Below are 55,587 nucleotides of genomic sequence, written 5' to 3'. Positions count from 1 at the left end.
GGTATCTTTGCTTCTTAACGGAACGGTCACTCTGAATTGCATGACATCTGTTGTTTCGGGGGATGCGCTTTTCGTAACATTTTTGAGCGTAATTGTCTGACCGGTATGCCTGGAGAAATCCACAATCACATCAGCGCGCTCAGCGGCACCTAGCACAATTTCATTGATTTCCACTGGCTGCTCAAGAAAGCCGCCATCCGTTCCAATTTGATAAAAAGGCTGACCGGAGTCAAGTTTTAATGTAAGGATTCTGCTATTGGAGCCATTTAACATGCGAAATCGATATTTTCTTGGCTCCACTTCCATATATGGCCAGACTTTACCGTTCACCAGAATGGTATCCGCATCAAAAGGGGGAACTAACGAAGGATAAGGAGTACAAACCTCCTTATTATCCGGACAGCTTGGGTAGTAAAGCGAACCGTCCGGGTTAAACGAGCGGTCTTGGATTAATAGAGGGACCTCATATCTTCCCTTCGGAAGGTTAAGGGACTCCTCATGCTTGTCGCGGATCAGATAGAATCCCGCGAGTCCCGCGTATATGTTCAATCTTGTAATGCCGATCGTGTGGTCGTGATACCACAACGTAGTCGCCCGTTCAAGATTTGGGTACGCATATATTTCTCGTTCGAATAAAGGCCCCGTTTGTTCAAAATTTCGCGTAAACCAGGCTTCGGGGTACCCGTCACTATGGGGGGGCGTTCTGCCGCCGTGTAAATGAACAACGGTTCTTCCCTCTGGTAGCGTGATTTCAGAACCGTGAATCGTCGTATCGACAGGAAGAAAATGCTTTTTGGGAAGATCGTTTATCCATTTCACAAACACCGTTTCATACTGCATGACGTCGAAAGTTGGACCAGGGTATGTTCCCTCGTAGCCCCATAAGCGGGTAGGTGCGAGATCCCTGTGGAGCTTTTGGGTAAACTCCTTCATGGTCACTTCGTAATACGTCCATCCATTGCTTCGCTTCTTAGGGGATAATGTCTTGAGAATAGGCAGTTCATCGACAAATTTTTGCAGCTTTATCATTTCAGGCATGAGAATGGAAAACCTCCCCATCGTGAAGATCAACTGAGTAAGTTTATGTGAAACCTCTTCTTCATTATGATGGGGACTTTGTTGGGGAAACTTCCATATCTCATTTTCGGGGCTTGTCGGAAAATGCCCGGCGGCATGAGAGAGCTTCACTGGCATCCTACCAACGACGAGTGGCAGTATTACCTTACCGGCCAGGGACGCATGACGGTATTTGCGGGCAACGACCGATATGCCGATGTATCGTTAAACCAATGGATGGCCCTTACCCCTCGTGAACTGGTTGGGGAAAATTTGCACGTCGGACCGGAATTGCTGGACGCGCTGCGCAAGGAGAAATGGCCTGTCGTAACATATCCCGGGTTTACCTACTACCCCAGATAAACCTTGTTCCGCCAAACGTTATCGGCAGCCTGAACTTAGCCAAAGCTGTTTTTTTCGTCGCCGGTATTCGCAAAACGGGCGTGGATCATCAGAAAATGCTCCATCTCGTTGTACAGATAAAACAGGGAAGCCCTGATCTCGAACTCCTCCCTTGTGACGGGCAGCGGAGCGGTTTTGTGTTCCCTGCGCATCTCCCGCAATTCCTGGAGAAAGTCGTGGTCGGACCGGCTGTCCACGATGTGGGCGCTCAGCTTCTCCATAAAGGCGGCCAAACGCTGTCCCTGCGGCAGGTCCTGATTCAGGGTGGAGACGACCGGCAGCATCCGCTCCAGCAGTTCGAACTGCTCCGCGCGCATGGAAAAGCAGCGCTCATACGGATTCTCCTGCCGGAAGAACTGGTTTTCTTCCTCCTGCCGCGCCAATCTCCTGGCCGCTCGCAGCAAATCCTCCGTCTCGATCATCTCTTTCCCGTCCCAGCTGCTTTCCCCCTGCCGCAAATAGAGGGCAAACTCCTTCAGGATGACCGAAATGTTGCGCTCGATCGCCTGCCGGTACTGCTTCAGTTCCTTCACTCTTGTCGGCATGTGCAGATTCATCAGAAGGGCCACCCCCACCCCGATGCCGATCAGGCCGATTTCATGCAGCAGGATGGGCAGGGTGAACTGCTTGAGCGAATAGATTTGCAAGATGATCACCGTGCTCGTGGTTATCCCATCCTGCAGCTTGAACTTGACCAGCAGCGGGATAAGCAGCAGCACCGCCAGCAGGATGGTCAGGGGATGGTAGCCGAGCAGATGGAAAAGAAGAAAGCTGATCATCATCCCAAGCAGACAGGCGGCGATCCGCTTGCCCGAGGACAGCAGGGACTGTCTGCGGGTCACCTGAATGCCCAGCATCGTGATGATGCCGGCCATGGCAAAAAATGGCAAGCCGATATACTGCGCAAGAGAGACGGAAAGAGCGACCCCTACCGCCGTTTTGATCGTTCGGTATCCGATTTTCATGAAGATTCATTCCTTATCCAAACCGAGAATCTGCTCTCCACTGCCTGACTTCGCCTGGAAGTCTGTCCGGCACGCAATTTTATTATAGCCGATCCATGCTGGAAACAACATGCCGGCACTTTCGATGAACAGCGGGCTGTGTGACGGGACAACACCAAAAGGCCAGCCATGGTTCATCAGCACGGCTGGCATTCCTTCTTTGCGGCACATCGCCGCTATAAGCTTCTGGTAACGTCTTTTAACTGGTCGGCAGAGGCGGCCACCTGTTCGATGGCTTGACCCATCTCCCCGATCACCCGCGAGAATTGGACCAGTTCCTGTTCGATGCTGGTGCTTTGTTCCTTGCTGTCGGATACGGCCTGCATGATCTGGTCAAAAAACGAATTGGTTGCTTTCACCGTGTCCGTCCCCGCCGCGACAAGCCCTTTGGCCTTCTCCAGCAATTCGGCCACGTTCAGGGTCTGCTTGTTCGTCTCTTCAATCAGGCTGGATACATCCTTGACCGACTTTTTGGTCTCCTCGGCCAGTTTGCGCACCTCATCCGCCACCACGGCAAACCCCCGTCCCTGCTCTCCCGCTCGCGCCGCTTCAATCGCCGCATTCAGCGCCAGCAGATTGGTTTGCTCCGCGATCGACGTGACCACGTTGATAATCCCGCGGATCTTTTCGGAATTCTGCTCAAGCGCCTCCATTTCTGCAGACATTTGCATCATCTGCTCGTTGATCTGCGTTATTTGCTCCTGCTGTTCCTGCAGTTTGTTTTTCCCTTCGCGCGAAAGGCTCTCCGCCCTGACGGAAGAATCCGTTCCCCGCTTGGCAAACGAGACGACCTCCTCCGCCTGGTGGGTCAGCTCCTGCAGGGAAGCACTGGTTTCCTCGGAAATCGCCACCAGCTCTTCCGCCGATTCGCTCACCCGGTCCCGAACCTGCGCTTTTTCCTGAGCAGCCATCTGGCGGGTGCGCTCATGCTCGGCATCGTACGCTTCCAGCACAATCTGCTGCTCGATATTCAGAATCTTCGTTACCGCGCGGACGGCCCGCGCATATTCGCCCTTGTCAGGGATGGTGCGGTCAAGGATATCCAGGATCGACAGCAGCAGATCCTGAAACGCGCACATATACCATTTCGGCTCCAACCCAATCAGAACATGCCTTTTCGCGATAGTATGCCGCTTTTCAATGAATTGCGCGTCGATTTTTCCGTCAAACATCTCCCGGATGTGTCTCATCAGGGTCTGTTTGAGCCGCTCCACGCTGCTGTGGTGGCGAATGATCTCCATCAGCGACGTTTCGTGTTCAAGATTCCGGTAGAACTGGTCCACCAGCGCCTCGAGATGTTCCACGATAACCGGCTGCAGCTGTTTGATGACCGCCAAATCTTCCGGGGTCAATTGAATCATGAGCAGCTGTTTGTCTAAGTCGCTGTTATTGTTCACGTCCAATCTGACCGCTGCAAGATAGGATGCCTCGTCCTCGGCAAAGAAATGTGACACCCCCTTCCTGCCCGTAGAAAACAGCTTGGAAAAAGGGTACTTGCTCATCTGTTTCGCTCCTGTCTGTTGATTCATTTACATCTCTATTTCCTTTTTTCCCATTTTTCAGCAATTAAAACCTGTTTGTGAGAGACTTCGACAGAAAAACGAAACGCAATCCCCCTACCCTTCTTACGACGCTTTCCGATATACCAACAAAAAAAGCCGGTCCTCATCAGACCGGCATTGCACCTCTAGTATTCCGGCTATACCCGCAGCAGGTCGGGCAGCGTTTCCCTGGTTACGAGATTGCCAACCAGGAAATGGCCGAATTCGCCGAAGCGCGCGCTTACTTCGTCAAAGCGCATCTCGTAGACGATATGCTTCAGATCGAGCGGATCGTTGGCAAACAGGGTAACTCCCCATTCCCAATCGTCGTAACCGACCGAGCCCCCGATGATCTGCTTCACTTTTCCCGCATACTTGCGGCCTGTCATGCCGTGTGCCTTCATCAGTTCCCGGCGCTCATCCATCGTCATCATATACCAGTTGTCGCTGCCGGAACGCTTCTTGTTCATCGGGTAGAAGCAGAAATGCTGCCACTTCGGCAGGATCGGATAGAGCCGCTCGCGCACATGCGGATTGGCTTTCGGGTCTTCGCCCGGATTGTTCACGTAGTTGCTCAATTCCACCACCGAAATGTAGGAGTAGTCCGATGTGGTGAAATCGGCAAACCGCGTTTTGTTGAAGGTCGTTTTGATGTCATTCAGCTCCTGCAGCGTGGGGCGCAGAAACATAAACCCGAGATCGGCCTTGTGGCCCAGGATCGCGTAGACCGCCGTGCTGCCGCTCTCCGCTCCCTCGCTTTCCTCCCAGCCAGCCATGAGCGTCAACAGCTCATCCAACGCCGCCTGCCGTTCCCCGGCGGACGCCGCTTTCCATTTTTCCCAATTCAGCTTGCGAAAATCATGCGCGGAAAACCAGCCTTCCAGCGTAAGCAGCGCTTCATTCGTCGTCATTCGCCAACACTCCTTTGCATCCGATGTGAGGAATGGATCCCCATGTGTACCTGCAAATCCTTATCCAGTATAACACACGAGCTGAAGCGGCATCTGAAACGAAATCGTGACAATCGGTCAATGAGCCCGCGATTTCGCCACATGCGCGGCAATCAGCCGCCCGTGGAAGCGGCCGTTCTCGATAAAGATCGCATTCGCATGATGACCCGCAGCGATTACCCCGGCGATGTAGACGCCGGGAACATTGGTCTGCATGGTTTCCGGATCGTGGCAGGGAATGCCCGTCTCTTCCTCGACGGTCACGCCGAGCGCATGCAAAAAGGTGCGATCCGGCCGATAGCCGATCAGCGTAAACACAAAGTCATTTTCGAGGGTCTGCACTTCTCCCGCCACGTCCACCACGATGTGCCGCTCTTCGATCCGAAGCAGGCGGGATGAATAGAGCATGCGGATGCGCCCCTTGTTCACCATGCTTTCAAAAACGGGACGGGTCCAGGCCTTCACATATGGCGAAAGTTCAGGCCGCCGGTTGATGACCGTCACCTCCGCGCCGGCGCGTTCCAGGTCGAGGGCGGCATCCACCGCGGAATTGTTGCCGCCGACAATCGCCACCTTCTGTCCCGTAAACGGATGCGCTTCCTGGTAAAACGAAAAGACTTTCGGCATCTCTTCGCCGGGGATATGCAGGCGGTTGGGATGATCAAAGTAGCCGGTGGCGATGATGACACGGACGGTTTCATACTCCCGTTCCTTCCCGAACCGATCCTTCGACCTGACTTGAAAATGGGACCCGTGCGGCCGGATCTCCACGACTTCTTCATAGCTGTTGATGCGCAGCTGATGGCGCTGGGCGACCAGGCGGTAGTAGGCAAGCGCCTCCTGGCGGGTTGGCTTTTCATTGGCCGTGGTAAAGGGAATCTCACCGATCTCCAGCAGTTCCGGCGTGCTGTGAAAGATCATGTAGGTCGGGTAGCGATAGATCGAGTTGACCAGCGCCCCCTTTTCGATCAGCAGCGGATTGACCCCCACCTTCTTCAATTCGATGGCAGCCGCCAATCCGCACGGCCCTGCCCCTACAATGATGACCTCTTCCATGGGTATGGTTGCTCCTCTCTCTTATCCAGGTTCTGCTCTCTTCATTATACCATCTGCCGTCAGCGAGCGGTTGACAGGGGTGATGGCCCCCCCTGTTCTTTCTGCTAGTTTGGGCAATCCGGCAGCGGCTGAAACATGAACAAGCCACCCGATGATTTGTCTCAAAGCTGACACGATTGCCCCCTCCCAAAGCATGGTATAATGCCTGTAAATCGGGTTACAAAATGAACGCATGGAGATGAACGGATGATGAAAAATCTGACGTTTGTCGAGCAGGTTTCCCCCGCGTTGATCAACCATCTGGAACGAATCGGAGCCAAAAAGAAGATGACAGCCGGCTCTGTCCTGTTCATCGATGGAGAAAGGGCGGATTACCTGTATCTGCTCGAATCGGGCCAAGTGAAGGTGACGAAAAACACCGCAGACGGCAAAGAGCTTACCCTGCAGGTGTTTGGGCCTGGAGAACTGGTCGGGATGTCCGGCCTGTTTGAACCGGATGTGCGCTATCCGGCAACGGCCACCGTGCTGGAGACGGGGATGGTCTGGATCATCCAGCGAAACGCATTGGAGACGCTGCTGATGAAAAACGGCGAATTCGGTGCGGAAATTCTCCGGTGGATGGCCGTGATGAGCCGGTGCATGCAGTACAAGTTCCGCGATCTGCTGCTAAACGGCAAGATCGGCGCTCTCTATTCCACGTTGATCCGGATGTGCAACACTTACGGAGAAGAGCACGAGGACGGCGTTCTGATCAATCTGTCCCTGACCAACCGGGAGCTGGCCCAGTTCGTCGGCCTGACCCGCGAAAGTGTCAACCGGATGCTTTCCGATTTGAAAAGGCTGGATGTGATTGAAACGCTGCCGCACGGTCATCTCTTGATCAAGGATTTGGATTATTTGAAACATGCGATCAGCTGTGACGATTGTCCGCCGGAAATCTGCCGGATCTAGCACGGTGCGTGTCAAAAGGCTCCATGGCAGAAATTTCATCCTCATGGTACAATAACTCCAAACAACAGGAGGGAATGCCATGGGATTCGGACACGCACACGCCGGGCATGATCATGGACATGGACACGGCCACACGCACCATCACGGCAGAACAGCCGACCGGAAAGCGCTTCTGCTTGCCGTTATCATCATCACGGCGTTTTTCATCGTGGAAGTGATCGGCGGGATACTTACCAACAGCCTGGCGCTGCTCTCCGATGCCGGCCATATGTTCAGCGACTCTTCCGCCTTGTTTCTCAGCCTGCTTGCGCTCTGGTTCGCCTCCCGCCCTCCCTCTCCCCAGAAAACGTACGGCTATTATCGCTTTGAAATCCTCGCTGCCTTGTTGAACGGGGTTACGCTCATCCTGATCTCCCTGTTTATCTTCTGGGAAAGCTGGCAGCGGCTGCAGAATCCGCCGCAGGTCGCCAGCGTGCCGATGATCGGCATCGCCACCCTCGGCCTTTTCGCCAACATAGCGGTCGCCCTGATCCTGATGCGCGGCGACTACAAGCAGAATCTGAATATCCGCAGCGCCTTCCTGCATGTGCTGGGCGATCTGCTCGGCTCGGCAGGCGCGATTCTGGCCGGCATTCTCATGTGGCAGTTCGGCTGGTATGCGGCTGATCCGCTGATCTCCGCCATCGTGGGCATCCTGATCCTGATCAGCGCCTGGAGAGTAACCAAGGAATCCGTCAACATCCTGATGGAAGGGGTACCTTCCACCATCGACATCGCGGCCGTCACCGAGGCGCTGCTCGCCATTCCGGGCGTGCGGAAGGTCTACGATCTGCATGTCTGGACCGTAACATCCGGCTTCGATTCCCTCAGCTGCCACCTGTTGGTGGACGACGAGGTTTCCGGCTATGAGGTCCTGAACCAGGCGCTCGCACGGTTGGAAACCCAATTTCACATCATGCATTCCACCATACAGATCGAGAATTCCACCGTAAAGCACGGGCATGTGTCGTTTGAAAAGCATGACGAGGGGCATCATCGCTAATAGCCCCGCCGACTCTAGCGAGCGCTGGTGTCGGCGGGGGCCCCCCAACCATAACCCCGCCGACTTTCATCCTCACTTTCCAACATACGAAAAAAACATCGGCATCCGGTCAGCCATGTTGGCAGCCGTGATGCCGATTCGCGTCTTGTCGGATATCAGAGTTTCACCCGCTGCAGGCGCAGGGCGTTGAGGACGACCGAAACCGAGCTGAGCGCCATGGCCGCTCCTGCCAGCCACGGCGCGAGGTAGCCGGCGGCGGCGATCGGGATGCCGATCACATTGTAGGCGAGGGCCCAGAACAGGTTCTGCCTGATGTTGGCCATGGTCTTTTGGCTGATGAAGATGGCATCGGCAATGCTGTTGAGATCGCCGCGCATCAGGGTGACATCAGCCGCTTCCATCGCCACATCGGTACCCGTGCCGATCGCCATCCCGATATCGGCGGTCGCCAGAGCCGGAGCGTCGTTGATGCCGTCCCCCACCATGGCCACCTTCCTGCCGGCGTCCTGCAGCTTCTTCACTTCCGCCGCTTTGCCGTCGGGGAGAACCTCCGCCAGCACCCGGTCGATGCCTGCCTCGCGGGCGATCGCTCGCGCCGTCCGCTCGTTGTCGCCCGTGATCATGACGACCTCGATGCCGAGCGCTTTCAGGCGGGCCACCGCTTCACGAGAGGTCTCCTTGATGGTGTCCGCGACGGCGACCATGCCCGCATAAGCGCCATCGACGGCGATCAGCATCGCCGTTTTGCCGGCTTCCTCCAGCCGTCCCATCTCTTCGAGAGCCTCTTCCACTTCTATCCCGTATCGGGCCATCAGCTTGCGGGTACCGACAAGGATCTCGCTGCCCCCCACCACGGCCCGGATCCCAAAGCCGGGAATCGCTTCAAAACTTTCCGCATCCGGCAATGGGATGCCTTTTTCCTTCACGCCGGCCGCGATGGCTTCCGCGAGCGGGTGCTCCGAGTTTTTCTCCGCCGCTCCCACCAGCTGCAAGAGCCGGGTTTCATCCATCCCGTTCGCCGCGATCACGTCCGTCAGCCTCGGTTTCCCGGTGGTTACGGTCCCCGTTTTGTCCAGGATCACCGTATCGACGCGATGGGTGGCTTCGAGATGTTCGCCGCCCTTGAACAGGATGCCGTACTCGGCAGCCCGGCCGGAACCGGCCATGATGGAAGTCGGCGTCGCCAGCCCCAGTGCGCAGGGGCACGCAATCACCAGGACGGCGATGGCTTTCTCCAGCGCGCCCGCAAAATCACCCGGCGCCACGGCGAAAAACCAGATGACGAACGTAACGATGGCGATGCCTACGACGATCGGGACGAAAATGCCCGAGATCACGTCGGCGATGCGCTGAATCGGCGCTTTGGAACCCTGCGCTTCCTCGACCACCTTGATGATTTGGGCCAGCGCCGTCTCTTTGCCCACTTTGGTCGCCCTGACTTTCAGTACGCCGTGTTTGTTGATGGTGGCCCCGATCACCGTGTCGCCCGCCCGTTTTTCCACCGGTATGCTTTCGCCTGTCAGCATCGACTCGTCGACGGAAGAGGTGCCTTCGATCACTTCGCCGTCCACCGGTACCTTTTCCCCCGGCTTGACGACGAACAGATCACCCACCACCACCTGCTCGACCGGAATGCTGATCTCCTGCCCGTCGCGGATCACCAGCGCCGTTTTGGCCTGCAGCCCCATCAGGGTCTTGATCGCCTCGGAGGTGCGCCCCTTGGCCAGCGCTTCGAACAGCTTGCCGAGCAGGATCAGCGTGATCAGGATGGCGCTGGTTTCAAAGTAGAGCTCCACCTGATGCTGCATGCCGCCGTCAAGCGTGCGCAGCGTCTGGTACAAGCTGTAAAAGTAAGCCGCGGACGTGCCCAGGGCAACGAGAACGTCCATGTTGGCGCTTTTGCTGCGCAGCGCCTTGTAGGCCCCCACATAAAACTGCTTCCCGATGATGAACTGTACCGGCGTCGCCAGCAGAAGCTGAAACCAGGGGTTCATGAACACCGCCGGCGTCCAGATAAACGAGGTGAAGGAGAAGTGTCCCGCCATCGCCCACAAGAGCGGAAAGGAGAGGATCGCGGAGGCGATCAGCTTGCTCTTCTGCGCGGCGATCTCCTTCTTCCGATGATCCCCGGCTCCCTCCTCCTGTTTGAGAGCGGCGGTGTAGCCCAGCTTCTCCACCTTCTTGATCATGTCCTCGATGGTTACGCTGTCGGGACTGTACTCCACATGGGCCGTCTCCATCGTGAAGTTGACCGTCGCCTTGGTCACGCCGGGCAGCTTGTTCAGACCTTTTTCGATCCGGAAGGCGCAAGCGGCGCAAGTCATGCCGGATATTTGTAGGGTTGTTTGTTTTTCCACGGGTCATCACCTGCTATTGGTTTCTTCGCGTATACGCTTTTCAATCTGTTATTCTGCATATATACTATACCCCCCTACTGTATTTGTCAATAACATTTCCCCGCTTGATCTGTTTATGAACGGTGTTTTCCCTATTATTGTTTGTCAATCAAAACTTCAGTCGTCAAGACACATGATTTACATGCAAAAATAGTTTCTATAAACGAAAAAATAGGCAATAATGGAGGTGTGTTTGAAAGCGTTGACAAGTGCCAAACAACGGCCTGTCGGTTTTCAAGCACAGCAGCAACCAAAAAAGGAGTTGAATTATGATGACATTGCGATTGACCCCGTATTTGATGATGGACGGAAATGCCAAGGAAGCGATCCAGTTTTACGAACAAGCGCTGGATGCCAAGGTTCTCTTTTTCCAAACTTTCGGAGAGATGCCGGAAAACCCCGAATTTCCCCTGCCGGAAGAAGCAAAGAATCGTGTGTCTCACGCCATGCTAAAGATTGGCGAATCGGACCTGATGTTTTCCGATACGTTCCCAGGTACGCCCCATCAACAGGGAAGTCAAGTTACCATCTGTATTTCAACGGATGACAAGGAAAAAGCAAAACAAATTTTCGAAGCCTTGCAGCAGGGCGGGCAGGTAACCATGCCGCTGCAGGAAACATTTTTCAGCCCTGCTTACGGTATTGTAACGGACAAGTTCGGGGTAACCTTCCAAATTTACACGGAGGGACAACATTAATCAGGTTTCCTATCAGGTTCGAGATCCCCAGGCCGGAGCCGCCTGTCCCGCACTGCCTTGACCCTACCCTGGTAGAAGCGTTGGGTAAGCTGTCCAGGTCCTGCACGATGCGGGACAGGCGGAGAATCTCCGTCCCTTAAGGATGGTGGAAGAGATGATCAACCTCCTGAACAGAAAAGCTATGGCGTTTCGCCGGTAGTAGATTGCGATCCACCGTCTTCCCGGCTTGTCTCTGCGATTTGCAGCACCTGGTGCAGATAGAGCCGCAGTGAATCGAGCTGCGCCCGATAATCGCACACCTCGCTGCCGAGCAGCAGGACATCCACGCTCAAGCCATCCAGGAAGGAAATCACAAACTGGGCAATCGCTTCCGGTTCCTGCAGCGGCCGGAAGTCTCCGCGCTTGACGCCCGCCCTCAGAAACCGGGCAAAATCGCCAACCGCCCGTTTGTACCGCCCGACCAGAAACGGCTGTCTGTCGGCATCGCGCCAGCCGGAACTGAAAAACTCGAAGATAGCAGGCGAAAGAGAGCGATGGGTGTTGCCGATCTCTTTTTCCTGGTACCGCAGAAAATGCTCGATCGTTTCCCAGGCATTCCGGTAGCGATCCAGCAGCTTCGCGTATCCGGCCGCATGGGAATCGTCGATCTGATCCAGCAGCGCCCAGAACAGCTCCTCCTTGGACCCGAAGTAGGCATACACGCCGCCCCGGCTCATGCCCGTCTCGTCGATAATATCCTGCATGGTGACGGCGTCGTAACCCTTGCGTTTGAATACTTCCGCCGCCGCCCTCATGATTTCCAGCCGTCTGTTTTCCTTATGTTCCTCCGTTACTTTCGGCGACATGAATCTCCCTCCGCTCTATTTGATTTTTCTGCCACAAGCCAAGCATGCCCAAGAGAACGAGAGCCGACAGCAGAAAGGTGAGCGCATCGACGAAGAAGGCGGCCCTGATGCCCAGCGCGCCGACCAGGACTCCTCCCAGCGCGGGCCCAGCGACCGCCCGGACGAGGTCTGCCGCCATCATCAAGGTTTTTCTTTCGTGGCGATCGGCCAACACTCCTGCCGGCGGCCCAAACAGTACCACGGGCACCGCCAGACACAGGACAAGCAGCGTCATCTCAACGGAACTGGCTCGCCATTCCAAGGCAACCAACGAAAACAGCGCAAGCAGGTCGATCCAGTCTCCCAAATTGGAAACGGCTTGGGCTGTCATCAAATACAAGAAAGAGCGGTTATTTCCCATCGACATTAACCTCCAATAAAATAGACATCAATGTCGTTATTACAAACGACACTGATGTCGTTTTTCAACCGTTTTATACCAAATCATGCCAGCAGGAAAACGGACGATTCACATTCTCCTCTTTCTCCATCTTGCTCTCCAATTCGGAAGCCATTTCATTGGGAAGCAAATGGGGATATACTTGGCATAAGGAAACGGGGAGGGATTGCAATGAATGAAGAAATCTGGCGGGCCATCGTCGAATGCGACCCGGCGTACGACGGCCAACTCTACTACGGCCTGGTGACGACCGGCGTGTTCTGCCGTCCCTCATGCAGATCAAAAACACCGAAGCGGGAAAACGTCCGCATCTTCCATACCCCGTCGGAAGCCAGAAAGGCCGGGCTGCGCCCCTGCAAACGGTGCCGGCCGGAGGAACAGGAGTGGCGCTCCCATGAAGAAGAGCTGGCCCGGCAGTTGGCCCGCTTGATCGACGGGCATTATGCCGAGCCCCTCTCTTTGCAATCCATGGCTGCCCGTCTGTTTGTCAGCCCGTATTACTTGCTGCGGTGCTTCCGGCGGGTGATGAACACGACACCGGCCAGGTACCTGCAGCTAACGCGCCTGGAGCATGCCAAAGCGCTCCTGCGGGACACCGGGGAGAGCATCACCGCCGTCGCCTTGCAGACGGGGTTTGCCAGCAGCGCCCATTTTTCCGCAGTCTTTCACAAAGAAGTCGGCTGCCCGCCCTCCGCCTACCGGCAGTTGGCCGACCGGGACAGCCGGAAAGGAGCTGGTCCTTCATGACAACCGCCATCGCCTGGTACAGGTCCCCGATCGGGGTATTGCAGATAGAAGGTTCGGCGGAGGCGATCCATCGCGTGGCATTTGTTGACGGCGAGGTGGATGGCTGCCGGGGAACGGAGGCGCTTCCCGCCGCCGTCGAAGCATGCCTCACCCAGCTGGACGAATATTTCCGGGGAAAACGGTTCTCCTTTTCGCTGCCCCTACACGCTGCGGGCACGCCGTTTCAAACAACCGTGTGGAGCCGCCTTGCCGACGTACCCTACGGGAGCACATCGACGTACCGGCAGATCTCCGTGTCGCTCGCCCGCGATGCGGCTGTCCGCGCTGTCGGCACCGCCGTCGGCCAAAACAGGTGGGCTGTCATCATTCCCTGCCATCGGATCATCGGCAGCGACGGCAAGCTGCGCGGCTATGCGTGGGGGCTGTGGCGCAAGGAATGGCTGCTGCAGCATGAAACCGAGCAGGTGCGGACGAAAAAATAGGAGCCCTTCCCCCGTTTTCTCGGAGAAGGGCTTCTTGTCGATCAGGTCTCGTGTGGCTGGCTGCTTTCTTCCCGCAGCAGGCGGCGGAGAATTTTGCCGACGGCCGTCTTCGGGAGCGCCTCGCGAAATTCGATGATGCGCGGCACCTTATAGGCGGCCAGATGCTCCCGGCAGTAGGCTTCCACTTCCTCCGACGTGAGCGCCGCCCCCTGTCTGAGAACGATGACGGCCTTCACCGTCTCGCCGCGATACGCGTCCGGCACGCCGATCACCACCGCCTCCTGCACGTCCGGGTGTTCGTACAGCACCTCTTCCACTTCACGCGGATAGATGTTGTATCCGCCGGCAATGATCAAATCTTTCTTCCGGTCGACGATATAGTAGTAGCCTTCTTCATCTCTGGCGGCGATATCCCCCGTGTAGAGCCAGCCGTCCCGAATCGTGCGGGCCGTCTCCTCCGGCAGATTCCAGTAACCGCTCATCACCTGGGGACCGCGTATCACCAGTTCCCCGTACTCATGCGGCCCCAGCTCCGTCGTTCCCTCCTGCAAATCCACGATTCTGGCCTCGGTAAGCGGGACCACCGTGCCAATGGAGCCCGGCTTGCGCTTCTCGAGCGGGTTGAAATGGGTGACCGGCGAAGCTTCGGACAAGCCGTATCCCTCGATGATCACGCCTTCCGTTTTCTCTTCAAACTCCTTGATCACTTCCACCGGCAGCGGGGCGGAACCGCTCACACAAAGACGGATTGAGGAGATGCCGTACGCTACCGCCTGCGGATGGGAGTTGACGGCCACATACATCGTCGGAACGCCCGGAAAGAGCGTGGGTCTTGTCTCCTTGATGGTGGCCAGCACTTCGTTCAGATCAAAGCGCGGCAGCAGGATCATCTGCGCCCCGGTCAGGATGGCGATATTCATGCAAACGGTCATCGCGTAGACATGAAACAGCGGGATCACGGTCAGGATCCGCTCCTGCTCCACCTCTTCCTCATGCTCTCTTCTCTTCATCACAAAATGGGATTGATAGGCATTGGCCACCAGATTGCGGTGGGTCAGCATCGCCCCTTTGGAACGGCCGGTCGTACCCCCGGTGTACTGCAGCACGGCCACGTCCGCATCGCGCACGGCGGCCGGGGTGTCCATCTCGCTGCAGGCGAGCAGCGCTTCGAATTTGACGCAATGTTCCGGATATTCGGCTTCTGTAGGGGGAAGTTCCACGACAATTGTTCCGAGCAGCTCCCGGGCGTTCTTCACATTTTCCAGCACCGGGAGAAGAGGGGCGAAGACCACGATGGCTTTGGCGCCGGAGTCGCCCAGGTAATGCTCCAGCTCGCCCGCAACGGCCATGGGACTGATCTGGACGACAATGCCGCCCACCTGCAGGATGCCGTAGTAGGCCACGACATACTGCGGGCAGTTGGGCAGCATGATGGCGACCCGATCCCCCTGCGCAATGCCCAGCTGTCTCAATCCCTCCGCAAAACGCTTCACGAACGATGCGAGCGTCCGGTAATCGAGCTGTTCCCCTTTGAAATAGATTGCCGACCGTTCAGGAAAGCGCTTGCAAGTTTGGTGAAACATCATCGGCAGCGTCAGTCCCGCGAAGTCATGTTCGTTCATCATGGACACACCCTTTCCACACCATCAGATTTGCTTACCCAAAGAATTATCCATGCCCCCTTGATTCCCTTCTTTTCTACTGCCAAACATATGCGGCGGGCGGGGGAAACTTCCCCCTGATCCCGCCGCAGGCAGGCGCACCACCCATTTCCTGCCCCACGGAAAAAGCCATCCCCCGTCCGAAGGGATGGCTTCATGCTCTCCTCTGTCAATGGCGAATGACGCTGTTCCGCGCTTTCGCCGCCCATTCTTCCACGTTCCACACCCTGGTCACCCAGTCCTGATAGAATTCCGGTTCGTGGGAGACGAGCAGAATGGTGCCTTTGTATTCCTTCATCGCCCGCTTCAACTCTTCCTTGGCCACCACATCCAGGTGGTTGGTCGGCTCATCGAACAGCAGCCAGTTGCTTTCCCGCTGCAGCAGCTTGCAGAGGCGCACCTTTGCCTGCTCTCCCCCGGAGAGGGCGGAGAGCTGCCGGTTGATGTGCTCGTTTTTCAAGCCGCACCGCGCCAGCGCCGCCCGCACTTCGTGGTTGGTCATGTGCGGGTACTCGTTCCACACATCCTCCAGCGCCGTTACCTGCCTGGGCTTCACTTCCTGTTCGAAGTAGGAAGGATACAGAAAATCCCCGCGCTCCAGCTTGCCTCCAAGAGGCGGGATCACGCCGAGCAGGGTCTTGAGCAGCGTGGATTTCCCCACGCCGTTCATGCCGACGATCGCCACCTTTTCTCCCCGCTCCAGGGTGAGATTGAGCTTCGGCATGAGGGGATGGGTGTAGCCCACCTCCAGATCCACGGCCTCCACGACGAAGCGGCCCGATGCCCGCGCTTCCTTGAAGACAAAGGTCGGTTTCGGCGCCGTCTCCGGCTTGTCGATCCGCTCGATCCTGTCCAGCTGCTTCTGGCGGCTCTTGGCCCGGCCGGAGGTGGAGGCTCTCGCCTTGTTGCGCGCGATGAAATCTTCCATTCGGGCGATCTCTTCCTGCTGCTTCTCATAGGCGTCCATGTGCTGGGTCCGCTTCATCTCCGCCTGGGCCAGGAACGATTCGTAATTGCCCGTATAGCGGTTCAGCCTGGTGAATTCCAGATGGTAGATCACGTTGACCACTTCGTTCATGAAGCGGGTGTCGTGAGAGATCAGGATAAATGCATAGGGGTATTCCTTCAAATAGGTTTTCAGCCAGTCGATGTGCTCCTCGTCCAGATAGTTGGTCGGCTCGTCAAGAAGCAGCACGGACGGCTTTTCCAGCAGCAGCTTGGCGAGCAGCACCTTGGTCCGCTGTCCCCCGGAGAGGGTGGCCACATCGCGGTCCAGGCCGATGGCGGAAAGCCCCAGCGCATGGGCGATCTCCTCCACCTTGGCGTCGATCAGGTAAAACCCGCTGTGCTCCAGCCGGTCCTGAATCTCGCCCATCTGTTCCAGAAGCAGCTCCAACTCTTCCGGCGAGGCGTCCGCCATCTTCTCGGCGATCGCCATGTTTTCCCGTTCCAGTTCAAACAGCGGCAGGAACGCATCCTTCAGCACGTCCCGGATGGTCTTGCCCGGCGTAAGCTTGGTATGCTGATCCAGATACCCATACCGGATTTTCGGCATCCATTCGATTTTGCCCTCGTCCGGCATGATCTGGCCGGTGAGGATCCCCATCATGGTGGACTTGCCGGTTCCGTTGGCTCCCACCAGTCCCACTCGCTCCCCCTGCTGCAGGCGAAACGAGACGTCGCGGAACAGCACGCGGTCCGCAAACGCATGGGAAAGATTTTCGACGATTAAAACGCTCATGTGTTTGGCTCCTCCTGTTTCGATCCAACTCTCCCTATTCTAGTGGAAAACCGGCCGTTTTCCTATCGAAAAATCAGGGAGGGTCAGGGAGCCCGTCAACCCTCGGGAATCACAAACGGCGGAATGTATCTGCCGTCAACATCCGTAAATCCGTACTTCTTCGCCAGCTCTCCCGCTTTCTGCACCGTACCGGTCATGGCGAAACGGTCGGGATCGGCGGCGACGGCACAGATGGCCCTGCCGACATATTCGCACGACTCGGTCAGTTCCACCATCTTTTCCGTTTCTCCCTTTTTCGCCAAATCCTCCAAGACAAGCTCCGTCCGCATCCAACCCGGCGATACGGTCAGGACGGTCACCCCATGAGGCCGCAAATCATGGGCCATCCCCACCGCCATGCGGTTGATCGCGTTTTTGGCCAGATCGTAATAGAAATGGCCGGTATATTTCCCATTGTCGTCAAACGAGGTATGGACAATCAGGCCGCCTTGTTGCGCTATCATCAGCGGAACCGCGTGCCTGGAAGACAGGATATGGTTGCGGACGCCGCCCTCAAACATGTTGTCCCAATGCTTGGTTGACAGCTCCCAGAAAGGCTCGCCCCGAATCTCCAGCTCATTGCCGCCCCAGGCGTTGTTGACGAGAATGTCCAGCTTCCCCTGCTCCTCTTTCACCCGTTCGAACAAGGCTTTTACTTCTTCGTCGTTGGTGTGATCCACCCGCACCGGAATGGCCACCCCGCCCCGCTCGCGCACGAGGGCCGCCGTCTCGTCAATGGTTTCCGGCCGGTTCCCGGTGGTTGGCCCTCCGGCAGCGCTGCGTCCGGTCACATAGACGGTTGCTCCTTCCTGCCCCAACGCAAGCGCGATCCCTCTGCCCGCTCCCCGGCTTGCACCGGTGACGACCGCCACTTTCCCCTGCAATCTCATCCTGCATTCCTCCTTGGCATGTTGGTGATAGAGCCAGTATAATCATGAAATATGACAAGTTCCGTCATAATTTCTTGAGGAAAGGAGGTCGGCGGATGCGGACAGACAGGCTGCTTGCCATCCTGCTGCTGTTGCAAACCCACAAGCGGATGACGACCAGCCAGCTCGCCGCCCGGCTGCATGTCTCGGAGCGGACGATCCACCGCGATCTGGAGGTGCTCAGTTCCTCCGGCTTTCCCGTTTACGCCGAGCGGGGCAAGCACGGCGGCTGGAAGCTGATGGAGCATTATCAGTCCAAACTGGCTACGCTGGGCCCCCAGGAGCTTCCTACGCTCTTTCTCCCCGTCCCGGCCAGGCTGCTGCGTGATCTCGGCATGGAGAAAGACGCGCAGCTTGCCCAGCTGAAGCTGCTGGAAACCCTGCCGGAGAACCTGCGGGCCACCGCCGCCTCCATCCACCAGCGCATCTATCTGGACACCTCTTCCTGGCATGCCGCCGAGGAAACCCACGAGTGGCTGCCAGTGCTGCTGACCGGCGTCTGGGAGGAACGAAAGGTAGCCATGCGCTACACGCGCAGCGACGGCAGCACAAGGGAACGGATGGTCTCGCCGCTCGGCCTCGTCGCCAAAGGCACAGTCTGGTATCTGATCGCCGCAGTCGATGGGGAGATCCGCAACTACCGGGTGAACCGGATAACCCGGGCGGAAGTCACGGACGAATCGTTCGAGCGTCCCGCCGGGTTCAACCTGGCCGCGTATTGGGAAGAGTCCTCCCGCCGGTTTGTGGAGAACCTGCCGCGGTACGAGGCGCGTGTCCGGGTTGATGCCGCTTATTTTCCCCGGCTCTCCTCCCCCGGTCGATTCCCTCTGATCCGCGTCTTGCGGGAAGCCGATGACGAAGGCTGGATGGAGGTGGCGCTGCAATTTCAAGTGGAGGAGGAAGCCTGCGCTTTCATCATGGGCGCCGGCGGCCGGATGGAGATTCTGGAACCGGCGGCCCTGCGGGAAAAAGTGAAGCGGCTGGCCGCGGAAATTCTGCAGCTGTATCATCAAACGGAAAGATGAAACCACCTCGCTGCTTGAGGTGGTCAGCATGCTGCCTTTCCGGCAATTGTTTGAAAAGGGTAGCCGAAATCGGATTGGAATGATATAATCATGTTAACAAAATACCTTTTGAAACGGTGGAGCCTGTCAACACAGGCTCCGTTTTGCTTTTCAGATCATTGAAAAATGTATTTCTGTACCACAAGGAGGAGCCTGTCACCACAGGTTCCTCTTTGCCTTTTTTGGCTATTGCCAGAAAAAATAGCACGAATAAGGGGGAGTCTTATGAGCGATTCTGTCAAATGTGCGATTGCATGCATCGCCTTGCTCACCTATTTCGGTTTTATGGTAGGGGTGCTTGCGAAGATTGGCACGCTAGATGATCTCTCGACACAAACCGTTTATCTTTTCTTCCTGCTCATTTTCACCATGGCTGTTTCCGTACTCATTGGCTGGTTTGCCCGCTCAAAAAAGTAAGCCTGCCGAAGATTTAAACAGATGCAAGGAGGCATTTATGGAACAACAAGCGATGTATGCCATCGGTCTTTTTCTCATCACCTATGCGCTTATCATTTCGGAAAAAATTCACCGCACCATCGCCGCCATGAGCGGCGGCATCCTGATGGTCCTGTGCGGCATCATCAACCAGGAGACGGCGATACACCATCTTGATTTCAACACGCTGGGACTGTTGACGGGCATGATGATCCTGGTGTCAATTACTGCCCAGACCGGCGTCTTCACGTATATCGCCATTTGGTCGGCAAAAAAGGCACAGGGAGACCCGCTGCGGATTCTTTGGGCTTTGGGCTTGATTACCGCCATCTCATCCGCCCTGTTGGACAACGTGACAACCGTGCTGCTGATGGTGCCGGTTACCTTAAGCATTACGCGCCAGCTGAAGGTGACGCCCCTGCCCTACCTGATCACGGAAATCCTGGCGTCAAACATTGGCGGAACCGCCACCCTGATCGGTGACCCGCCGAACATCATGATTGGCAGCGCCGTGAAGGAATTGACATTCCTCTCTTTTGTAAACAATCTGGCCGCCATCTCCTTCTTCATCCTGGCCGTCACGCTTATCGTCCTCGTGATGCTGTACAGGCGCGAGCTTCAAACATCCGAGGAGCTGCGACGGAGTATGATGAGCCTGGAGGAAAAAGATGCGATCAAAGACCGCCAACTGCTCAAAAAATGCTTGTTTGCCCTGTCGTTCACCATTGTCGGCTTCTGTCTCCACCAAATCATCCACGTTGAATCGGCTGCCGTGGCTCTGGCAGGCGCCTTTCTCCTGCTGCTCCTGACCGGTGAGCATTATCTGGAAGAAGCATTGGCAAAGGTTGAATGGACGACGATTTTCTTTTTCGTGGGCTTGTTTGTTTTGGTGGCTGGCCTCGTGGAAACCGGCGTGATCAGGAAACTGGCGGCATGGACGGTCAACGTGACAGGGGGTGATCTGACGGCTGCCGCCATGCTTATCCTGTGGATGAGTGCGATTGCCTCCGCCTTTATCGACAACATTCCGTTTGTCGCAACCATGATCCCGCTGATCAAGGAGATGGGGGACATGGGCATGGAGAACGTAGAACCGCTCTGGTGGAGCCTGGCATTGGGTGCCTGCCTTGGAGGGAACGGAACCTTGATCGGCGCGAGCGCAAACGTGATCGTCGCCGGACTCGCAGCAAAAGAAGGCTATCCCATCTCATTTTGGAAGTTCATGAAGGTTGGTTTTCCTTTGATGATCCTGTCCATTGTGATTGCATCCGGGTATCTCTATCTGCGCTACCTGCTCTGAATCCGTTAGGCAAATGGGAAGCAGGGAGCGGCATACTCCGGCTTGTGGAAACGTGCGAATTACGATGCCAGCACGACCGATCTTGCGCTGTCCCAGGTCAGGTACACTTCCTCTCCCTGCTGAATCAGCCCGTCCGAAGCGGCCGGCTGCACCACGACCACTTCCAGTCCCGTCGGCAGGGTCACGATCGTCTTGTACACCGATCCGACAAACACATGCTCGGTCACCCTGCCCACCAGGCCCGCCTCTCCCTCCGGCCTCTCCCGGGTCATGCTCATGGCTTCCGGACGGACGGAAACGTAGACTTCCGCTCCTGAATGCTGCCCTTCCGCGTGCGCGAAGCGGAAGATCGCCCCTTCGATGGCGACGCTTACCTCATGCGCCGAGGTCCCCACCACTTTCCCCTTAAACAGGTTGGTCTCGCCGATAAAGTCTGCGACGAAACGGGTTTTCGGCCGGTTGTAGATGGCGGCGGGCGTGTCGATTTGCTCCAGCCGACCGTTGTGGATCACCGCCACCCGATCCGACATGGTGAGCGCTTCCTCCTGGTCGTGGGTGACGTAGAGAAACGTGATGCCCAGCTTTTGCTGTAGATGCTTCAGCTCGAACTGCATCTGTTTGCGCAGCTTCAAGTCAAGCGCACCCAGCGGTTCGTCCAGCAGCAGGACGGTCGGATTGTTCACGATCGCCCGGGCGACGGCCACGCGCTGCTGCTGTCCGCCCGACATCTGGCGGGGCTTGCGGTCGGCATAGGCTTCCATCTGCACCATGCGCAGGGCATCTTGGACACGGCGGGCGATTTCGTCCCTGGGCGTCTTCTTCATCCGCAGGCCGTAGCCGATATTCTCCCTGACCGTCATGTGGGGGAACAGCGCGTAGTTTTGGAACACCGTGTTGACGTCCCGCTTGTTGGGCGGAAGCGCCGCCACGTCTTCCCCTGCCAGCAGGATTTTTCCCGAGGACGGCTGCTCAAAGCCCGCGATCATGCGCAGGGTCGTCGTCTTCCCGCAGCCGCTCGGCCCAAGCAGGGTAAGAAATTCCCCCTTGAACACATCCAGGTGCAGGTCCTTGACGATGTGATTCTCCCCGTAGAACTTGTTGACGCCTTCCAGCTGGATGGTGATCTCGCTCATGCCTTCTCCTCCTCTCTCAACCGTGTCGAAATGACGATCAGGATCAGCGATGCCAGAAAGACAACCGTCGAGATGGCGTTTACCTCCGGCGTCAGCCCGTTGCGGGTCATCCCCCAGATCTGGATCGGCAGCGTGTTAAAGACGCCGTTCAGGAAAAAGGTGACCGGGATCTCGTCCAGCGACAGCGTGAACGACAGCAGGGCCGACCCGATCAAGGCCGTGCTGATATTGGGCAGGGTGATGTGCCAGAAGGTTTGCCACCGGCTGGCCCCGAGATCGGCGGACGCTTCCTCGATCGCCCGGTCCAGCCGCTTCAGCCGGGCATAGACCTGTGTCAGCACGATGGCGATCAGAAACGTGGTATGTCCGATCACGACAGCCGGCATGGACGGTTTGATGCCCATCTCCTGAAAGAAGCCCAGCATCGCCACTCCGGTCAGAATGCCGGGGAGGATCAGGGGCAGCAGGACGATGCGCTCGAAGATTTTCTTGCCGGCAAAGTCGTAGCGGTCCAGCGCGAGTGCCCCCGGCACCCCGAGCAGCATGGCCAACCCCGTGCTGATCAACGCCACCATCACGGAGTTTTTCAGGGATGCGATCAACTGTTGATTCTGCATCATGGCGCGATACCACTTCAGCGAAACCCCCGTCATCGGAAAACTGTTCACGCTGTCGGCGTTGAACGAGTACACCACGACGACCAGAAGCGGCAGGTAGATAAATGCCAGCACACCAGCCGAGAACAGGGCCAGGCAGAGGGTGATCCCATTCCATGTTTGCCGCATGCGTCTTCCCCCCTATTTCCGCATCGCTACCGTGTCCAGGGCGGAAAAGCGCTTCTCAGCCCTGCCGGTCAGCTCCAGAATGGCCAGCACAAGCACCAGGATCACAATGCCGATGGCCGACCCATAGGGCCAGTTGTTGGAGGTCCCGAACTGCTGCTGCACGATGTTGGCGATCATGGTGCTGCTGTCGGGCCCGCCCAGCAGCGACGGCGCCAGAAAGTCCCCCATGGAGAGGACGAACGCAAATGTCGCGCCTGCAATCACCCCGGGCAGGGCGAGCGGTACAACGACGTGAAGGAAGGATTGGAAGCGGCCCGCCCCCAGATCCTTAGAGGCTTCCAGCAGATTGCGCGGAATCTGCTCCAGCGCGGTGTAGATCGGCATCAGCACAAACGGCGTATAGATGTGCACCATGCCGATGATGACGGATACCTTGCTATACAGGAAGATGTCCAGCGGATGGTCGGTGACGCCCAGCCAGATGAAGGCGGAGTTCAGGATGCCGTTCGTGCCGAGGATGATCTTCCAGGAGTAGGCCCGCACGATGTAGCTGACCCACAGCGGGATGATCACCAGCATGTAGATCGTCTGCTTGAAGCGCGTCACCTTGAAATTGAGATAGTAAGCCAGCGGAAAGCTGAGGATGACCGTAAAGACGGTAACCACCAGCGCCAGTTCCACGGTGTCGATCAGCACGTGGTACGGCACGCTGCCGCTTGAGGTGGCGGTAAAAAACTTGGCGTAATTATGCAGGGTAAACTCCTTGACGACGTCAAACGGTCCCGGCTTCCAGAAGCTGTAGCTGAACAGATTCAGATAAGGCAGAAACAGGAAGAGAAAGAGCCAGATGGCGGGCGGCAGCAGGAGCGGGAGCAGCATGCCCTTTTTGTGGACGGCGGTCTTTTTCATTCAGTTTGTTTTCACTTCCGTCCACACCTCGTTGTAACGGGCGCGATCCTTCACATACTGCCAGAAGTTCAGTCTGGTGAACATCTTATCCATGTCGTTTACGTAGGTCATCTCCTGCAGTTCTTTCGTCATATGCGCCGCCGCTTTCGGATTGGCCACGCTGTAGGTCGTCACTTCCGCCACCAGCGCCATCGCCTTGGGGCTGGCGATGTAGTCCAGATACAGGTCGGCCAATTCCCGGTGCTGGGTGCCTTTGACGATCATCAGCCGGTCGATCCAGCCGGTGGCCCCCTCCTGCGGAATCGTCCACTTCAGGTTGCGTCCTTTGGCATTCACTTCTTTCACCGTCAGCGGCCAGCCGACGGCCAGCACAACCTCCTTGTTGGCGAACAGGTCGTTCAATTCGCCCGCCGTCGCCCAGTATTTGCGCACGTTCGGCTTCAGCTCCACGAGCTTCTGCTTCGCCTGCTGGAGCTGTTCTTCCGTCATGTTGTACAGGGCGGCGGGATCGGATTTGTCCAGCCCCATGATCTGGCCCATCATGTAAAGGTTGTTGATGTCGTCCCACAAGGAGACCTTGCCTTTGTACCGCGGATCCCAGAAGATGTTCCACGATGTCGGCTCTTCCTTGATCACATCGCCGTCGTAGATGAGGTAATCAGGCCCCCAGGTAAACGGCAGGCCGTACAGTTTGCCGTCTTTCTGCACGTCCGTCAGATTGCGCAGCTTTTCGTTCAGGTCCTGGAAGCTGCTGATCTTGGCGGGGTCGATCGGCTCCACCATGTCGGACTGGACGAGCAGCTGGGCGACGTCGGAAGAGGGCGAGATGATGTCGTATGTGCTGCCGCCGCCTGCCTTCAGCTTGGCGAGCAGTTCGTCGCTGGAGCCGAAGTACGTCGGATTGACCTTTACCCCGTACAGCTCTTCAAACCCTTTCGTAAACAGCGGATCGGCGTATCCTTCCCAGGTCAGCAGATTCAGCGTCTGCCCTTTCACCTTCTCCTTCACATCGGCTGAAGGCGCCGATGCCGGCGAGGCCGCATTGCCATTGCCGGCAGCAGGGCCGGCCGACTGGCTTCCCCCGCCGCCACATGCGGCCAGCAGCAGGGCGGATGCCGCCGCCAGCGATATAATCGAACTCCATGCGCTCCTTTTTCTCATGGTATCCCCCTTTTGTTCAATCGTTTCGATACCAGCCAAGCGGTCCCACCTGTAGGTTCACATTGATCTGCTTGATCTCGGTATACGCATCCAGGCCGTATGTGCCCAGCTCCCGACCGATGCCGCTCTGCTTGTACCCGCCCCACGGCGCTTCGTTGTAGGTCGGATGGTAGGTGTTGACCCAGGTGATGCCGGCCCGCAGCCGCTTGATGACGCGCAGCGCTTTGGCCCCATCCTGCGTAAAGACGCCGCCGGCAAGCCCATAGTCGGAATCGTTGGCCAATCGGACGGCCTCCTCTTCATCCCGAAAGCGCAGTACGGCCAGAACGGGGCCGAAGATTTCTTCCCGCACGATGCGCATATCCGGCGTGCAGTCGGTAAAGATGGTGGGTTCGACAAAATTGCCGCGCGCATACTCGCCATCGGTCAGGCGCTTGCCCCCGAGCGCCAGGGTGGCTCCTTCGGCCTTGCCGATTTCGATGTACTGCAACACCTTCTGCAGATGGGCAGGCGAGATGAGCGGCCCCATTTCCGTCCCTTCATGGAGGCCGTTGCCAACGCGGATCTTGCGGCTGCGCTCCACCAATGCCTCGACGAACCGGTCGTGAATGGAGTCCTCCACCAGCAGGCGGGAACCGGCCGAGCATACCTGCCCCTGGTTGGCAAAGATGGCAAACATGGCAAACTCCACAGCCGCCTCAAAATCGGCGTCGGCAAAGACGATATTGGGAGACTTGCCGCCCAGTTCCAGCGAGATTTTCTTCAGGTTGCCGGCCGCCGCCTGCATGATGCTTCGGCCTGTCGCGGTGCCGCCGGTAAAGGCGACCTTGTCGACCAGCCCGCTTGCCGCCAGCTCATGCCCCACAACAGGGCCGGCCCCCAGCACCAGGTTGGCCACCCCGCTCGGAAATCCCACCTCTTCGATCAATTCGAACAGCTTGATGGCCGACAGCGGCGTCACCTCCGCGGGTTTAAAGACCGTGGTGTTCCCGGCCGCCAGACACGGCGCCAGCTTCCACGCCGCTATCAGGAGCGGATAATTCCACGGCACAATCTGGCCGCAGACCCCGATCGGCTCCCTTACCACCATCGTCATCATCGGGTCGGATACTTCGTAGGTCTGGCCGAGCGGCTTGTTGATCAATCCCGCATAATACCGGAAGCAGTTGACGGCATCATTCACGTCAAAGCGGCTTTCCCGCAGCGGTTTTCCGCAGTTCTCCGTTTCGAGAACGGCAAACTCCTCCGCCCGCTCCTCCAGCTTGTCGGCCAGGGCATGGAGCAGCCGGGCCCGCTCCACCACCGGCGTCTGCGGCCAGTCCGATTCATCGAATGCCCGGCGCGCTTCCGCGATGGCCCGCCGCACATCCGCCAGCCCGCCTTCCGCAACGGTGGCTAGCACCTCGCCGGTCGCCGGATTAAACACCTCGCGGACGCTGCCGTCTTCGGCCTCCACCCATTGGCCCGCGATAAACATCTTCAAGCATTCTTTCGCTGCCGTTTGCAATCCAGTCCACCTCCATGACATCGTTTGCTGCCTGGCTGTTGCAACCTCCGTGCCAATCAGTCCGGTGCATGCCGCCCCTTGACGGCACAGCGTTTTGCCGTCTGGATCATGGCATGCATGCCGATCTGCCTCCCTGCACTGTGATTCCTCCAAGGTATCATCTTTCTTCCTGGTGCCGAGTAAATTAGCAAAGAGCATGCCATTTCACGTGGCAGCCGTCCCCCGCCATCCGCCGCTTTCCGGCGCCTGTTCTCCCTTTTGCCGACCAGCTGCATTCTCAATTAAGAGAAGGGCGATGGCGCCTTCCCTTCCCAAACATGAGAAAAGGGCCCCCCTCAGGGAAGACCCTTGCCGCCACATGCCCGTTTTGGCGTTGGCATCCATTTTGCTTTGCTTGCAGACCACTTTCATAAAAAGAGGTGAGCATGATGAATTTTGACTATTTGTATGATGAGACGGAACGGCCGCTCACGCGCTATGTCTCCTTTGCCACGCAGAACAAGCGTTACGATCTGGCTATGGTGTATACCCGGCATTTCAATGGCAAGACGCTGGTCATCTCTTTGCAGAACCTGCAGGGGGGGTTGATCGCCCAGGAGGATATCGATCACGCCGATTGGGCGAAAGCGCTTCAGATTGATCCCGATGATGTGGAAATCGTCAAGGAGTTCCTGCGTTCCCGTCTGTACTCCATCGACCGGTTGATGGATCAGTACTGAAAACCCCGCCGACTAAAGCTATGCTTACCCCCAAAAAGTGACGTTGTCCTTCGACGCATAATCCGAGTACTTTTTGGGGACCCCTGAACTTGCCGGCGTCGGCGGGGGCCCCAGATATACGAAAAAAGCCTTCGTCCTGTCAGGGAACGAAGGCTTTTTGCCTCGCAGCGGGAGCGGGCTACACCTTGAACTTTTTGATCATACTTTGCAGTTCTTCGGCCATTTTAGCCAGCGATGCGGCGGAAGAGGAGATTTCCTCCATAGCCGCAAGCTGTTCTTCCGTGGCGGCGGATACATTTTGCGTGCCGGCTGCATTGGCTTCGGACACTTCCGCGATCTGGCTGATCGTCTCCATCACACTCGATGTCTCTTTTGTAATCTCCTTGATGGACGAGGATACCTCCTCAATCTGCTGGCTTACCTCGTCGATGTGCCGCTTGATCTGCTCAAAGGATTGTCCGGCCTCGTTAACCACAACCATGCCCGCCTCCACTTCTTTCAACCCTCCTTCCATGGACTCAACCGCTTTGCCGGTGTCCATCTGGATGGTGGCAATCAATTCGGCAATTTGTTCGGCGGAGCGGGTGGACTGCTCGGCCAATTTGCGCACTTCATCCGCGACCACGGCGAAGCCACGTCCGTGTTCTCCCGCCCGGGCAGCCTCAATCGCCGCATTTAACGCCAGCAGATTGGTTTGGGCGGAGATATCACGGATGACGTCCACAATCTGGCCAATCTCTTCCGAACGCTGTCCCAGCCGCTTCACCACTGCGGAGAGATCATGGATGGTTTCACTGATGGTGCCCATCTGCCTTACCGCTGTCTGGATCGACTGATTGCCGTCCGTCGCCGCCTGGGAACCTTGTTTGGCAACCGTTGCGACATTCGTCGAGCGCTGGGCGATGGACTCCACTTCCCGGGACAATGCGGCGATGGCCGTTGAGCCTTCGCTGACGCTCTGGACCTGTCTGTCGGTTGCGGATGCCACCTCCTGCACGGTACTGGCGATTTGTTCCGTTGCGCTGCTCGTTTGATCGGCGCTTGCCGTCAGCTCTTCCGCCGATGACGCCACCTGCTGGGCGGTCAAGCCTACCTGTCCGATCATGCTGCGCAGGTTTCGCAACATCGCGTTAAAGGATGCGGCCAAGTCCCCCACTTCGTCCCGGCTCGTCATCACGATCTCCTTCGTCAGATCGCCTTCGCCTTCCGCGATTTCGGCGATTTGCTTGCCTACCTGGCGAATCGGCTTGACAATGGCTTTCGACAGCATGAGCGCAAACAGAATCGCCAGCAGAACCGATCCGATTCCGCAGATCAGCATCCCGATCTTGGCCCGTTGGCTGGCCGTTCGGCTGGCATTCAAGGCGTCATTAATCAGTTTGGCGTTATCCGCCTCGATTTTGGCGAAGACCTGGCGGAAGGCGTCCATGGCTTCCTTCCCGTCTCCAATCCGTTTCCGCGCCTCTTCGATATTGCCGTTCTGGACCAGCGTTATCTGTTCTTCAAAATAGTTTTGAATCTTTTCGATTTGCGGCAGCGCCTCATTTTCAACCAATCCTTTCAGGACGGGATGGGCGTCCTCATACTGGCGAATCGTTTCCAGATCCTTTTGCAGTTGCTCTTTTCCCAAGGTATAGGGTTCCAGAAACACTTCGTCGCCGGAAACCAGATAGGCCCGCACGCCCGTCTCCTCATTGATCAGGTCGACCAGCAGGCGATTCGTCGCGCCGGCGATGGGGAAGGCTTCATAGACGATATCGTCGCTTGCCTTTTCCATCGAGGCGAGCATAAAATACACCATGCCGAAGACAGCCATCGTCAGCAGCAAGAGAATCGCGAAGGTTGTACTGATTTTTCGTTGAATCGTGAAGCGAAATGATCCTTTCATGCTAATCCTCCTTGTAACGTTTGCGCACTCCCCTATTTTTCTACCCCCAAACGTTACCGACAAAACTTTGGAGAAATACGGATGGTTTGGATAAGTTTTCCTTATCTTTACCGACAAATACCGATTCCCCCTGCGTATATTTGGTAATAAAGACGGACGCCGCAAAGGGGAAATCGCGATGGCAACCTTCGTCATTTGTCATGGGGCTTGGGACGGGGGCTGGTTTTGGAAGGAACCGGCTTCCTGCTTGCGATCGTTCGGTCATGAGGTGTACACGCCGACGCTGACCGGGCTTGGGGAACGCGTTCATTTGGCCACGCCGGCCATCGATCTGGAAACGCATATCCAGGACATCGTCAATCTGATTTCCTATGAGGATTTGCAGCAGGTGATCCTGGTGGGCCACAGCTACGGGGGGATGGTGGTCACAGGGGCCGCCGATCGCGTTCCGGAACGGATCAAACAGCTTGTCTATCTGGATGCCTATGTGCCCGAAAACGGCCAATCGCTGGCGGATCTGGTCGCGGAACATCCGTCGGGCGGCACGGTGAACCGGCAGATGCTGGATGCGGCCAAACGGTACGGCGATGGATGGAAGGTTCCCTTCCTGAGCCACCCTCCCTATGACGCGCGCGTCGCTCCCCACCCGCTGAAAACCTTTCTGGACCGGATCGACCTGCGCGAAAGCATCGCCTTCCTGGAGATTCCCCGCACATTCATTCTGTGTACGGGCCGGGGAACCAATCCGCTCTATGATCCCATCGATCAGGCCGCCGTCAGGGCGAAGACCCGGAGATGGCGCGTCTACGAGATGGCGTCCGGCCATCATCCCAACCTGACCAAACCCCGCGAAATCGCGGCCCTGCTTCATGAGATCGGGTGATCACGCTTGCATAGCCATGGCCACAATGCCAGACTCAACAATCCAAACAACGCACCCAGCAATGCAAAGACGGTTACAGCATCCATTTCCGCCAACAACAAGCCCGATATGACTGGACCGGCGGCCATTCCCATGTATCGGATAAAATGAAACATGCCCAGTGCACTGCCCCTGTTGTGCTCAAATTCATTCGCCATCATCGTCGCGTACAACGGGGTTATGACACCGATACATATCCCGTAAATCACCAGGGCCGTAAACATCCCGATCAACGTTAATGAATGGGTGATGGCAAAAAGCAGAATGCTGCCTACCGCCACGATGTTTCCGAACAAACAGAAATGTTTGAGCGGAATTCTGGCTTGCAGATGTTTAAAGATCATGCTTCCCGCTATTGTGCTTCCCGCCATTGGCAAATAAAGCAGTCCGACCGTTTGCAAGCTTGCATGATAGTAATCGGTCAACAAAACGGGCAGATATACAATTACAGCGAAATAAACGAAGAAGAACAAGAAACCTAGGATCAGAATCGAGTTCCCTGTCTTATTTGCAAAAACAGCTCCATAGTGGTTCAGCAGCTTCCTTATATGTACGGATTGTTTCTCAATCAGTTGATCTTTGGGGAAATAAAGCTGATTGGTCAACAGGAGAATTGCCGAAACGATGGCAAGAAACCAGAAAATCCCCGGATAGCTGTAACGGTCTCCAATATATCCTCCCAGTACCGGGGCAGCGGCCGGAGCAGCAGACAGCAGCATTTGATACGTCCCCATCGCTTTTCCCCGCTGGCTCCCCTGAAATAAGCTTCCGATTGTCGTCGCCGCAACAAGCGGGATAGCGGCGGTTCCTGCGGCTTGCAGCACCCTGAACAGGAGAAAAACGGCAAAGTGATGGGTAACAGCGCAGCCTACGCTGGAAACGACGATCAACAGGATGCCGGGAATCAGAACAAATCGGGCCCCTTTAATATCAACGAGCGGTCCGAGAACAATCTGCATGATCGCCGTAACGAAAAGAAACAGCGATACCGACAGATTCACCAGGTTCATGGAAACATGGAAAGCGTCTCTGATCAGCGGGATGATGGGCGCATAAATATTTTGGTTTAACGATGCAAAGAAGGTGCTGATGCAGGCCAAATACAAAATGGACGCGGCACTCCATTTAACGCTCCTCATCTACCATCCCCTGCCTTTCCGCCAGCTCCTCCGCGATGCGGATGGTCATATCCCGGAGAAATTTTAAAATGGCATGCTGCTCCGTCTCCGTATATTGATCGAGAAACCGGTAAAACTGCTCTTCTTTCCTCTTATGAATCGCCGCGTGCATGTCAAACACTTGCTTTCCTTTTGGCGTCAGCCGAAAATACACTTCTTTCTTGTTGTCCGTTAACTGGAAGCGTTTGATAAGGTCTGCTTCCAACAGTTTCGAAGTGATTTTTGTAACATTTGCTTTGGACAGATTCATTTTTTTGGCAATGGCAATGTTGTTGATCGGTTCATGATGACCGATACAGTCAATGACATGGATACTTGTCATATTTTTGGGGAGAAGTTTTAACTGGTCTCCGGTCGCTTGTTGAAAAAATTCTTGAAGATCGGTATCCGCCTTCTGCTCGTTCAGATGCAGCAACCTTACGTACATTTCATAGATAAGCTCTTTTGTCAGATCAGCCATTGCTGCCGCACTCCCTTCAGATTTATCGCTCACATTTCTTCCGCGTTTGATAAATTCTTTACTATGAAACAAAAATATTTTATCTCTTTCTGCTTTTAAACGTCAATGTCCCATTGAGAAGTTGACAAAACCAAAAATAAAATTTTGTTAATTAGTGAACAATATTTCTTGCTGAACCCATCCGTTCGAATCATGCTTCCCCCCAACGGTGTATCCGAAACAAAACTTCCATGTCTCCTCGAGCCACACCCCAACAAAAAACCATCCGCATAAAACGGGATGGTTTTCAGCACAGATGGTTTTCAGCACAGATGGTTTTCAGCACAGATGGTTTTCCAGCTTTAGGTGGACATGACGACTTTATAGATTTCCAGCAGCTGCGGAATGATCATGGGGATATCGTGCCGCTGTTCTGCGTACTGACGGCTTTTGATCCCCGTGGTATGACGAAGGAGGGGATCGGTGATCAGCGGGATCAACGTGTTGTACAGCGTTGTGGGATTGGCGTTGATGATGGGAAGATTGGCCGGATACGTTGAGACAAGATCTTCGCGGAGATAGGAGATGACGGGCTTTCCGAGCGCCATGGCCTCTACCGCGAACAGTCCGTAGGTACCGACGAGGAGCTGATCGATCACGATGTCTGCCTGTCTGTAGTAACTGAGCGCTTCCGCGTTGCTCATGAATTCAATCCGTTTATAGTCGAATTGGAACCCTGCCTGCCGCAGCCGCTGGATGGCATCTTCCACATAGACCGTTCCTTTGAAAGTGGGCTGCGTCGGCGCATGGATGATCAGCGGCACCCGCGTATCCACACGGGGGTACTGCGGAATGGTGCCCGTCACGTCAAACGCCAGCGGCAGGACATACACATACGTATAATGCCCCAGCACATACGGCAGCAGTTCCAGGTCCTGGATGATGGCCGTCTTGATGTATTGGCTGTTTCTCGCCAGACGCGCCGCTATCTCCTCATCTGTGAACGGGTTGCATAGATCATACAAATACGGGCTCAATTGGGCCGCTTTCGCCTTGAAGCGCACGTCATTGCCCCAATGATGCATGACGAACTTTTTCCCCAGCGCGTGCAACTCTTTCAGATCGCGTGCATCTTCAAACAGGGTGCCGTTGAAATGAAAGTGGAAGATATCAAACTGATCCTTCAAAGCGTCAAACTGGCGGATCATATCATACCAATCGGTATTGATAATGTTGTTGCGGTACCCCAAGTACGATTGAAAGGTGTTGAACCCGATAGCTTGATGGCCAAACTGCCGCAAGCCGCCGACCAATCTGCCCATCTGGCCCGCCAGTTCAATCGGACCGTGAAAAACCCGGAACACATGCATCAACCCCTTTTCCAGACATGCTTCAAACAGTCACAGTATATGTTCCGGGTGCAGGGGTTGACCCCCTCTATCAATCCAATATTGGAGAAATGGTTGGTTCCCCTATCCCGGCTGGATCTTCCCCGGGGCGGGATACAGCGATCAGCCATTGGAGCTTTTTCCTCAAGTGGCCCGCGCCCAGATCGACAGCGACACCGTCTCGCCGGGATTCAGGAAGCGATGAGGCTTGCTGCTGCTAAAGCCCATGCTGTCCCCTTCGCGCAGGTGATACTCGCGCTCCCCCAGGATGACGGTCAGTTCTCCCTTCAGGACGTAGCCGCATTCTTCCCCGGAGTGGGAGATCAGCTCATTCACCACTGTCTGTCCCGGCTCGATTTCCACCAGCACGAATTCGATCTTCCCCTCCTGAATCGGGGTCAGCACGTGATATTTCACATTGGTATTGCGCAGCTGGATGATCTTGTGTTCGTTCTTGCGGATGACGGGAGACTCTTCATTTTTCGGTCCAAAGAAGTGATTGATCGGCACATCCAGCGCGGAACATATTTTCCAGAACGTGCTGATCGTGGGGTCAACCAATCCGCGCTCGATTTGCGACAGCAGGCTCGGGCTTAAATTGGCCTTCTCCGCGAGCTGCTGCAGGGTAAGCTGTTTTTGCTTGCGAATTTGCCGGACTTCCGCTCCGTTAAACATTGGCTTCCACTCGCTTGTCTCGAAAAATACTGGGGAGAGACGCCAGCAGCGTTTGGGTGTACGGATGCGACGGCGTGCGGAAAATCTCGTCCGCCGTCCCCGTTTCCACCACTTCCCCCTTGCACATGACCGCCATCCGTTCGCACATGTAGCGAATCACCGACATGTTGTGGGAGATGAACAGATACGTCAGGTTGCGCTCTTGCTTCAATTCCTTCAGCAGATTAAGCACCTGCGCCTGGACGGATACATCCAGGGCGGACGTCGGCTCATCCAGAATCACGAAGGCGGGATCGGTGATGAGCGCCCGCGCGATGGCGATCCGCTGCCGCTGCCCTCCGCTGAATTCGTGGGGGTAACGGGAAAGATGCTCCTCTTTTAACCCCACCCGTCTGATCAGGGCGTGCAGCCGTTCCTCTCCGCCCTTTTCCAGCCGTTCCAGGCGGGGCAGGGCCCGCAGCGGTTCCAGGATGATCTCTTTTACCCGCATGCGCGGATCGAGAGAGGATTGGGGATCCTGGAAGACGATCTGGATTTCCCCCGGCCGCGGGCGATGGAACGACTGGCCTTTCCACAACGCTTTCTCCGCATAGCGCACCTCCCCTTCGCTCGGCGGCTCCAGGCCAATCAGCATCTTGCCGAGCGTGCTTTTTCCCGATCCGGATTCGCCGATCAGGCCGAACGTTTCCCCGGCTTCAATCTGAAACGTGACATCGCGGACGGCCGCAATCCGCTGCTTTCCCTTCCCGTAATATTTATGGACGCCCTTGAGTTCAATCAATGGTTTCATACGCTCACCTTACCCAGCAGGAAACTTGATGTTCGTGTCCCTGATCCGGCCGCACGGGCTGCAGCTGCGGACGGACTTCCCTGCATGGGGGGATGACGGACGCGCAGCGTGCAGCAAAGATACAGCCCTCCGGCCGGCTGCGCAGATCGGGCAGCTCGCCCCCGATCGCGTGCAGCGGCTCCGCAGGGTCGGCCAGATCCGGCAGTGCTCCGATCAAGGCGCGGGTATACGGATGACCCGGGTTTTGCAGCACCTCCGCCGTGCGGCCTGTTTCCACAATCTCCCCGGCATACATCACCGCCACCCGATCGCACAGCTCCGCCACCACCCCGAGATCGTGGGTGATCAGCATGATGGCCGTGCCCCGCTTGACGGACAGCTCTTTCATCAGCTTCAGGATCTCGTGCTGAATCGTCACATCCAGCGCCGTGGTCGGTTCATCGCAGATCAAGAGCTGAGGCGGAGCCGCCATCGCCAGCGAAATGACGACCCGCTGCCGCATGCCGCCGCTTAACTCAAACGGATATTTGCGCGCCACGATCTCCGGCTCGCGGATATGTACCTCCTCCAGGCTTTTGACGGCCTGGGCATACGCTTCTTTCCTGGAGAGCTGCCGATGGCGGGCGATCACCTCCGCCAACTGGTCGCCGACGCGCATGGTGGGATGCAGCGCGGTCATCGGCTCCTGAAACACCATGCCGATCTCCTTGCCGCGCAGGGCCTGCAGCTCTTTTTTGTCCAGCCTCAGGATATCGGTACCCCGGTAGAGAATCCGGCCGCTCTTGATCACCGCGTTCTTCTCCAACAATCCCAGGATGGACAGGGCGGTCACGGATTTCCCCGATCCCGATTCTCCCACAATGCCGACGATTTCGCCCTCGTCGATGGAAAGGGACACATGATGGAGCGCTTCAATCCTGTCCTGCATGGTGGTAAATTCCACACTCAAATCGGTTATCTGCAACAGCATGGGTCTTGTTCCCTCCTTAGCGTGCCGCCTTCGGGTCCAGGATGTCCCGAACGCCGTCGCCGATCAGATTAAACCCGCACGATGCGAGAAAGAGAAACAGACCGGGAAAAGCCGGATACCACCAGTAATCGAGAAAATATTTCCATCCCACGCTGATCATGGCTCCCCATTCCGGCGTCGGCGGCTGCGCCCCCAGCCCCAGGAATCCCAGGGTGGCTACCGCCAGCACGGCGTCCCCGATATCCAGGGAGACCTGGATGATCACCGGGGAAACCACGTTGGGAAGGATGTGCGTCCCAATGATGCGCCAGCCCGGGATGCCGAAGGTGACGGCCGCCTGCACAAACAGCTTTTCGCGCACGGCCAGGGTTTCCGCCCGCGCCAGGCGGACATAGACCGGAATTTTGACGATGGCGATGGCCAGCATCGCGTTGAGCAGGTTGGGTCCCAGCGTCGCGGCGACCGCCATGGCCAGCACCAGGGAAGGAAACGCGAGCACCATGTCCATCACCCGCATGATCAGCTGGTCGACCCGGCCTCCGACATAGCCGGAGATCGCCCCGATGACCGTGCCGATGCAGCCGGCCGTCAGAACCACCGCCGCCCCTACACCCAGCGAGAGCCGGGCCCCGTACAGGATCCGGGTGAAGATGTCTCTTCCCACCTCATCCGTTCCAAACCAGTGCTTGGCGCTCGGCGGGGCAAAACGCTCGATGATGTTGATTTTGGTCGGATCATAGCTGGAGAGAAGCGGCGCGGCAAGAGAGAGCAGCAATATGACGGCCAGAATACCGGCTCCCAACAGCGCGAGCGGATTTTTCTTCAATTTGTACCAGAACGGGTTGACGGTCCGCCTTCTCACGGAAGCTTCTGCAAGCGCAGTGGACACAGGCTTTCCTCCTTACTGTCTGATTTGCGGATTCAACAGGTAATAGGTCAGATCGACAAGCAGGTTGATCACCACGTAGCCGACGGCAATGATGAAGGTAAAGCCCATGATGGCCGGAAAATCAAGAAAAGCGATCGAGTCGACCACGTATTTTCCCATCCCCGGCCAGCCAAAAATCGTCTCGGTGACAACCGCTCCGCCCAGCAGCGAGCCAAAGGAAAGGCCGACGACCGTGACCGTCGGAATCAGCGCATTGCGCAGCGCGTACCGGAACAGCAAGACGGCGCCGCTGATCCCGTTGGCCAGCGCCGTGCGGATGTATTCCTGCCCCAGCACTTCCAGCATGCTGGCGCGCACCTGCCGGGAGATGACAGCCAACTGGGCGTAGGAAAGCACGATGGTGGGCAGGATCAGATGCCAGAGGCTGTTTTTGAGCGCCGCCCAGTTGCCGGTGAGGATGCTGTCCAGCACATACAGGCCCGTAATCTTGGTCGGCGCCGCCACATTCAGATCCAGGCGACCTCCCGAAGGAAGAATGCCGAGGATTTTATAGCAGAGCAGGATGCCCACCAAGCCGCTCCAGAAGACGGGCGTGGATACTCCGGCGATCGAAAAGATGCGCCCCGCATGATCCCAGCCCGTATCTTTTCTGACGGCCGACAGGATACCGATGGGGATGCCCACGATCAGGGCCAGCAGAAAAGCGAAGAACACCAGTTCGAACGTGGCGGGAAAGAACGTGAGCAGATCGTCGATCACCGGTTTTTGGGTCCGGATGGACAGGCCGAAATCGCCTGCAAGAAGCCCTTTCAGATAAGTGAAATATTGGACCCAGATCGGTTGATCCAGGCCCAATTGATGACGAACTTCCCGCAGGGTTTCCTCATTGGCACGCTGCCCGACCATCATTTGCGCCGGGTCGCCGGGAATGACGTGCGACAGCAGAAACGTCAGCAGCGTCACGCCGAACAGGACGAACACGACCAGCGACAGGCGTTTGGCGATCAGTTGCTTCATGAGGGTCCTCCTTCAGCAGGGTTATTTGGACATGTCTTGGACGTTATAGATCCCTTCCAGCATCGGATTGTACACGAAGCCTTTCAGGTTCTTGCTGACAGGCAGCAGGAAATCTTTTTGATAGAGATAGATGTACGGCGCTTCTTCAATCACGATTTTCTGCGCTTCCTGATAGAGCTTGGTGCGCTCGGCCTGATCATTAACCGTCGCCGCCCGGCGGATCAGGCTGTCCACCTTGTCATTTTTGTAGAACGCGCGGTTGCCGGCCAGCCCGAAGTTTTTCGAATCGAACCAGTAGTTCATGAACATGTACGGATCGCCGAAGTCCGGGCTCCAGACGCCCAGGCAGAGGTCGAATTCGCCTTTGTCGATCATTTCGCGGGAGGTGGCGTACGCGATTTTCTTCAGGTTCACCTTCACGCCGATTTCGGCGAAGAAGGCCTGCAGGCTCAATGCTTCCGTCTCCCACCACGGCTTGTTGTCGGAATACAGCAGATCGAGGGTCAGATTGGATACGCCCGCTTCGGCCAGCAATGCCTTCGCCTTTTCCACGTCATGCTTGTACTGGAAAGCATTGTCGTCATGTCCCCAGAGCCCCTGTGGAATCGGTCCGCGCATCTGGGTGGCGTACCCTTCCTGAACGGCATCCGTCAACCCTTCGTAATCCACTGCATAGCTGAGCGCCTGGCGCACCTTCGGATTCTGGAGCGCCGGGTTTCCTTTTGAGGTGTTGATGTAGACGTAATCCACGAACAGGCTGGGCTTCTGGATCAACTCGATCCCTTGTGCCGAATCTTTCAGCGATTTCAACTGCTCCACCGGAATCCCTTCCGCAATGTCCACTTCGCCCTGTTCCAGCTGCAGGCGCTGCGCCGTCGGGTCCGGGGTGATCTTGAAGTAGACCGTTTTGATGGCGGGCTGTTTCTTGTAGTGCGGATTGACGGTCAGTTTGAAGTACTCACCTTTTTTATACTCGCTCAACTGATAGGGACCGCTGCCCATGGTATTGCCGGCCAAAAAGCCTTGACCCAGATCGCCGTTCTGCTCCTTTTCCTTCACCTTGGGGTTGACGATACCCCCGTAGTTGGCCGCCAGGGTGGAGAGGAACGGTGGAAAGTTGTTGGTCAGAACGAAGGTGACTTTCGTCGGAGATTCCACCTTCACTTCCTTGATGACGCTGTACACCTCCGACGGCCCCTTCTTGATTTTCAGAATCCGGTCGAAGGTAAACTTGACGGCTTCCGCGGTGACCGGCGTGCCATCCGCGAACGTGTGGCCTTCCTCGAGCTGAAAGGTCCACTGAAGTCCGTCGGGCGATACCGACCATTCCCTGGCCAAGCCCGGTTTTGCCTCGGTAGAGGCTCCATCGTACTCGACCAATCGCTCATAGGTTGGATATGTAATCTTCCAGGCGCTGTTGTCCATCGTCACCGCCGGGTCCAGGGTTCCCTGGTCCGATGTGATGGCGACGACCAAGGTATCGCTGCCGGTCTTTTGGGCGGCAGACGGTGCGGGTTGTTCGGCAGGTTTTGCCGGTTCCGCCTGCGGCGCCTGCGTTGGCGCGGAATTGCTACAGGCCGCCAATGAAACCGACATCGACAGGATTGCACCAAGCGCAAGAGAAAGCCACTTCCTTTTCACACGATTCGCCCCCTGATTTTGAATTTATTGATGATAATTACAATATATTAAAATTGTTGAGACTATTCAATACATTCCGCCTTTTCCAGGGATAAAATTCCCCCATACTTGGGAAGGGTCTGGTGATGGCGCGCCCAGGCCTTGTTGCCGTAATCAAAATGCCACCATTCCTCCGGATAATTGACGAAGCCCGCGCTCGTCATCAGCTCATGCAGCCAACGCCGGTTGTCGCGAATCGCCATTTCCGCTGCGGACAGCTCCGGCAGCTGCTCAAAATAGTCCGTGGCCGCAAGCGGGGTAAAATCGTCAAAATCGGTTCCCATCGGAAGCCATCCGTTCGGCCCGGCGATGGTGACATCCACCGCGCCCCCGGTCAGATGAGGGGCCGGATGCGCCGGATCTGTCGAGGGCAGGGCCACGTACTTGGTTACCTCTCGCGTCAGCGCTTCCCCCTCCTGCCATCCCTGCGCCAGCAGCGTCTCCCGGAAACGATCAAAGATCGCCTGCTGCAGGCGGTACGGACGCCATCCGTCCCAGACGACCAGCGAGTAGCCTTCGGGCAGCCGCTCTGCCGCTTTCACCAGGCGATCCGCCACCCCTTCCCGGGCGTAGCAGTCCGGCAGCGCTTCGGAATATCCCAGCTTGTGGTAGTACGGATACACCTGCAGCTTGGCGGTCAGGCCGGAAAGAGAGACGAGCGGTTCGCCGGAGTCGATGGGTTCTTTCACAATGGATCCCTCCTGCCCAATACTTTACGCATTATTCTAAATCTTATCTTTATTTGTGTAAACTGAAAATTTTTTTAATGTATTACAAAAAGAAAAAAACGAGCGGAACCTTCACTCGTTTTTTCTCTGACTCATCTTTCATGCCGCGCCGCTTCGGTTCCCGCTGCGCTCCCTTTCCGGTCAACCGCCACCATTTTCCCTCAGCCGCGACGATGAGAACCCCTGCTGCGGCGAATACCACCGAGCCCTTTCCCTTACCCATACATAACTTCCGCCCGCTGGTGGAACAGTATCGCTAGAATTCCAGCGATATCCCGCTGCAGCAAGGAGTGACAGCCTGCATGAAACGCATTCCCATCCTCACACTGGTTGCCATGCTTACGTTGGTACCATTCTCTCCCGTCTTCTCCGACATGGATACCCCCTATCACTTCGGTTTCAAAAAAAGCAAGAACGGCGCCCCCGCCTCCATCGACCAGGAAGGCTTCAAGCCCATCCTCCAAAAACATGGTGCCATCTTCCAGGGCGATCCAACCAAAAAGGAGCTGTATCTGACCTTCGACAACGGCTATGAAAACGGCTTTACCGCCCGGATCCTGGATACGCTGAAAGAAAAAAAAGTGCCGGCGATCTTTTTCGTCACCGGACACTATGTAAAGGATCAGCCGGAATTGGTGAGACGGATGGTGCAGGAAGGGCATCTGGTCGGCAATCACTCCTGGAGCCACCCGGACATGAGCCGCCTCTCCAATGACAAAATCAAGATGGAGCTGGAGCGCGTGAAAACGGAGGTGGCGCGCATCACCGGGCAGCAGGAGATGCGTTATCTGCGTCCCCCGCGGGGCATTTTCAGCGAACGGACGCTGGCGGTGAGCAAGGAGCTCGGGTATACCAGCGTCTTCTGGTCCATCGCCTACAACGATTGGAACATCCATGCCCAGAAGGGGGCCGCCTACGCCTTCCACAACGTGATGGCACAGCTTCACCCCGGAGCCGTCATCCTGCTGCACGCCGTCTCGAAGGATAATGCGGAAGCGCTGGGCGGCATCATCGATGCGGCGCGGCGGCAGGGCTATGAATTCTACAGCCTGGACAAGCTGACCCGCCCGGCGTCGGTCAGCACCGTGCCGGGCAGGGGTTCCCGCTGAGCAGGGTGACAGCATCCCGCCGAAGACGCTGCCGCCGCCCTGCCAGCCGAAGTGGAACAGCCGCGCCTTGTCCGCCAGCCATTGACAGCGGCCGGCTGACCTAGATCAACGGGCGCTGACCAGCCCTTTTTCCCCCGTGAACACCTTCACGGTGCGCGGGCGGACATAGACGGTTTCGTGCGGCTGCAAATTTAATTCCTGGTACCGTTCATAAGTCATTTCCACTTCAAAAAACTCGTTCGCCTCGGCTCTTTTCAGATCCAGCCGCACGATGGGGCCGATCGCGTACACGTGCTGAATCGTCGCCTGGAGCGCGTTTTTCTCCACACGATGCCGCGTCACCTCCAGTTCGTGCGGCCGCACGTACCCGACAAACGGCGAATGGGCCGGAAGCTGGCCGATGCCGTCAAACGGCCCTTCGAAGCGGTTGGCTCGGCCGAGGAAGCCGTACACAAACGGATTGGCGGGATAGTGGTAGATGTCGTGCGGGGTCCCGATCTGCTCGATGCGCCCTTCATTCATGATCACGATGCGGTCCGCCACTTCCAGCGCTTCTTCCTGGTCATGGGTCACGAACACGCTGGTGATCTCCAGGGTTTGGTGAAGCTGCCGCAGCCATCGGCGCAGTTCCTGCCTGACCTTGGCATCCAGCGCGCCGAACGGCTCATCGAGCAGCAGTATCTTCGGATCAATCGCCAGCGCCCGCGCCAGGGCAACCCGCTGGCGCTGCCCGCCCGAAAGCTGCGCCGGATACCGGTTTCCAAACCCTTCCAACTGAACGAGCGCCAGCAGGTCGTTTACCTTCCGGGCGATCTCCGCTTTGCCCAGGCGCTGTTTGCGCGGGCGCACCTGCAGGCCGAACGCGATGTTGTCGAACACAGTCATGTGCCGAAAGAGCGCATAGTGCTGGAACACAAAGCCCACCTGCCGCTCCTGCACGCTGGTATGCGTCGCATCCTTGCCGTCGATCACGATGCGCCCCTGATCCGCTGCCTCCAGACCGGCAATCAGCCGCAGCAGGGTGGTTTTGCCGGAGCCCGACGGTCCGAGCAGGGCGACCAGTTCTCCCTTGGGAATCTCCAGGGTCACGTCGCGCAGGATGCTGTTCTTGCCGAATGCTTTGCTGATGCCTTGCACTTCAATGCTCATGGTTTTGCTCTCCTCCTGCCAAATGTAGCGTTGTCTTCCATTCCACCACGCTTTTGACAACCAGGGTGACCAGCGCCAGTATGGCGAGCAGCGAGGCGACCGCAAAAGCGGCGACGAAGTTGTATTCGTTGTACAGAATCTCCACATGCAGCGGCACGGTGTTCGTCATGCCGCGGATATGGCCGGATACGACCGATACCGCGCCGAACTCCCCCATCGCCCGCGCATTGCACAGAATGACGCCGTACAGCAGGCCCCACTTGATGTTGGGGAGCGTCACCTTCCAGAAGGTCTGCCAGCCGCTGGCGCCGAGAGAGACGGCCGCCTCTTCCTCCTCTTTGCCCAGCGCCTCCATCACGGGGATCAGCTCGCGGGCGACAAACGGAAAGGTGACGAACAGGGTGGCCAGCACGATCCCCGGTACGGCAAACACGATTTTGATGTCATGCTGCTCCAGCCAGGGACCGAGCAGCCCCTGCGACCCGAACAGCAGCACGAAGATCAGCCCGGAAATGACGGGAGAGACGGCAAACGGCAGATCGATCAGGGTAATCAGCACTTGTTTGCCGTAAAATTGGAACTTCGCGATGGCCCAGGAAGCCGCCAGCCCAAACAGCGTATTCAAGGGAACCGCGATCGCGGCTGTCAGCAGGGTCAGCTTGATCGCCGCGAGGGCGTCCGGTTCCACCAGTGATGCTGCGTAGGTCTCCCATCCCTCTTTGAGCGCCTCGGCAAAGACGGCAACCAGCGGGACGAACAAAAACAGGCCGAGAAAAACCAAAGCGGCCCCGATGAGGACCCCGCGCATGACCGGGGATTCCGTCGTCACCCGCGCCGTATGTCGTACGGCGGAAACGGGATGATCCGTTGAGATTGTGGACATCGCACCTTTGCCTCCTCCTTTTATCCCACGATGTGTCTTTTGCCGCTGCGCCACTGCCACACATTGATGAGCAGCAGCATGAGAAACGATGCGATCAGCATCACCGCCGCTATCGCCGTCGCCCCCGCGTAGTCGAACTGCTCCAGCTTCGTCATGATCAGCAGCGGCGCGATTTCCGTACTCATCGGCATATTGCCGGAGATGAAGACAACCGAGCCGTACTCGCCCAGCCCCCGTGCGAACGCCAGCGCGAAACCGGTGAGGAGGGCGGGCAGGAGATGGGGAAAGATAATTCGCCGAAAGGTTTGCCAGCGCCCCGCCCCGAGGGTGGCGGACGCTTCTTCCACCTGCTTCTCCAGATCAAGCAGGACCGGCTGCACCGTCCTCACCACGAAGGGAAGGCCGATAAACGTCAATGCCACGACCACCCCGAGCGGCGCAAACGCCACTTTGATCCCCGCTGCTTCCAGGTAGCGGCCGATCCAGCCGTTTTGCGAGTAGACGGCGGTCAGGGAAATCCCCGCAACGGCCGTGGGCAGGGCGAACGGCAGATCGACCAGCCCGTCGATCAGCCGTTTCCCCGGAAACGTGTACCGTGTCAAAACCCAGGCCACCAGCAGCCCGCACACGGTGTTGAGCGCCGCCGCCAGCAGGGAAGCTCCGAAGCTGAGCCGGTAAGCGGCCAGCACGCGCGGATTGGCAATCACTTCCCAAAACTGGCTCCAGCTCAGGCTGGCCGATTTGACAAACAGCAGGGACAATGGAATCAACACGAGCAGGCTCAGATAGACAAGCGTGTAGCCCATGGTCAGTCCAAAGCCGGGAAGGACATTGCGCTTCTTGCGTCGTTTCTCCATGACAGAATCATTCCTCACTGCTTCGGCTGATAAATCTGGTCAAAGACGCCGCCATCGGCAAAATGAACCTTCTGCGCGTTTTGCCATCCGCCGAATACTTCGTCGATGGTAAACAGATTCAGCGACGGGAATTGGTTGGCGTACTTTTTGGCCACCGACTCCAGGCGCGGCCGGTAGTAGTTTTTCGCGGCCAGCTCCTGCCCTTCTTCCGTGTACAGATACTTCAGATACTCTTCGGCCACTTCCCGCGTGCCGTGTTTGTCCGCGAACTTGTCGACGACGGCGACGGGCGGTTCGGCCAGGATGCTGATGGAGGGAACGACGATATCAAACTTGTCCTTGCCCAGCTCGTTGACGGCCAGGAACGCTTCGTTTTCCCAGGCGATCAGCACGTCCCCGATGCCCCGCTCCACAAAGGTGGTGGTGGCGCCACGGGCACCCGAGTCGAGCACGGGCACATTTTTCAGCAGCTGGGTGACGAACTCCTTCGCCTTCGCCTCGTCATTGTTGTTTTGTTTCAGGGCGTAACCCCAGGCCGCCAGGTAGTTCCAGCGTGCGCCCCCCGAGGTTTTGGGGTTCGGGGTAATCACCGACACATCCGGCCGGATCAGATCGTTCCAGTCCTTGATGCCTTTGGGATTACCCTTGCGCACCAGAAAGACGATAGTCGATGTGTAGGGAGAACTGTTGTACTCCAGCCGCTTCTGCCAGTCCTTGGCAAGCAGTCCTTTGTCCGCGATCTCGTCGATGTCGTAGGCGAGCGCCAGCGTGACGACATCCGCTTCCAGCCCGTCGATGACGGAACGCGCCTGTTTTCCCGAACCGCCATGGGACTGCTTGATGGTGACGTGCTGGCCGGTTTTTTTCTCCCAGTAAGCTGCGAAGCCTTTGTTCACGTCTTGGTACAGCTCCCGGGTAGGATCGTAGGAGACGTTCAGCAGCTCAACCGGCGGTTTTGCTTCCGGTTTCGCCTCCGCTGCCGCATTCGGCTGCGATGCCTGGTTCTGGGTGCCGGGTGCGGGACCCGCCTGGCTTCCGCAGCCCACCAGGCTGAGGAGCAGCCCTCCCGCAACCGCCATTTTTATCCAAGATCCTCGTGCCTTCATGATTTCTCTCTCCTTCATGTTCAGGTAAAAATAAAAAGCTCCCAACGCCTGCTCGCTGGCAGGCATCATGGAAGCCTTCGGTTGTCCGATCAGCTGCACAGGGTCTTATTTTCTTTTTGTTTTGTTCTCATGGCCGTATTCCGGATTGCTCTTTTCCAGGGGAAAGCGGTGCTTTTCGGTTCGTTCAATCTGGGTGATTTTGGAGTCGTGAACCACGATCTGCACAGAACCGTACTCCAGTCCCTGAAGGGCTCGAAGAATGCGGCCGATCGACTCTTGATCAAGGGCCGGATGAGTATTAGACAAGGACCTTCCCTCCATCTCTGGAATTGATTTTTCTGTCGAGCAGGTCGGCAAGCGTCGTCTGGTCAAGCACATGCGCGACGGTATCACGTACCAGCGTCCACAGCGGTTTCAGCAAACATCCTGCCTCAAGCGCACAGGGCTCATAGGCGGTTAGACTGGCACAGCTCATGGGAGCCAGCGGCCCTTCCAGCCTGCGGATCACTTCGCCGATGTTGATCGCTTCCGGCGCCATCTGCAGCGCGTATCCGCCGCGGATTCCCCGCTTGCTCTTCACATACCCGAGCGTTTTGAGCTGCAGCAGGATTTGCTCCAGGTAACTGATGGGCACGAGCGTCTTGTCGGCCACTTCCCCGATCGACAGGAGACTGCCGCCGCTTTGCCCCAGCAGCAGAAGGGCGCGCAAGGCATATTCCCCACGGCTTGACACTTTCACAGCGCTACCTCCCTCCCGTTTGAATGTTGAGTAAAATAGTCGACATTTAGGCAGCGGATATTTTTGGCTGCGGCTTGTTATTTAAGCTTGAGTTTAATGCCTATTATTCCGACCTGTCAAGTATGATTTTAAAACTTCGCCGCAAAAAAATGGGCGTCTGCCTTCGCGTCACTCCCATGATATTCACCCATCCCTTTTTTGGTACCGCATGCCGGGACCATCTCCTCCAAAAACAAACGGCTGGCGCCTGCTTGAGAGGCGTCAGCCGCAGATCAGGACGGCCATATCTCCTCATCCGGATCAAGAACCGGTGCGTCTATCCTGAAGCTGTCGGGATATTTCAGGCCCGCGCCGGTATTCAGCAGCAGCACCTTGTCATCCGGGTGAATCCACTTTTGAGCGGACAGTTTTTTGACTGCGGCGAAGGTGGCCGCGCCTTCCGGACACAGGTAAACCCCTTCCACCGCCGCCAACTGCCGCTGCGCATGCAAGATCTCTTCATCATCGACGGCCACCGTGCAGCCGCCGGTTTCATAGACCGCCTCCAATACGAGGAAATCCCCCAGCGCCTTCGGGACATTGATGCCGAATGCCACCGTCGACGACTGCTCCCAGAATGCCGATTCCTTTTTCTTCTCTTCCCAGGCCTTCACGATCGGGGCGCATCCGCTTGCCTGCACGGCAACCAGGCGGGGGAGCTTCTCTCCGATCCACCCCAGCTCCTGCAGCTCCCGGAGGGCTTTGTAAATCCCGATGATGCCGACGCCGCCGCCGGTCGGGTAGAGGATCACATCCGGCACCTCCCACCCGAACTGTTCGGCGATTTCCAGCCCCATGGTCTTTTTTCCTTCGATCCGGTACGGCTCCTTCAGGGTGGAGGCGTCGTACCATTTATGCCGGGCCACGGCTCTGCCCACGATTTTGCCGGCGTCGCTGATCAGGCCGCGAACCAGATGGAGATGGGCACCGGCCGCGGCCACTTCCACCTTCGTGATGTCCGGCGCCCCTTCCGGCATGACGATGTAGGCTTCGATGCCGGCGCGGGCTGCATAGAGCGCCCAGGCGCCGCCAGCGTTTCCGTTGGTCGGCATCGCCAACACGTCAATCCCCAGCTCTTTGGCCCGCGATACCCCGACGGCAGCCCCTCTCGCCTTAAACGTCCCCGTCGGAAGGATGCCCTCATCCTTGACAAAGAGCTGGCGCAGCCCCAACCGTTCCCCCAGCGTTGCCAGCGGCAGAATGGGGGTCATGCCTTCCCCGAGGGTTACGATGTTGGCCTCATCCCGGACGGGCAGGAGTTCCCGGTATCGCCACAGGGTGGGTTCCCGCCGCGCCAGCTCATGCCTGGACAGGGCGGCCGCCGCTTTGACCAGATCGTACCGTGCCAGCAGAGGCGAACCGCAGCGGCACAGCTGGTGCGGCTGGTCGGGATCATAGGTTTGCCCGCATTTCGGGCATTCCAAATGGCTGAAAAAACTTTTTGGCGTCATTCTCTCCTCAACTCCTCGCCTGCATGCCGGCGCTCCGGACAGGGTGAACCCGCTCCGCGATCCATTTCACCGTGCTGCTGAACAGCTTCTCCTTATGAGCGGCGTTCGAAAAGGTATGGTCCGCCCCCAGAATGATCTCCTTCGCCGCCGTTCCCCTGTCGCGCAGCAGGGATGCCTTTTGGTAATAGATGCAGTATTTGGACGGGATTACCTCATCGTCGCTGCCGTGGATGATCAAGACATCGCCCGCAAATGAGCCGATCTCCTTCAGCGGATAGAAACCCTCCATGGAGTCAAAAAAGTGGGATGAGAACAGGTATCCCTGATAATCGGCGTATCGGTTCTCCTTCGCCTGCCGATAGACGCCGTCGCCGACAATGCGCAGAATGTCGCTATAAGGATACGCGACAGGCGCCCAAAGAATGAGATGGTTGATGTGCTTCTCCCGGGCCGCCGCGTAGGTAGCCACCGCTCCCCCCAGGCTGTGGCCGATCAGGATAAGCTGAGCGGGATCGACTCCTTTCAGGTTTTCCGCGTAACGGATGACGTGGACGGTTTGCCGGATCAACTCTTCGAAGCGCTGGTCACCGTATTGACCCGTGCTTTCCCCGCAGCCCCCATAATCAAAGCGGAGCACCATGCAGCCATTTGCGGCAAACTCCCGCGCCGCCTGGACAAACAGACGGTTCACCCCGATCCTGGACCCGATAAAACCATGGCAGATGATGATGAGCGGAACCGGATGCCTGTTTTTTCCCTCAGGCGCATGCAGCGTGCCGGCCAATTGGACTTGTCCGGCAGGGATTCGGATCTGTCTTTCCATACCGCTCCTCCTCTTCACTTTTCCTTATTGGAACGCTTTTGCAAGGGATGAGCACGAACGCTTGCAAAACAGGATCGGCACGTTCCGTTCCTTCGCCTGGTTTTTGATCTGCGTCGACAGATTATGGTTCACGAAATCGGTAAAAACCACGATCATTTCCGTGTTTCCCGGGATCTTCACTTTGGTCTGCAGTCGTTTTCTGCCCGTGACGTGATGGATCTGGCGAAAGCCCCGCACGTTCAAGAGCTCCACGATATTGCCCAGTCGATCTCCGCCTACGACAAGAACAGTCCCCATCGCTCCCCCTCCTGCGCGAATCATTCCTTCAAAATTTTCTCGATATATTGATTGTCTACCACCTGGGAGACATCGATCTGTTTCTTGATGCCGCCCAACTGGTACAAGAAGTCCGCCGTCTTCTGCTGGGATTCGATCACCTCAGGCGTAATCGGCAGGTTGGCCGGCTCCGTATTGGCAATCACCGCCCGGATGATGGCAGGGTCCAGCTTCTTGGCTTTGGCGTACACCTCCACGGCGTCATCCGGGTGTTCTTTCTGCCAGCGAAGCGCCTGCTCGTTTACTTTCAGGTAGATCTCGACCAGTTCGGGGTGTTCCTCGGCAAACTTGGTGCGCACGACATGGAAGCCCGCGTTCAGCGAATTCAGCGTCTCCCCGTTGGCCAGCACGACCGCCCCGTTTTTGATCGTTTGGGTGGAGACGTACGGCTCCCACACCGACCAGGCATCGACCCCTCCCGTTTCAAAGGCGGGCTGCGCTTCATCCGGCTGCAGCTGGATGATTTCCACATCGGTCGGCTTCAGGCCCGCCTGCTGCAGGGCTTGATACAACAGATTGTAGCCGCTGCTCCCCTTGGCGACCGCGATCTTTTTCCCCCGCAAATCCTGCAGGGTCCGGATCGGGCTGTTTTTCTGCACGAGGATGGCATCCCCTTTTTTGCCGACGCTGCCGACGGCGATCTCCTTGAACGGGACACCGGCCGCCTGCCCCACGATGACGGGCGCGTTGCCGACCCGCCCGAAATCCAGACGGTCGGAGGCGATGGCTTCAAAGTAGGGAGCGCCGCTTTGGAACTCGACCCACTTCACTTCCGCTCCTACTTTGGCATACGCTTCTTCGAACCAGCCTTTTTCCTTGGCAAGCAGGATCGGCCAGATGCTCTGCTGAATGCCGATGTTGACCGTGATCTTCTCTTTTGGCTTGTCAGCCCCGACGGCCGCGGCGGAACCGCCCGTTCCCTGTCCGCAGCCGGCCAGAAGCGCCATGGATACGATGATGATGCTGTATATGCTCCACAGACCCTTTTTCATGTGCGTTCTTCCCTTCTATCTAGCCTTTATAGCTGTCGCGCCACTTGAGCAGCTTCGTCTCCAAGTAACGGACGAGCGAGTCGGTTACTTTTCCGACCACCGCAAAAATCAGAATGCCGACGAAGACGATGGAGGTCAGCGAAAACTGCCGCGCATCCACGATCATGTAGCCCACGCCTTCGCTGGAGCCCATCAGTTCGGCGACCACCAGTCCCAGCCATGAGATGCCGAGCGATAGGCGCACCCCCAGCAGAATATGGGGAAGCGCGGCCGGGATGATCAGCTTGGTAATCATCTTTGTGCGGCTGAACTCCAGCACGCGGGCCACCTCGATCAGCTTGGCATCCACGGAGCGGATTCCGAGAAAGGTTTGGATATACAGGGGAAAAAACGCCCCCTTGGCAATCAGCAGAACTTTGGACAGCTCACCGAAGCCGAACCAGAGAATAAACAAGGGGGCCACGGCCAGGTGAGGGATGGTGCGGAGCATCTGCAGGGAGGGGTCGAGGGCCGCTTCCGCCTTCCGCCAGAACCCGACCAGCAACCCCAGCAGCAGGCCGGCTCCCCCGCCCGCCAGAAAGCCCAACGCCGCGCGGGTCGTACTCACTTGCAGGTGCCCCAGCAGTTCGCCCGACAGCGTCAGCTCGACAAAGGATTCGCCGATCGCCACCGGCGTGGGCAGCAGCGTGGGGGAAACCAGCCCCGCCTGCCCGACCCACTGCCAGACCGCCAGCACCACAATCGGCAGAATCCAGCCGCGGGCGTTGTGCAGCACTTTCTCCGCGAACGCTGTGCGTTCCATGGTCCGTCCCTGGCCCTTTCCCTTCGCTTCTGCGGGAACATGATCCTTGTCGCTTGCTGTCCCTCCAGCCGCAATGACCGTCGTCTGATCCATTCACCACTCCCCCTTGTGCTCGAATTCTCGCATGACCGTTTGCCGGATCGCCTGGAAGGACGCGCTTGCCCGTGCGCGCGGATACGGCAGGTCGACCGGGATGATCCTGCTGATCCGTCCGGGCCGGGGACTCATGATGACGACCCGGTTCGCCAGATAGACGGCTTCGTCCAGCTCGTGAGTCACCAGCATCATGGTCGTGCCGTTTTCCCGCCAGATGTCGAGGAGAACCTCCTGCAAATGCTGGCGGGTAAACGCATCGAGAGCGGCGAACGGTTCATCCAGCAGGAGGATGTCCGGCTTGCGCAGCAGCGCCCGCGCAATCGCCACCCGCTGGGCCATGCCCCCAGAAAGCTCGCGGGGGTACGCTTTTTCGAATCCCTGCAGGCGGACGGTCTCGATCAGCTGCGCAACCCGCTTCCGCACGTCCGGATCCTTCAGGGAAAGATCCGCCGCGATATTCTGCTCGACCGTCATCCAGGGAAACAGGCGATGTTCCTGAAAGATCACACCCTGTTTGATGCTGGGCCGCTCGATTTTTTTCCGGCCGAGGAGCACCGTCCCCGAATAGCCGGTGTCCAGCCCCGCGATGATCTTGAGCAGCGTGCTCTTGCCGCAGCCGCTCGGTCCGATGATGGTGACAAACTCCCCCGGTTCCACCTGCAGGTCGATGTGGTCAAGGACGCGCATCTCTCCCTGCGGCTGCTGGAACGTTTTGGTAAGCGACGCGATCTGGAGCAGGCCGGCTGATGTCATCTCGCCCCCACCTGCCCCGCCTGCCGCGCCTTTAACTTCTCCTCGACCACCGGCAGGAGAAGGCGGCCCGTGATCTCCGCTTCCTCCAGATGGGGATACCCCGACAGGATAAACGAGGTAACCCCCGCATCCACATACTCCAGAATCCGGTCGGCCACCTGTTCGGGCGTTCCCACCAGCATCATCGCTCCGCCGCCCCTGACGATGGACAGGCCGGCCCACAGATTCGGCCCGATCACATACCGATTGTCACGGGAAAGCTCCCGCAGCTGCACCTGCCGCTTCTGTCCGGTGGCATCCGTATGGTCAAAGCGGAAGCTGGCCTGCTCGATCGCCTTCTGATCCACCTTGCTGATGATCTCCCAGGCTTCCTGCCAGGCTTCATCCTCCGTTTCCCGCACCAGCACCTGCGCGCGCAGGCCGTAGCGCAGTTCCCTGTCGATTCCCTTTTCCTGCTTCAGTTCGTGGCGAATCTGCTCCATTTCGGCAATCTGCTCTTTGATCCAATGGACCGGTTCCGGCCACATCAAATAGACGTCGGCGGTTTGCGCGGCGGTCCGCTTGCCTGCCGGGGAGCTGCCGCCGAAGTAGATGGGCGGATGCGGCTTTTGCACGGGCGCCGGAAAGCCCGCCCCGTTTTTGATCTCGTAATAGGTGCCGGAGAAGGAGACCTTCTCGACGCCTTGATAGTTTTCGGTAGCGGAGAGAAACCGGTCTCCCTGCCCGCCGGAGGACTGGAGCCATACCTGTTTGACAATCTGCAGGAACTCCAGCGTCCGCTCGTAGCGCGCGTCATGATCGTAGGCAAGCGGATCGCCCATCGCTTCCAGATCAGGCGGCGTCCCGCCCGTCACCACATTGATCAAGGCGCGGCCGTTGGATAGCACGTCGAGCGTTCCCGCCATACGGGCGGCAAGCACCGGCGCGATCAGGCCCGGCCGCAGGGCGACCAGCGGCTTCAGCGTGCGGGTATGGGCGGCGATCATGCTGCCCACCAGCCAGGCATCCAGGCAGGCTCCTCCCGTCGGAATCAGGAGAAAGGTGAATCCTGCCCGCTCCGCAGCCTGTGCGACGCTGATCAGGTAATCCGCGGTCGCCGGCCGCTGCGGCTTCACCCCTACGTATTTACCATCACCGGTGGTTGGCAGGTACCACCCGAACTCCAGGCTTGTTGGCTGTATCCCCATCCGTTTTCCCTCCTTGATTTGAACCCACCCGGCTTAAGCTAACGCTTTACCCACTCGGCGCTAGCTTACGCTTTGCCGAGTGGGGCCCCTCCTTATGCCGGGCGGGGCCCAGAACCTTTTCTTCGTTGCTTCATCGCTTGAAAATAGACACCCTTTCCCCAACCGTCAAAAAAGGTTCCCGATGCCCGCCTGTCGCGGGTTCGAGAACCTCCAGTTATCTGGTCGGTGCGATGTTGTTTTGGAAGAGGCGCAGGGCATCTTCCAGTCTGTCTCTGCTCTCCCCGTCGAGCTGAACCGTCCCGTCTTCCCCGGCCTGCACGTGGGAATCCACAAGATAGACGCCGCTGTCGATGGTTGTGGCTCCCAGGGCCGCCAGAACGGGTTTCAGGGCATAATCGATGGCAAGCAGGTGGGCAATCGTTCCGCCGATCGCGATGGGCAGAATCCGTTTGTGCGCCAGCCCTTTCTGCGGCAGCAAATCCAGGAATGCTTTCAGGAGTCCCGTATAGGAGGCTTTGTAAACCGGTGTGGCGACGATGACACCCTCCGCCTGTTCGATCCCCCTGCGCGCTTCCTCGATCGCAGGACTGTCAAAACGGGCGTGGAGCAAATCCTCCGGGGGAAGCTCCCTGACATTCACCCAATGAACGTTCCAGCCGTCAGACTCAAGTGAAGCTTTCACCAGTTGAAGCACTCCCGCCAGTCTCGAATGCTTCGAAGGACTGCCGGAGATAATCGCGATATGAGCCATGCTTTCCCCCCCAATTCGCTCAAGAATGAAAAAGGCTCCCTTTCCCCTGCGCGGGGAGTAAGGAGCCTTCGGTTGACCAATCGGCTGCAAACATGGATTCCAAACCTTGGTTGTTAGTTTAATCCGATAATTCCTACCTGTCAAGTATGAATTTCCCTCATATCCACTCGACGGCGCGGCCGGTCTGCACAGGCCTTTTCTGCGACCGGAAACGGTCCACGGTCTCGCCAAGCAGCTGCATTCCTCTCTCCACCTGCTTCTCATCCGTTCGGATAATGCTGATCCTCAGCCCGTTCTCTTTCGGATGCGTGCGCAGAAAGCAGCGGTGCACCGGCCTGACCAGCACTTGTTGCTGCCGCAGGGAGGCCGCCAGTTCATCCGAGTCGATCTGCCCGGGCAGCAGCAGGCGGGTAAAAATCCCCCCATCCGGAACATCGATGCGGATCTCCTGCGGAAGATAGCGGCCGCACGCTTCCCGCAGCGCATGCATCCGCGCCTGGTACCGCTCGCGCACGAATGCCGCATGCCGCTCGTACATCCCGCAGGTCAGGTAGATTTCCAGGGCCGCCTGCGACAGGATCGCGGTGCTGGAGTCGCAAGCCGCTTTCCACAGCCGGAACGCTTCCACCATCGCTTTCGGCAGGACGACCGCAGCCAGCCGCAGTCCGGGCAGCATGATTTTGGAGAAACTCTTGATATACACCGTATGCGCGGAATCATCATAGGTGAATATCGGATCAGCTTTGCGACCGGTCTCCATGTCGGCCAGATAATCATCTTCGACCAGATAAACATCGTATTTGGCGGCCAGCCGGGCGATTTGCTTTTTCTGGGCCTGCGTGTAGCTTGTGCCGAGAGGGTTGTGGTAGCGGGGAACGGTGTAGAAAAACTTGATATGGTTGTTGCGGAAATGGCGTTCCAGTTCATCAAGATCAATCCCTTCCGCGCTGCGGGTGATCCCGATGGCGGTTACGCCGAGCAGATCGAGCGCGTGCAGCATGCCGTGGTAGGTGGGCTGCTCCACGAGAACAGCGCTCTTCCCATTGGGAAACGGCATGGACGCCAGCAGGTACAAGGCCTGCTGCGCCCCCGACACGACGCTGATCTGCTCGGGCGCGGCAAACACCTGCGCCCCGGCCAGATGCTTCTCCAAGGCCCTGCGCAGGGAGAAAAAGCCCTGGGGGTCGGCATATGAAAAAAGCTGGTCCTGATACAGTTCGATCGCGCGGTTTAAGCAATGCTGAAAATCCTTGTACGGCATGACCGCCGGATCGGGTGACGCCGCGGCGAAGTCGATCCAACCGGTTTGGTCGTCGTCCGGCTGACTGCTCCTCAGCACGGCGTAATAGCCGCTTTTGGGCACGGCATATATCAGATGTTCCCGCTCCAGATCCGCGTATGCCCGGATAGCCGTGTTTCTGCTGCAGGCGAACTGGCGGGAAATCTCCCGGATCGACGGCAGCCTGCCTCCGGGCCTGATCTGTCCGGTCTGCAGCCGCTCCTTGATCTGTTCTTTCACGAACTCATATTTCGACACACATCCCACCTCCAAACTGTATGGGTACAGATGGAAAAACAAACGGTATCCTTCTCATTCTGTACTTATTATACTGGAGGTAACGTGAACCAGAAACATGGTTGGAGGGTGACAGAACAGATGGAGTGGAAGCATGCTGATTTTCCCTATCGGATCAGCGACGACAAGGAATTGCTGGTGCTCGATACCATTTATGAACTGCTGCAGACAAGCTATTGGGCCCGTCACCGGTCGAAGGAGACCGTTGCCAAAAGCTTGGAAAACTCGCTTTGTTTCGGCGTTTACGAGGGGGACGAGCAGGTGGCCTTCATGCGGGTTGTCACGGATTATGCCACATTCTCGTGGATTTGCGATGTCATCGTTCACCCGGATCACCGGGGAAAGGGGCTTGGCAAATGGATGATGCAGTTTCTTATCGAACATCCGGCCGTCCGCCATACCAATATGATGCTGGGCACCCGCGACGCCCACGGCCTGTATGAACAGTACGGGTTTGAACGGCAGGAATTGATGCGCCGGATGGCCGTGCAGCATCAGGCGTAATCCACGCTCTCCCTACCAGAGCACAGGCTTTGTCACCATGAACCAGAGCATGGTCAGCAGAATCGCGAGATAGATCCAGATCGCACGGCCCAGCTTTTGGGCGGCCTTTGCCCGGTCTTGTCCTGCTCCTTCAAACGCCCGCAGCGTGGGGCTGAAGGCGCGGGCCAGGAACCACAGCGAACTGAGCAGGATCAGCGTGGTGACGGCAATCCAGGATGTTGTCCACGGCCATTTTCCCGCCATGACGAGCAGGATGCCCGATGCCACCAGGACGTGGCCGGCATGCTTCGCGAGCCGAATGACAAAGCGGAATGCTGCCAGGCAGGCCTGCTGTTCCGCCCTTTCGGCAACGCCCAGCTTCTTCGCCATCGGAATCAACACCACAAACGGGCCGATGGATAACACTGCGCTGACGATATGGATGTACAAGAGCAAGCGGTACAGCATCTGGGTCCGCCCTCTTTCTACGCGCCAACCGGCCGGACTTCATGGACCCACACATTCATGTGCGGCAGCCACGCCATCCCGGGGTGGATCGACAGAATGTCGACATCCGCCGGCAGCGTGACCAGTCGGTCGAGCGTACCGATTTTTGGGGGAAGGGCCGCCTTTTCCGGATGAAGGGACATCAAAAATCCGTCCTTTTTGCGTGTTGTACCTTCTCCAGTATAAAATACTTCCCCGTCCCGAAAAACCTGTACGTACCGCTTCACCGCTTCACATACCGCCGGGAGAGCCGTATCAGCTCCAGCACATCCAAGGGCTCCCGGCTTCGCTCGCTCCACAGCTCCCCCTGTTTGACGCGATCGATAAACAGGATGCCGTCCAGGTGGTCGATCTCGTGCTGCAGGCAGCGGGCCAGCGGGCCTTCTCCCTCG

The 55,587-nt window shown here is 57.4% G+C and carries 59 protein-coding genes and 1 pseudogene (2 of these 60 running past the window's edge); 13 read left to right on the top strand and 47 right to left on the bottom strand.

What is annotated here, in order from left to right:
* Nucleotides 1-1,038, bottom strand: partial view of a multicopper oxidase family protein gene (locus tag G3578_RS16640; RefSeq protein WP_206529764.1) — the 5' portion only. It extends 513 nt beyond the left edge of the window; only the first 1,038 of its 1,551 coding nucleotides appear in the window; its start codon is at nt 1,036-1,038; the stop codon falls past the left edge of the window.
* A gap of 126 nt (nt 1,039-1,164) precedes the next feature.
* Here G3578_RS16640 and G3578_RS16635 point away from each other — a divergent pair.
* Nucleotides 1,165-1,419: pseudogene (locus G3578_RS16635) on the top strand (cupin domain-containing protein); the annotation flags it as partial.
* Between the two features lie 35 nt (nt 1,420-1,454).
* Here the strand turns inward: G3578_RS16635 and G3578_RS16630 are convergent.
* From G3578_RS16630 to G3578_RS16610, 5 genes are all read right to left on the bottom strand, one after another.
* Nucleotides 1,455-2,423, bottom strand: a complete 969-nt coding sequence (locus tag G3578_RS16630) for an aromatic acid exporter family protein (protein ID WP_165214091.1) — start codon at nt 2,421-2,423, stop codon at nt 1,455-1,457.
* Between the two features lie 6 nt (nt 2,424-2,429).
* Nucleotides 2,430-2,606 (bottom strand): hypothetical protein, encoded by a 177-nt coding sequence (locus tag G3578_RS16625; RefSeq protein ID WP_165214090.1) that lies wholly within the window; start codon nt 2,604-2,606, stop codon nt 2,430-2,432.
* 32 nt (nt 2,607-2,638) lie between these two features.
* On the bottom strand, nt 2,639-3,964 hold the full coding sequence (locus G3578_RS16620) for a globin-coupled sensor protein (protein ID WP_165214089.1): 1,326 nt from the start codon (nt 3,962-3,964) through the stop codon (nt 2,639-2,641).
* A 197-nt stretch (nt 3,965-4,161) separates the two neighbouring features.
* On the bottom strand, nt 4,162-4,914 hold the full coding sequence (gene hemQ, locus G3578_RS16615) for a hydrogen peroxide-dependent heme synthase (RefSeq protein ID WP_165214088.1): 753 nt from the start codon (nt 4,912-4,914) through the stop codon (nt 4,162-4,164).
* Nucleotides 4,915-5,031: 117 nt separating this feature from the next.
* Nucleotides 5,032-6,009: a YpdA family putative bacillithiol disulfide reductase gene (locus tag G3578_RS16610; protein WP_165214087.1), complete on the bottom strand. Its 978-nt coding sequence runs from the start codon at nt 6,007-6,009 to the stop codon at nt 5,032-5,034.
* A gap of 246 nt (nt 6,010-6,255) precedes the next feature.
* Between G3578_RS16610 and G3578_RS16605 the strand changes: the two genes are divergently transcribed.
* Both G3578_RS16605 and G3578_RS16600 read left to right on the top strand, forming a co-directional pair.
* Complete coding sequence (locus G3578_RS16605; RefSeq protein ID WP_165214086.1) at nt 6,256-6,960, top strand: Crp/Fnr family transcriptional regulator; 705 nt, start codon at nt 6,256-6,258, stop codon at nt 6,958-6,960.
* 79 nt (nt 6,961-7,039) lie between these two features.
* A complete protein-coding gene (locus G3578_RS16600) occupies nt 7,040-8,002 on the top strand; it encodes a cation diffusion facilitator family transporter (protein WP_165214085.1) in 963 nt (320 codons plus the stop codon).
* Between the two features lie 155 nt (nt 8,003-8,157).
* Here G3578_RS16600 and G3578_RS16595 read toward each other — a convergent pair whose 3' ends face one another.
* A complete protein-coding gene (locus G3578_RS16595) occupies nt 8,158-10,359 on the bottom strand; it encodes a heavy metal translocating P-type ATPase (protein WP_165214084.1) in 2,202 nt (733 codons plus the stop codon).
* Nucleotides 10,360-10,670: 311 nt separating this feature from the next.
* On the opposite strand from G3578_RS16595, the gene G3578_RS16590 reads away from it, so the two are divergent.
* Nucleotides 10,671-11,096 carry a VOC family protein gene (locus G3578_RS16590; protein WP_165214106.1) on the top strand — a complete coding sequence of 142 codons (426 nt, stop codon included), beginning with the start codon at nt 10,671-10,673 and terminating at the stop codon, nt 11,094-11,096.
* Between the two features lie 179 nt (nt 11,097-11,275).
* Here G3578_RS16590 and G3578_RS16585 read toward each other — a convergent pair whose 3' ends face one another.
* Nucleotides 11,276-11,941, bottom strand: a complete 666-nt coding sequence (locus tag G3578_RS16585) for a TetR/AcrR family transcriptional regulator (RefSeq protein ID WP_165214083.1) — start codon at nt 11,939-11,941, stop codon at nt 11,276-11,278.
* Nucleotides 11,913-12,341, bottom strand: a complete 429-nt coding sequence (locus G3578_RS16580) for an MFS transporter (protein ID WP_165214082.1) — start codon at nt 12,339-12,341, stop codon at nt 11,913-11,915. Before G3578_RS16580 ends, G3578_RS16585 begins: the two co-directional genes overlap by 29 nt.
* Nucleotides 12,342-12,551: 210 nt before the next feature.
* On the opposite strand from G3578_RS16580, the gene G3578_RS16575 reads away from it, so the two are divergent.
* Together G3578_RS16575 and G3578_RS16570 are read left to right on the top strand one after the other, a co-directional pair.
* Entirely contained in the window at nt 12,552-13,127 is a 576-nt protein-coding gene (locus G3578_RS16575; RefSeq protein WP_165214081.1) for a bifunctional transcriptional activator/DNA repair enzyme AdaA, read from the top strand.
* Nucleotides 13,124-13,609, top strand: coding sequence for a methylated-DNA--[protein]-cysteine S-methyltransferase (locus G3578_RS16570; protein ID WP_165214080.1), 486 nt, complete (start codon nt 13,124-13,126; stop codon nt 13,607-13,609). The genes G3578_RS16575 and G3578_RS16570 overlap by 4 nt, the downstream gene beginning before the upstream one ends.
* Before the next feature lie 41 nt (nt 13,610-13,650).
* Here G3578_RS16570 and G3578_RS16565 read toward each other — a convergent pair whose 3' ends face one another.
* From G3578_RS16565 to G3578_RS16555, 3 genes are all read right to left on the bottom strand, one after another.
* Nucleotides 13,651-15,231, bottom strand: a complete 1,581-nt coding sequence (locus G3578_RS16565; protein ID WP_165214079.1) for a long-chain-fatty-acid--CoA ligase — start codon at nt 15,229-15,231, stop codon at nt 13,651-13,653.
* Nucleotides 15,232-15,439: 208 nt separating this feature from the next.
* Nucleotides 15,440-17,011, bottom strand: a complete 1,572-nt coding sequence (locus G3578_RS16560; RefSeq protein WP_165214078.1) for an ABC-F family ATP-binding cassette domain-containing protein — start codon at nt 17,009-17,011, stop codon at nt 15,440-15,442.
* Nucleotides 17,012-17,106: 95 nt separating this feature from the next.
* The gene (locus tag G3578_RS16555; RefSeq protein ID WP_165214077.1) at nt 17,107-17,940 is read right to left on the bottom strand and encodes an SDR family NAD(P)-dependent oxidoreductase; all 834 of its coding nucleotides are present in this window, start codon (nt 17,938-17,940) and stop codon (nt 17,107-17,109) included.
* A 95-nt stretch (nt 17,941-18,035) separates the two neighbouring features.
* On the opposite strand from G3578_RS16555, the gene G3578_RS16550 reads away from it, so the two are divergent.
* The 3 genes from G3578_RS16550 (at nt 18,036) to G3578_RS16540 (ending at nt 20,778) form a co-directional block, all read left to right on the top strand.
* Nucleotides 18,036-19,004: a helix-turn-helix transcriptional regulator gene (locus tag G3578_RS16550; protein ID WP_165214076.1), complete on the top strand. Its 969-nt coding sequence runs from the start codon at nt 18,036-18,038 to the stop codon at nt 19,002-19,004.
* A gap of 264 nt (nt 19,005-19,268) precedes the next feature.
* Nucleotides 19,269-19,460, top strand: a complete 192-nt coding sequence (locus G3578_RS16545; protein ID WP_165214075.1) for a hypothetical protein — start codon at nt 19,269-19,271, stop codon at nt 19,458-19,460.
* Nucleotides 19,461-19,497: 37 nt separating this feature from the next.
* Nucleotides 19,498-20,778, top strand: a complete 1,281-nt coding sequence (locus G3578_RS16540; protein ID WP_165214074.1) for an ArsB/NhaD family transporter — start codon at nt 19,498-19,500, stop codon at nt 20,776-20,778.
* Nucleotides 20,779-20,837: 59 nt separating this feature from the next.
* On the opposite strand, the gene G3578_RS16535 is transcribed toward G3578_RS16540, so the two are convergent.
* From G3578_RS16535 to G3578_RS16515, 5 genes are read right to left on the bottom strand one after another with little or no spacing between them, the layout of a single operon-like run.
* Nucleotides 20,838-21,911, bottom strand: a complete 1,074-nt coding sequence (locus G3578_RS16535; protein ID WP_165214073.1) for an ABC transporter ATP-binding protein — start codon at nt 21,909-21,911, stop codon at nt 20,838-20,840.
* A complete protein-coding gene (locus tag G3578_RS16530) occupies nt 21,908-22,696 on the bottom strand; it encodes an ABC transporter permease (protein ID WP_165214072.1) in 789 nt (262 codons plus the stop codon). The genes G3578_RS16535 and G3578_RS16530 overlap by 4 nt, the downstream gene beginning before the upstream one ends.
* A gap of 12 nt (nt 22,697-22,708) precedes the next feature.
* Nucleotides 22,709-23,605, bottom strand: coding sequence for an ABC transporter permease (locus tag G3578_RS16525; protein ID WP_165214071.1), 897 nt, complete (start codon nt 23,603-23,605; stop codon nt 22,709-22,711).
* Nucleotides 23,606-24,766, bottom strand: a complete 1,161-nt coding sequence (locus G3578_RS16520; RefSeq protein ID WP_165214070.1) for an ABC transporter substrate-binding protein — start codon at nt 24,764-24,766, stop codon at nt 23,606-23,608.
* A 16-nt stretch (nt 24,767-24,782) separates the two neighbouring features.
* The gene (locus tag G3578_RS16515; protein WP_241254680.1) at nt 24,783-26,243 is read right to left on the bottom strand and encodes an aldehyde dehydrogenase family protein; all 1,461 of its coding nucleotides are present in this window, start codon (nt 26,241-26,243) and stop codon (nt 24,783-24,785) included.
* A 455-nt stretch (nt 26,244-26,698) separates the two neighbouring features.
* Here G3578_RS16515 and G3578_RS16510 point away from each other — a divergent pair, with 455 nt between their 5' ends.
* Nucleotides 26,699-26,992 (top strand): SAV0927 family protein, encoded by a 294-nt coding sequence (locus G3578_RS16510; RefSeq protein WP_165214069.1) that lies wholly within the window; start codon nt 26,699-26,701, stop codon nt 26,990-26,992.
* A gap of 178 nt (nt 26,993-27,170) precedes the next feature.
* On the opposite strand, the gene G3578_RS16505 is transcribed toward G3578_RS16510, so the two are convergent.
* On the bottom strand, nt 27,171-28,880 hold the full coding sequence (locus tag G3578_RS16505; RefSeq protein WP_165214068.1) for a methyl-accepting chemotaxis protein: 1,710 nt from the start codon (nt 28,878-28,880) through the stop codon (nt 27,171-27,173).
* 178 nt (nt 28,881-29,058) lie between these two features.
* On the opposite strand from G3578_RS16505, the gene G3578_RS16500 reads away from it, so the two are divergent.
* Complete coding sequence (locus G3578_RS16500; protein ID WP_165214067.1) at nt 29,059-29,763, top strand: alpha/beta fold hydrolase; 705 nt, start codon at nt 29,059-29,061, stop codon at nt 29,761-29,763.
* On the opposite strand, the gene G3578_RS16495 is transcribed toward G3578_RS16500, so the two are convergent.
* The 11 genes from G3578_RS16495 to G3578_RS16445 all read right to left on the bottom strand — a co-directional run bounded on the left by G3578_RS16495 (nt 29,748) and on the right by G3578_RS16445 (nt 39,779).
* Nucleotides 29,748-30,941, bottom strand: coding sequence for an MFS transporter (locus tag G3578_RS16495; RefSeq protein WP_165214066.1), 1,194 nt, complete (start codon nt 30,939-30,941; stop codon nt 29,748-29,750). The two genes, G3578_RS16500 and G3578_RS16495, sit on opposite strands and share 16 nt — an antisense overlap.
* Nucleotides 30,928-31,440: a MarR family transcriptional regulator gene (locus tag G3578_RS16490; RefSeq protein ID WP_165214104.1), complete on the bottom strand. Its 513-nt coding sequence runs from the start codon at nt 31,438-31,440 to the stop codon at nt 30,928-30,930. Before G3578_RS16490 ends, G3578_RS16495 begins: the two co-directional genes overlap by 14 nt.
* Before the next feature lie 341 nt (nt 31,441-31,781).
* The gene (locus G3578_RS16485; protein WP_206529761.1) at nt 31,782-32,783 is read right to left on the bottom strand and encodes a glycosyltransferase; all 1,002 of its coding nucleotides are present in this window, start codon (nt 32,781-32,783) and stop codon (nt 31,782-31,784) included.
* Nucleotides 32,784-32,951: 168 nt separating this feature from the next.
* Nucleotides 32,952-33,482: a cupin domain-containing protein gene (locus G3578_RS16480; RefSeq protein ID WP_165214064.1), complete on the bottom strand. Its 531-nt coding sequence runs from the start codon at nt 33,480-33,482 to the stop codon at nt 32,952-32,954.
* A complete protein-coding gene (locus G3578_RS16475) occupies nt 33,475-34,272 on the bottom strand; it encodes an ABC transporter ATP-binding protein (protein WP_165214063.1) in 798 nt (265 codons plus the stop codon). The genes G3578_RS16480 and G3578_RS16475 overlap by 8 nt, the downstream gene beginning before the upstream one ends.
* Before the next feature lie 4 nt (nt 34,273-34,276).
* Nucleotides 34,277-35,242 carry an ABC transporter ATP-binding protein gene (locus tag G3578_RS16470; RefSeq protein WP_206529760.1) on the bottom strand — a complete coding sequence of 322 codons (966 nt, stop codon included), beginning with the start codon at nt 35,240-35,242 and terminating at the stop codon, nt 34,277-34,279.
* Nucleotides 35,243-35,258: 16 nt separating this feature from the next.
* Nucleotides 35,259-36,131, bottom strand: a complete 873-nt coding sequence (locus G3578_RS16465; protein ID WP_165214062.1) for an ABC transporter permease subunit — start codon at nt 36,129-36,131, stop codon at nt 35,259-35,261.
* Between the two features lie 12 nt (nt 36,132-36,143).
* A complete protein-coding gene (locus G3578_RS16460) occupies nt 36,144-37,148 on the bottom strand; it encodes an ABC transporter permease (protein ID WP_165214061.1) in 1,005 nt (334 codons plus the stop codon).
* A 21-nt stretch (nt 37,149-37,169) separates the two neighbouring features.
* On the bottom strand, nt 37,170-38,789 hold the full coding sequence (locus tag G3578_RS16455) for an ABC transporter substrate-binding protein (RefSeq protein ID WP_346774026.1): 1,620 nt from the start codon (nt 38,787-38,789) through the stop codon (nt 37,170-37,172).
* Between the two features lie 62 nt (nt 38,790-38,851).
* Nucleotides 38,852-39,517: a M15 family metallopeptidase gene (locus tag G3578_RS16450; protein WP_346774025.1), complete on the bottom strand. Its 666-nt coding sequence runs from the start codon at nt 39,515-39,517 to the stop codon at nt 38,852-38,854.
* An 82-nt stretch (nt 39,518-39,599) separates the two neighbouring features.
* Nucleotides 39,600-39,779 carry a hypothetical protein gene (locus tag G3578_RS16445; RefSeq protein WP_165214060.1) on the bottom strand — a complete coding sequence of 60 codons (180 nt, stop codon included), beginning with the start codon at nt 39,777-39,779 and terminating at the stop codon, nt 39,600-39,602.
* 79 nt (nt 39,780-39,858) lie between these two features.
* Between G3578_RS16445 and pdaA the strand changes: the two genes are divergently transcribed.
* Nucleotides 39,859-40,665, top strand: coding sequence for a delta-lactam-biosynthetic de-N-acetylase (gene pdaA / locus G3578_RS16440; RefSeq protein WP_165214059.1), 807 nt, complete (start codon nt 39,859-39,861; stop codon nt 40,663-40,665).
* 105 nt (nt 40,666-40,770) lie between these two features.
* Here pdaA and G3578_RS16435 read toward each other — a convergent pair whose 3' ends face one another.
* From G3578_RS16435 to G3578_RS16365, 15 genes are all read right to left on the bottom strand, one after another.
* On the bottom strand, nt 40,771-41,814 hold the full coding sequence (locus G3578_RS16435) for a sulfate/molybdate ABC transporter ATP-binding protein (protein WP_165214058.1): 1,044 nt from the start codon (nt 41,812-41,814) through the stop codon (nt 40,771-40,773).
* Nucleotides 41,804-42,622 (bottom strand): sulfate ABC transporter permease subunit CysW, encoded by an 819-nt coding sequence (gene cysW / locus G3578_RS16430; protein WP_241254677.1) that lies wholly within the window; start codon nt 42,620-42,622, stop codon nt 41,804-41,806. The genes G3578_RS16435 and cysW overlap by 11 nt, the downstream gene beginning before the upstream one ends.
* A 95-nt stretch (nt 42,623-42,717) precedes the next feature.
* Nucleotides 42,718-43,554, bottom strand: a complete 837-nt coding sequence (gene cysT / locus G3578_RS16425) for a sulfate ABC transporter permease subunit CysT (RefSeq protein ID WP_165214056.1) — start codon at nt 43,552-43,554, stop codon at nt 42,718-42,720.
* Nucleotides 43,555-43,568: 14 nt separating this feature from the next.
* Complete coding sequence (locus tag G3578_RS16420) at nt 43,569-44,660, bottom strand: sulfate ABC transporter substrate-binding protein (protein ID WP_241254671.1); 1,092 nt, start codon at nt 44,658-44,660, stop codon at nt 43,569-43,571.
* A gap of 105 nt (nt 44,661-44,765) precedes the next feature.
* Nucleotides 44,766-44,966, bottom strand: a complete 201-nt coding sequence (locus G3578_RS16415) for a YezD family protein (protein WP_241254670.1) — start codon at nt 44,964-44,966, stop codon at nt 44,766-44,768.
* Nucleotides 44,959-45,399 carry an Rrf2 family transcriptional regulator gene (locus tag G3578_RS16410; RefSeq protein WP_165214054.1) on the bottom strand — a complete coding sequence of 147 codons (441 nt, stop codon included), beginning with the start codon at nt 45,397-45,399 and terminating at the stop codon, nt 44,959-44,961. The genes G3578_RS16415 and G3578_RS16410 overlap by 8 nt, the downstream gene beginning before the upstream one ends.
* A 272-nt stretch (nt 45,400-45,671) precedes the next feature.
* Nucleotides 45,672-46,889 (bottom strand): threonine synthase, encoded by a 1,218-nt coding sequence (locus tag G3578_RS16405; protein ID WP_165214053.1) that lies wholly within the window; start codon nt 46,887-46,889, stop codon nt 45,672-45,674.
* A gap of 7 nt (nt 46,890-46,896) precedes the next feature.
* The gene (locus tag G3578_RS16400) at nt 46,897-47,712 is read right to left on the bottom strand and encodes an alpha/beta hydrolase family protein (RefSeq protein ID WP_165214052.1); all 816 of its coding nucleotides are present in this window, start codon (nt 47,710-47,712) and stop codon (nt 46,897-46,899) included.
* 24 nt (nt 47,713-47,736) lie between these two features.
* A complete protein-coding gene (locus G3578_RS16395; protein WP_165214051.1) occupies nt 47,737-48,009 on the bottom strand; it encodes a DUF2325 domain-containing protein in 273 nt (90 codons plus the stop codon).
* 20 nt (nt 48,010-48,029) lie between these two features.
* Nucleotides 48,030-49,040, bottom strand: a complete 1,011-nt coding sequence (locus tag G3578_RS16390; RefSeq protein ID WP_165214050.1) for an aliphatic sulfonate ABC transporter substrate-binding protein — start codon at nt 49,038-49,040, stop codon at nt 48,030-48,032.
* Nucleotides 49,041-49,059: 19 nt separating this feature from the next.
* Nucleotides 49,060-49,842, bottom strand: coding sequence for an ABC transporter permease (locus G3578_RS16385; protein ID WP_165214099.1), 783 nt, complete (start codon nt 49,840-49,842; stop codon nt 49,060-49,062).
* 93 nt (nt 49,843-49,935) lie between these two features.
* The gene (locus tag G3578_RS16380; protein WP_165214049.1) at nt 49,936-50,691 is read right to left on the bottom strand and encodes an ABC transporter ATP-binding protein; all 756 of its coding nucleotides are present in this window, start codon (nt 50,689-50,691) and stop codon (nt 49,936-49,938) included.
* On the bottom strand, nt 50,688-51,857 hold the full coding sequence (locus G3578_RS16375; protein WP_206529774.1) for an LLM class flavin-dependent oxidoreductase: 1,170 nt from the start codon (nt 51,855-51,857) through the stop codon (nt 50,688-50,690). The genes G3578_RS16380 and G3578_RS16375 overlap by 4 nt, the downstream gene beginning before the upstream one ends.
* A gap of 235 nt (nt 51,858-52,092) precedes the next feature.
* Entirely contained in the window at nt 52,093-52,629 is a 537-nt protein-coding gene (gene ssuE, locus G3578_RS16370; protein ID WP_165214047.1) for an NADPH-dependent FMN reductase, read from the bottom strand.
* Between the two features lie 157 nt (nt 52,630-52,786).
* A complete protein-coding gene (locus G3578_RS16365) occupies nt 52,787-54,166 on the bottom strand; it encodes an aminotransferase class I/II-fold pyridoxal phosphate-dependent enzyme (protein WP_165214046.1) in 1,380 nt (459 codons plus the stop codon).
* Nucleotides 54,167-54,286: 120 nt separating this feature from the next.
* Here G3578_RS16365 and G3578_RS16360 point away from each other — a divergent pair, with 120 nt between their 5' ends.
* A complete protein-coding gene (locus tag G3578_RS16360) occupies nt 54,287-54,709 on the top strand; it encodes a GNAT family N-acetyltransferase (RefSeq protein ID WP_165214045.1) in 423 nt (140 codons plus the stop codon).
* 12 nt (nt 54,710-54,721) lie between these two features.
* Here G3578_RS16360 and G3578_RS16355 read toward each other — a convergent pair whose 3' ends face one another.
* The 3 genes from G3578_RS16355 to def all read right to left on the bottom strand — a co-directional run.
* A complete protein-coding gene (locus tag G3578_RS16355) occupies nt 54,722-55,156 on the bottom strand; it encodes a DUF2269 family protein (RefSeq protein ID WP_165214044.1) in 435 nt (144 codons plus the stop codon).
* A 17-nt stretch (nt 55,157-55,173) separates the two neighbouring features.
* Nucleotides 55,174-55,338, bottom strand: coding sequence for a hypothetical protein (locus G3578_RS16350; protein ID WP_165214043.1), 165 nt, complete (start codon nt 55,336-55,338; stop codon nt 55,174-55,176).
* An 80-nt stretch (nt 55,339-55,418) separates the two neighbouring features.
* A protein-coding gene (def, locus tag G3578_RS16345) for a peptide deformylase (RefSeq protein WP_165214042.1) crosses the window boundary here: on the bottom strand, nt 55,419-55,587 show its end. 356 nt of this gene lie beyond the right edge of the window; 169 of the gene's 525 nt are visible here — the last part of the coding sequence; the start codon falls outside the window, past its right edge; it ends in the stop codon at nt 55,419-55,421.

Source organism: Brevibacillus sp. SYP-B805, assembly GCF_011059135.1.
In the GTDB taxonomy this organism is placed as follows: domain Bacteria; phylum Bacillota; class Bacilli; order Brevibacillales; family Brevibacillaceae; genus Brevibacillus_F.
Note: the sequence above shows the minus strand (reverse complement) of the source record. Positions and strands in the feature narration are given on the sequence as shown.

What these genes read in the sequence shown, in the direction of transcription:
- G3578_RS16550 (WP_165214076.1), top strand. Translation starts at nt 18,036, where the DNA reads ATGCGGACAGACAGGCTGCTTGCCATCCTGCTGCTGTTGCAAACCCAC.
- pdaA (WP_165214059.1), top strand. Translation starts at nt 39,859, where the DNA reads ATGAAACGCATTCCCATCCTCACACTGGTTGCCATGCTTACGTTGGTA.
- G3578_RS16395 (WP_165214051.1), bottom strand. Translation starts at nt 48,009, where the DNA reads ATGGGGACTGTTCTTGTCGTAGGCGGAGATCGACTGGGCAATATCGTG.
- G3578_RS16480 (WP_165214064.1), bottom strand. Translation starts at nt 33,482, where the DNA reads ATGTTTAACGGAGCGGAAGTCCGGCAAATTCGCAAGCAAAAACAGCTT.
- G3578_RS16380 (WP_165214049.1), bottom strand. Translation starts at nt 50,691, where the DNA reads ATGACATCAGCCGGCCTGCTCCAGATCGCGTCGCTTACCAAAACGTTC.
- G3578_RS16600 (WP_165214085.1), top strand. Translation starts at nt 7,040, where the DNA reads ATGGGATTCGGACACGCACACGCCGGGCATGATCATGGACATGGACAC.
- G3578_RS16525 (WP_165214071.1), bottom strand. Translation starts at nt 23,605, where the DNA reads ATGAAAAAGACCGCCGTCCACAAAAAGGGCATGCTGCTCCCGCTCCTG.
- ssuE (WP_165214047.1), bottom strand. Translation starts at nt 52,629, where the DNA reads ATGGCTCATATCGCGATTATCTCCGGCAGTCCTTCGAAGCATTCGAGA.
- G3578_RS16510 (WP_165214069.1), top strand. Translation starts at nt 26,699, where the DNA reads ATGATGAATTTTGACTATTTGTATGATGAGACGGAACGGCCGCTCACG.
- G3578_RS16515 (WP_241254680.1), bottom strand. Translation starts at nt 26,243, where the DNA reads ATGTTTATCGCGGGCCAATGGGTGGAGGCCGAAGACGGCAGCGTCCGC.
- G3578_RS16555 (WP_165214077.1), bottom strand. Translation starts at nt 17,940, where the DNA reads ATGAGATTGCAGGGGAAAGTGGCGGTCGTCACCGGTGCAAGCCGGGGA.
- G3578_RS16495 (WP_165214066.1), bottom strand. Translation starts at nt 30,941, where the DNA reads ATGAGGAGCGTTAAATGGAGTGCCGCGTCCATTTTGTATTTGGCCTGC.
- G3578_RS16390 (WP_165214050.1), bottom strand. Translation starts at nt 49,040, where the DNA reads ATGAAAAAGGGTCTGTGGAGCATATACAGCATCATCATCGTATCCATG.
- G3578_RS16355 (WP_165214044.1), bottom strand. Translation starts at nt 55,156, where the DNA reads ATGCTGTACCGCTTGCTCTTGTACATCCATATCGTCAGCGCAGTGTTA.
- cysT (WP_165214056.1), bottom strand. Translation starts at nt 43,554, where the DNA reads ATGGAGAAACGACGCAAGAAGCGCAATGTCCTTCCCGGCTTTGGACTG.
- G3578_RS16610 (WP_165214087.1), bottom strand. Translation starts at nt 6,009, where the DNA reads ATGGAAGAGGTCATCATTGTAGGGGCAGGGCCGTGCGGATTGGCGGCT.
- G3578_RS16505 (WP_165214068.1), bottom strand. Translation starts at nt 28,880, where the DNA reads ATGAAAGGATCATTTCGCTTCACGATTCAACGAAAAATCAGTACAACC.
- G3578_RS16570 (WP_165214080.1), top strand. Translation starts at nt 13,124, where the DNA reads ATGACAACCGCCATCGCCTGGTACAGGTCCCCGATCGGGGTATTGCAG.
- G3578_RS16475 (WP_165214063.1), bottom strand. Translation starts at nt 34,272, where the DNA reads ATGAAACCATTGATTGAACTCAAGGGCGTCCATAAATATTACGGGAAG.
- G3578_RS16535 (WP_165214073.1), bottom strand. Translation starts at nt 21,911, where the DNA reads ATGAGCGAGATCACCATCCAGCTGGAAGGCGTCAACAAGTTCTACGGG.
- G3578_RS16470 (WP_206529760.1), bottom strand. Translation starts at nt 35,242, where the DNA reads ATGCTGTTGCAGATAACCGATTTGAGTGTGGAATTTACCACCATGCAG.
- G3578_RS16420 (WP_241254671.1), bottom strand. Translation starts at nt 44,660, where the DNA reads ATGAAGGCACGAGGATCTTGGATAAAAATGGCGGTTGCGGGAGGGCTG.
- G3578_RS16350 (WP_165214043.1), bottom strand. Translation starts at nt 55,338, where the DNA reads ATGTCCCTTCATCCGGAAAAGGCGGCCCTTCCCCCAAAAATCGGTACG.
- G3578_RS16620 (WP_165214089.1), bottom strand. Translation starts at nt 3,964, where the DNA reads ATGAGCAAGTACCCTTTTTCCAAGCTGTTTTCTACGGGCAGGAAGGGG.
- G3578_RS16520 (WP_165214070.1), bottom strand. Translation starts at nt 24,766, where the DNA reads ATGAGAAAAAGGAGCGCATGGAGTTCGATTATATCGCTGGCGGCGGCA.
- G3578_RS16560 (WP_165214078.1), bottom strand. Translation starts at nt 17,011, where the DNA reads ATGAGCGTTTTAATCGTCGAAAATCTTTCCCATGCGTTTGCGGACCGC.
- G3578_RS16460 (WP_165214061.1), bottom strand. Translation starts at nt 37,148, where the DNA reads ATGAAGCAACTGATCGCCAAACGCCTGTCGCTGGTCGTGTTCGTCCTG.
- G3578_RS16575 (WP_165214081.1), top strand. Translation starts at nt 12,552, where the DNA reads ATGAATGAAGAAATCTGGCGGGCCATCGTCGAATGCGACCCGGCGTAC.
- G3578_RS16540 (WP_165214074.1), top strand. Translation starts at nt 19,498, where the DNA reads ATGGAACAACAAGCGATGTATGCCATCGGTCTTTTTCTCATCACCTAT.
- cysW (WP_241254677.1), bottom strand. Translation starts at nt 42,622, where the DNA reads ATGCGCGGGGTCCTCATCGGGGCCGCTTTGGTTTTTCTCGGCCTGTTT.
- G3578_RS16605 (WP_165214086.1), top strand. Translation starts at nt 6,256, where the DNA reads ATGATGAAAAATCTGACGTTTGTCGAGCAGGTTTCCCCCGCGTTGATC.
- G3578_RS16435 (WP_165214058.1), bottom strand. Translation starts at nt 41,814, where the DNA reads ATGAGCATTGAAGTGCAAGGCATCAGCAAAGCATTCGGCAAGAACAGC.
- G3578_RS16545 (WP_165214075.1), top strand. Translation starts at nt 19,269, where the DNA reads ATGAGCGATTCTGTCAAATGTGCGATTGCATGCATCGCCTTGCTCACC.
- G3578_RS16630 (WP_165214091.1), bottom strand. Translation starts at nt 2,423, where the DNA reads ATGAAAATCGGATACCGAACGATCAAAACGGCGGTAGGGGTCGCTCTT.
- G3578_RS16580 (WP_165214082.1), bottom strand. Translation starts at nt 12,341, where the DNA reads ATGGGAAATAACCGCTCTTTCTTGTATTTGATGACAGCCCAAGCCGTT.
- G3578_RS16500 (WP_165214067.1), top strand. Translation starts at nt 29,059, where the DNA reads ATGGCAACCTTCGTCATTTGTCATGGGGCTTGGGACGGGGGCTGGTTT.
- G3578_RS16385 (WP_165214099.1), bottom strand. Translation starts at nt 49,842, where the DNA reads ATGGAACGCACAGCGTTCGCGGAGAAAGTGCTGCACAACGCCCGCGGC.
- G3578_RS16445 (WP_165214060.1), bottom strand. Translation starts at nt 39,779, where the DNA reads ATGGGTAAGGGAAAGGGCTCGGTGGTATTCGCCGCAGCAGGGGTTCTC.
- G3578_RS16565 (WP_165214079.1), bottom strand. Translation starts at nt 15,231, where the DNA reads ATGAACGAACATGACTTCGCGGGACTGACGCTGCCGATGATGTTTCAC.
- G3578_RS16530 (WP_165214072.1), bottom strand. Translation starts at nt 22,696, where the DNA reads ATGCGGCAAACATGGAATGGGATCACCCTCTGCCTGGCCCTGTTCTCG.
- G3578_RS16400 (WP_165214052.1), bottom strand. Translation starts at nt 47,712, where the DNA reads ATGGAAAGACAGATCCGAATCCCTGCCGGACAAGTCCAATTGGCCGGC.
- G3578_RS16590 (WP_165214106.1), top strand. Translation starts at nt 10,671, where the DNA reads ATGACATTGCGATTGACCCCGTATTTGATGATGGACGGAAATGCCAAG.
- G3578_RS16585 (WP_165214083.1), bottom strand. Translation starts at nt 11,941, where the DNA reads ATGTCGCCGAAAGTAACGGAGGAACATAAGGAAAACAGACGGCTGGAA.
- G3578_RS16405 (WP_165214053.1), bottom strand. Translation starts at nt 46,889, where the DNA reads ATGACGCCAAAAAGTTTTTTCAGCCATTTGGAATGCCCGAAATGCGGG.
- hemQ (WP_165214088.1), bottom strand. Translation starts at nt 4,914, where the DNA reads ATGACGACGAATGAAGCGCTGCTTACGCTGGAAGGCTGGTTTTCCGCG.
- G3578_RS16360 (WP_165214045.1), top strand. Translation starts at nt 54,287, where the DNA reads ATGGAGTGGAAGCATGCTGATTTTCCCTATCGGATCAGCGACGACAAG.
- G3578_RS16490 (WP_165214104.1), bottom strand. Translation starts at nt 31,440, where the DNA reads ATGGCTGATCTGACAAAAGAGCTTATCTATGAAATGTACGTAAGGTTG.